The organism is Ancylobacter sp. TW_SC_1 (assembly GCF_056836805.1).
Genome location: NZ_CM166365.1, coordinates 2,820,829 through 2,877,934 on the forward strand (window position 1 = coordinate 2,820,829; position 57,106 = coordinate 2,877,934).

49 protein-coding genes (2 of these 49 running past the window's edge) are annotated in these 57,106 nt (G+C 68.6%); 30 read left to right on the forward strand and 19 right to left on the reverse strand.

Annotation, left to right across the window (positions count from 1 at the left end; all coding sequences use genetic code 11):
- The 6 genes from bamA to lpxB all read left to right on the forward strand — a co-directional run.
- On the forward strand, positions 1-1,857 hold the 3' portion of the coding sequence (gene bamA, locus AC1PZ7_RS13030) for an outer membrane protein assembly factor BamA (protein ID WP_482355645.1). It extends 573 nt beyond the left edge of the window; the window shows 1,857 of its 2,430 coding nt (coding positions 574-2,430); its start codon lies beyond the left edge, outside the window; the stop codon is at positions 1,855-1,857.
- An 88-nt stretch (positions 1,858-1,945) separates the two neighbouring features.
- Positions 1,946-3,013 carry a UDP-3-O-(3-hydroxymyristoyl)glucosamine N-acyltransferase gene (lpxD, locus tag AC1PZ7_RS13035; protein WP_482355646.1) on the forward strand — a complete coding sequence of 356 codons (1,068 nt, stop codon included), beginning with the start codon at positions 1,946-1,948 and terminating at the stop codon, positions 3,011-3,013.
- Between the two features lie 3 nt (positions 3,014-3,016).
- Positions 3,017-3,499 carry a 3-hydroxyacyl-ACP dehydratase FabZ gene (fabZ, locus tag AC1PZ7_RS13040; RefSeq protein ID WP_482355647.1) on the forward strand — a complete coding sequence of 161 codons (483 nt, stop codon included), beginning with the start codon at positions 3,017-3,019 and terminating at the stop codon, positions 3,497-3,499.
- A complete protein-coding gene (lpxA, locus tag AC1PZ7_RS13045; protein ID WP_482355648.1) occupies positions 3,496-4,329 on the forward strand; it encodes an acyl-ACP--UDP-N-acetylglucosamine O-acyltransferase in 834 nt (277 codons plus the stop codon). The genes fabZ and lpxA overlap by 4 nt, the downstream gene beginning before the upstream one ends.
- Before the next feature lie 10 nt (positions 4,330-4,339).
- A complete protein-coding gene (locus tag AC1PZ7_RS13050; RefSeq protein ID WP_482355649.1) occupies positions 4,340-5,197 on the forward strand; it encodes an LpxI family protein in 858 nt (285 codons plus the stop codon).
- Positions 5,194-6,378, forward strand: coding sequence for a lipid-A-disaccharide synthase (gene lpxB / locus AC1PZ7_RS13055; protein WP_482355650.1), 1,185 nt, complete (start codon positions 5,194-5,196; stop codon positions 6,376-6,378). Before AC1PZ7_RS13050 ends, lpxB begins: the two co-directional genes overlap by 4 nt.
- A gap of 154 nt (positions 6,379-6,532) precedes the next feature.
- Here the strand turns inward: lpxB and gltA are convergent, their stop codons facing one another.
- Together gltA and gltX are read right to left on the reverse strand one after the other, a co-directional pair.
- On the reverse strand, positions 6,533-7,843 hold the full coding sequence (gltA, locus tag AC1PZ7_RS13060) for a citrate synthase (RefSeq protein ID WP_482355651.1): 1,311 nt from the start codon (positions 7,841-7,843) through the stop codon (positions 6,533-6,535).
- A 237-nt stretch (positions 7,844-8,080) separates the two neighbouring features.
- Entirely contained in the window at positions 8,081-9,517 is a 1,437-nt protein-coding gene (gene gltX / locus AC1PZ7_RS13065; protein WP_482355652.1) for a glutamate--tRNA ligase, read from the reverse strand.
- Between the two features lie 247 nt (positions 9,518-9,764).
- Here gltX and AC1PZ7_RS13070 point away from each other — a divergent pair, with 247 nt between their 5' ends.
- Positions 9,765-12,167: a ComEC/Rec2 family competence protein gene (locus tag AC1PZ7_RS13070; RefSeq protein WP_482355653.1), complete on the forward strand. Its 2,403-nt coding sequence runs from the start codon at positions 9,765-9,767 to the stop codon at positions 12,165-12,167.
- Here the strand turns inward: AC1PZ7_RS13070 and lexA are convergent.
- The 10 genes from lexA to AC1PZ7_RS13120 form a co-directional block, all read right to left on the reverse strand.
- Entirely contained in the window at positions 12,161-12,856 is a 696-nt protein-coding gene (gene lexA / locus AC1PZ7_RS13075) for a transcriptional repressor LexA (RefSeq protein ID WP_482355654.1), read from the reverse strand. The genes AC1PZ7_RS13070 and lexA overlap by 7 nt on opposite strands.
- Before the next feature lie 194 nt (positions 12,857-13,050).
- Positions 13,051-13,749, reverse strand: a complete 699-nt coding sequence (locus AC1PZ7_RS13080; RefSeq protein ID WP_482355655.1) for a GntR family transcriptional regulator — start codon at positions 13,747-13,749, stop codon at positions 13,051-13,053.
- 124 nt (positions 13,750-13,873) lie between these two features.
- Entirely contained in the window at positions 13,874-14,266 is a 393-nt protein-coding gene (gene hpxZ / locus AC1PZ7_RS13085; RefSeq protein WP_482355656.1) for an oxalurate catabolism protein HpxZ, read from the reverse strand.
- A 59-nt stretch (positions 14,267-14,325) separates the two neighbouring features.
- Entirely contained in the window at positions 14,326-15,546 is a 1,221-nt protein-coding gene (locus AC1PZ7_RS13090) for a molybdopterin molybdotransferase MoeA (protein ID WP_482355657.1), read from the reverse strand.
- Positions 15,547-15,557: 11 nt separating this feature from the next.
- The gene (gene moaC, locus AC1PZ7_RS13095) at positions 15,558-16,043 is read right to left on the reverse strand and encodes a cyclic pyranopterin monophosphate synthase MoaC (protein WP_482355658.1); all 486 of its coding nucleotides are present in this window, start codon (positions 16,041-16,043) and stop codon (positions 15,558-15,560) included.
- Positions 16,044-16,046: 3 nt separating this feature from the next.
- Positions 16,047-16,862, reverse strand: coding sequence for an indole-3-glycerol phosphate synthase TrpC (trpC, locus tag AC1PZ7_RS13100; protein ID WP_482355659.1), 816 nt, complete (start codon positions 16,860-16,862; stop codon positions 16,047-16,049).
- A gap of 9 nt (positions 16,863-16,871) precedes the next feature.
- Positions 16,872-17,897, reverse strand: coding sequence for an anthranilate phosphoribosyltransferase (gene trpD / locus AC1PZ7_RS13105; RefSeq protein WP_482355660.1), 1,026 nt, complete (start codon positions 17,895-17,897; stop codon positions 16,872-16,874).
- A 35-nt stretch (positions 17,898-17,932) separates the two neighbouring features.
- Entirely contained in the window at positions 17,933-18,541 is a 609-nt protein-coding gene (locus tag AC1PZ7_RS13110; protein ID WP_482355661.1) for an anthranilate synthase component II, read from the reverse strand.
- Between the two features lie 142 nt (positions 18,542-18,683).
- Positions 18,684-20,198: an anthranilate synthase component I gene (trpE, locus tag AC1PZ7_RS13115; RefSeq protein ID WP_482355662.1), complete on the reverse strand. Its 1,515-nt coding sequence runs from the start codon at positions 20,196-20,198 to the stop codon at positions 18,684-18,686.
- A gap of 15 nt (positions 20,199-20,213) precedes the next feature.
- The gene (locus AC1PZ7_RS13120; protein ID WP_482355663.1) at positions 20,214-22,103 is read right to left on the reverse strand and encodes a peptidylprolyl isomerase; all 1,890 of its coding nucleotides are present in this window, start codon (positions 22,101-22,103) and stop codon (positions 20,214-20,216) included.
- 190 nt (positions 22,104-22,293) lie between these two features.
- Here AC1PZ7_RS13120 and tpiA point away from each other — a divergent pair, with 190 nt between their 5' ends.
- From tpiA to AC1PZ7_RS13140, 4 genes are all read left to right on the forward strand, one after another.
- Positions 22,294-23,049, forward strand: a complete 756-nt coding sequence (tpiA, locus tag AC1PZ7_RS13125; RefSeq protein ID WP_482355664.1) for a triose-phosphate isomerase — start codon at positions 22,294-22,296, stop codon at positions 23,047-23,049.
- A gap of 130 nt (positions 23,050-23,179) precedes the next feature.
- The gene (gene secG / locus AC1PZ7_RS13130) at positions 23,180-23,563 is read left to right on the forward strand and encodes a preprotein translocase subunit SecG (RefSeq protein WP_482355665.1); all 384 of its coding nucleotides are present in this window, start codon (positions 23,180-23,182) and stop codon (positions 23,561-23,563) included.
- A 111-nt stretch (positions 23,564-23,674) separates the two neighbouring features.
- Positions 23,675-25,303 (forward strand): CTP synthase, encoded by a 1,629-nt coding sequence (locus AC1PZ7_RS13135; RefSeq protein ID WP_482355666.1) that lies wholly within the window; start codon positions 23,675-23,677, stop codon positions 25,301-25,303.
- 193 nt (positions 25,304-25,496) lie between these two features.
- Entirely contained in the window at positions 25,497-26,366 is an 870-nt protein-coding gene (locus AC1PZ7_RS13140; RefSeq protein WP_482355667.1) for a VOC family protein, read from the forward strand.
- 81 nt (positions 26,367-26,447) lie between these two features.
- Here AC1PZ7_RS13140 and AC1PZ7_RS13145 read toward each other — a convergent pair whose 3' ends face one another.
- Together AC1PZ7_RS13145 and AC1PZ7_RS13150 are read right to left on the reverse strand one after the other, a co-directional pair.
- Positions 26,448-29,093 carry a glycosyltransferase gene (locus AC1PZ7_RS13145; RefSeq protein ID WP_482355668.1) on the reverse strand — a complete coding sequence of 882 codons (2,646 nt, stop codon included), beginning with the start codon at positions 29,091-29,093 and terminating at the stop codon, positions 26,448-26,450.
- A 211-nt stretch (positions 29,094-29,304) separates the two neighbouring features.
- Positions 29,305-29,784, reverse strand: coding sequence for a hypothetical protein (locus AC1PZ7_RS13150; protein WP_482355669.1), 480 nt, complete (start codon positions 29,782-29,784; stop codon positions 29,305-29,307).
- 210 nt (positions 29,785-29,994) lie between these two features.
- Here AC1PZ7_RS13150 and AC1PZ7_RS13155 point away from each other — a divergent pair, with 210 nt between their 5' ends.
- Positions 29,995-31,620, forward strand: coding sequence for a glycoside hydrolase family 17 protein (locus AC1PZ7_RS13155; RefSeq protein ID WP_482355670.1), 1,626 nt, complete (start codon positions 29,995-29,997; stop codon positions 31,618-31,620).
- Here AC1PZ7_RS13155 and AC1PZ7_RS13160 read toward each other — a convergent pair.
- The gene (locus AC1PZ7_RS13160) at positions 31,580-31,960 is read right to left on the reverse strand and encodes a hypothetical protein (protein WP_482355671.1); all 381 of its coding nucleotides are present in this window, start codon (positions 31,958-31,960) and stop codon (positions 31,580-31,582) included. The genes AC1PZ7_RS13155 and AC1PZ7_RS13160 overlap by 41 nt on opposite strands.
- 52 nt (positions 31,961-32,012) lie before the next feature.
- Entirely contained in the window at positions 32,013-32,954 is a 942-nt protein-coding gene (locus AC1PZ7_RS13165; protein ID WP_482355672.1) for a DMT family transporter, read from the reverse strand.
- Positions 32,955-33,099: 145 nt separating this feature from the next.
- On the opposite strand from AC1PZ7_RS13165, the gene glmU reads away from it, so the two are divergent.
- A complete protein-coding gene (glmU, locus tag AC1PZ7_RS13170; RefSeq protein WP_482355673.1) occupies positions 33,100-34,449 on the forward strand; it encodes a bifunctional UDP-N-acetylglucosamine diphosphorylase/glucosamine-1-phosphate N-acetyltransferase GlmU in 1,350 nt (449 codons plus the stop codon).
- 114 nt (positions 34,450-34,563) lie between these two features.
- The gene (glmS, locus tag AC1PZ7_RS13175) at positions 34,564-36,387 is read left to right on the forward strand and encodes a glutamine--fructose-6-phosphate transaminase (isomerizing) (RefSeq protein WP_482355674.1); all 1,824 of its coding nucleotides are present in this window, start codon (positions 34,564-34,566) and stop codon (positions 36,385-36,387) included.
- A 286-nt stretch (positions 36,388-36,673) separates the two neighbouring features.
- Here glmS and queF read toward each other — a convergent pair whose 3' ends face one another.
- Positions 36,674-37,135 carry a preQ(1) synthase gene (gene queF / locus AC1PZ7_RS13180; RefSeq protein ID WP_482355675.1) on the reverse strand — a complete coding sequence of 154 codons (462 nt, stop codon included), beginning with the start codon at positions 37,133-37,135 and terminating at the stop codon, positions 36,674-36,676.
- A gap of 120 nt (positions 37,136-37,255) precedes the next feature.
- Here queF and eno point away from each other — a divergent pair, with 120 nt between their 5' ends.
- From eno to AC1PZ7_RS13230, 10 genes are all read left to right on the forward strand, one after another.
- On the forward strand, positions 37,256-38,539 hold the full coding sequence (gene eno / locus AC1PZ7_RS13185; protein WP_482355676.1) for a phosphopyruvate hydratase: 1,284 nt from the start codon (positions 37,256-37,258) through the stop codon (positions 38,537-38,539).
- 81 nt (positions 38,540-38,620) lie between these two features.
- Positions 38,621-38,953 carry an FtsB family cell division protein gene (locus AC1PZ7_RS13190; RefSeq protein ID WP_482355677.1) on the forward strand — a complete coding sequence of 111 codons (333 nt, stop codon included), beginning with the start codon at positions 38,621-38,623 and terminating at the stop codon, positions 38,951-38,953.
- A gap of 243 nt (positions 38,954-39,196) precedes the next feature.
- Positions 39,197-40,270: a pyruvate dehydrogenase (acetyl-transferring) E1 component subunit alpha gene (gene pdhA, locus AC1PZ7_RS13195; protein WP_482355678.1), complete on the forward strand. Its 1,074-nt coding sequence runs from the start codon at positions 39,197-39,199 to the stop codon at positions 40,268-40,270.
- Positions 40,271-40,280: 10 nt separating this feature from the next.
- The gene (locus AC1PZ7_RS13200; protein WP_482355679.1) at positions 40,281-40,580 is read left to right on the forward strand and encodes a hypothetical protein; all 300 of its coding nucleotides are present in this window, start codon (positions 40,281-40,283) and stop codon (positions 40,578-40,580) included.
- 40 nt (positions 40,581-40,620) lie between these two features.
- Positions 40,621-42,036 carry a pyruvate dehydrogenase complex E1 component subunit beta gene (locus tag AC1PZ7_RS13205; protein WP_482355680.1) on the forward strand — a complete coding sequence of 472 codons (1,416 nt, stop codon included), beginning with the start codon at positions 40,621-40,623 and terminating at the stop codon, positions 42,034-42,036.
- 14 nt (positions 42,037-42,050) lie between these two features.
- On the forward strand, positions 42,051-43,415 hold the full coding sequence (locus AC1PZ7_RS13210; protein ID WP_482355681.1) for a pyruvate dehydrogenase complex dihydrolipoamide acetyltransferase: 1,365 nt from the start codon (positions 42,051-42,053) through the stop codon (positions 43,413-43,415).
- 9 nt (positions 43,416-43,424) lie between these two features.
- Positions 43,425-44,840, forward strand: a complete 1,416-nt coding sequence (lpdA, locus tag AC1PZ7_RS13215; RefSeq protein ID WP_482355682.1) for a dihydrolipoyl dehydrogenase — start codon at positions 43,425-43,427, stop codon at positions 44,838-44,840.
- A gap of 35 nt (positions 44,841-44,875) precedes the next feature.
- Entirely contained in the window at positions 44,876-45,154 is a 279-nt protein-coding gene (locus AC1PZ7_RS13220) for a GlsB/YeaQ/YmgE family stress response membrane protein (RefSeq protein WP_482355683.1), read from the forward strand.
- 154 nt (positions 45,155-45,308) lie between these two features.
- On the forward strand, positions 45,309-46,289 hold the full coding sequence (lipA, locus tag AC1PZ7_RS13225) for a lipoyl synthase (protein WP_482355684.1): 981 nt from the start codon (positions 45,309-45,311) through the stop codon (positions 46,287-46,289).
- Between the two features lie 3 nt (positions 46,290-46,292).
- Positions 46,293-46,772 carry a type II toxin-antitoxin system RatA family toxin gene (locus tag AC1PZ7_RS13230; protein WP_482355685.1) on the forward strand — a complete coding sequence of 160 codons (480 nt, stop codon included), beginning with the start codon at positions 46,293-46,295 and terminating at the stop codon, positions 46,770-46,772.
- Positions 46,773-46,841: 69 nt separating this feature from the next.
- Here the strand turns inward: AC1PZ7_RS13230 and AC1PZ7_RS13235 are convergent, their stop codons facing one another.
- Together AC1PZ7_RS13235 and AC1PZ7_RS13240 are read right to left on the reverse strand one after the other, a co-directional pair.
- Positions 46,842-47,342 (reverse strand): CinA family protein, encoded by a 501-nt coding sequence (locus AC1PZ7_RS13235; RefSeq protein WP_482355686.1) that lies wholly within the window; start codon positions 47,340-47,342, stop codon positions 46,842-46,844.
- Between the two features lie 16 nt (positions 47,343-47,358).
- On the reverse strand, positions 47,359-48,537 hold the full coding sequence (locus AC1PZ7_RS13240; RefSeq protein ID WP_482355687.1) for a bifunctional 2-C-methyl-D-erythritol 4-phosphate cytidylyltransferase/2-C-methyl-D-erythritol 2,4-cyclodiphosphate synthase: 1,179 nt from the start codon (positions 48,535-48,537) through the stop codon (positions 47,359-47,361).
- Positions 48,538-48,760: 223 nt separating this feature from the next.
- Between AC1PZ7_RS13240 and dusB the strand changes: the two genes are divergently transcribed.
- From dusB to trkA, 6 genes are all read left to right on the forward strand, one after another.
- Positions 48,761-49,756 carry a tRNA dihydrouridine synthase DusB gene (dusB, locus tag AC1PZ7_RS13245; protein WP_482359642.1) on the forward strand — a complete coding sequence of 332 codons (996 nt, stop codon included), beginning with the start codon at positions 48,761-48,763 and terminating at the stop codon, positions 49,754-49,756.
- Positions 49,753-50,883, forward strand: a complete 1,131-nt coding sequence (locus AC1PZ7_RS13250; RefSeq protein ID WP_482355688.1) for a two-component system sensor histidine kinase NtrB — start codon at positions 49,753-49,755, stop codon at positions 50,881-50,883. The genes dusB and AC1PZ7_RS13250 overlap by 4 nt, the downstream gene beginning before the upstream one ends.
- A gap of 8 nt (positions 50,884-50,891) precedes the next feature.
- Positions 50,892-52,337 carry a nitrogen regulation protein NR(I) gene (gene ntrC, locus AC1PZ7_RS13255; protein WP_482355689.1) on the forward strand — a complete coding sequence of 482 codons (1,446 nt, stop codon included), beginning with the start codon at positions 50,892-50,894 and terminating at the stop codon, positions 52,335-52,337.
- 120 nt (positions 52,338-52,457) lie between these two features.
- Positions 52,458-54,731, forward strand: coding sequence for a sensor histidine kinase NtrY-like (locus AC1PZ7_RS13260; RefSeq protein ID WP_482355690.1), 2,274 nt, complete (start codon positions 52,458-52,460; stop codon positions 54,729-54,731).
- Positions 54,732-54,745: 14 nt separating this feature from the next.
- Complete coding sequence (gene ntrX, locus AC1PZ7_RS13265; protein ID WP_482355691.1) at positions 54,746-56,113, forward strand: nitrogen assimilation response regulator NtrX; 1,368 nt, start codon at positions 54,746-54,748, stop codon at positions 56,111-56,113.
- A gap of 147 nt (positions 56,114-56,260) precedes the next feature.
- Positions 56,261-57,106, forward strand: partial view of a Trk system potassium transporter TrkA gene (gene trkA, locus AC1PZ7_RS13270; protein ID WP_482355692.1) — the 5' portion only. 531 nt of this gene lie beyond the right edge of the window; 846 of the gene's 1,377 nt are visible here — the first part of the coding sequence; the start codon lies at positions 56,261-56,263; its stop codon lies off the right edge, out of view.

Consider the following 57,106-nt stretch of genomic DNA (forward strand, 5'->3'; position numbering starts at 1 on the left):
CGTTTCGTCGGCAACAAGGCGTTTTCGGCCTACAAGCTGAAGGACGAGGTGACGACCACGGAGACCAACTGGCTCTCCTGGCTCAAGAGCACCGACATTTACGACGTCGACCGGATCAACACCGATCAGGAGCTGCTGCGCCGCTTCTATCTCAAGAACGGCTATGCCGACTTCCGGATCGTTTCCGTGACGGCCGACCTCGACCGTGAGCGCGACGGCTTCATCCTCACCTTCGTCGTCGACGAGGGTCCGCAGTACCGCATCGGCACGGTGGACGTCGTCTCGGGCATCAAGGATGTGGATATCGCCGACATCCGCTCCGCGCTCCGCGTCGCTCCCGGCCAGGTCTACAATGCCGAGCTGGTCGAGAAATCGGTCGAGAACGCGACCATCGAAGTCTCCAAGGCGGGCTATGCCTTCGCGCAGGTTCGTCCGCGCGGCGACCGCAATGTCGAGAGCCGCACCATCTCGCTGGTCTTCGCCGTCGAGGAAGGTCCGCGCGTCTATGTCGAGCGCATCGAGATCCGCGGCAACACCCGTACGCGCGATTGGGTCGTCCGCCGTGAGTTCGATTTCGCGGAAGGTGACGCCTATAACCGCGTGCTGGTGGATCGCGCCGAGCGGCGGCTGCGCAACCTCGGCTACTTCAAGGACGTGAAGATCAGCAACGAGCCGGGTACCGCGCCCGATCGCATCATTCTGGTCGTCACCGTCGAGGATCAGCCGACCGGCGAGTTCTCGGTGTCGGGTGGCTACTCGACGACGGACGGCTTCATCGGTGAAGTGGCGATTTCCGAGAAGAACTTCCTCGGGCGCGGCCAGTATGTGCGCCTTGCCGGCCAGCTCGGCGAGAGCGTCCAGGGCGTGGACTTCAACTTCACCGAGCCGTATTTCCTCGATTATCGCGTCGCTGCCGGCTTCGACCTGTTCTGGAAGGAAACGAGCGCGACCAGCTACAGCCAGTACGACACGTCGACGGCCGGCGGTACGCTGCGCGTCGCCCTGCCGCTGACGGACGAGCTGACTCTCGGGCTGCGCTACACGCTGTCGCAGAAGGAAATCACCGTCACGGTGGAGGACGAGCTCTACAACGACGTTTCCTGGGCGATTCTCGAGATCAACGGCGAGTCGATCATCACCTCGGCTGTCGGCTACACGCTGTCCTACAACATGCTCGACAATAACCGTGACCCGTCAAACGGTTACCTCATCGAGTTGAAGCAGGACTTCGCCGGCCTGGGCGGCGACGTGAACTTCGTCCGCTCGACCTTCGATGCGCGCTGGTACATGCCGATCGCCGGCGACTTCGTGATGCTGCTGCGCGGTCAGGCGGGCAACGTGGCGTCGTGGGGTGGCGGTGAGGACCTGCGCATCACCGACAACTTCTTCAAGGGTCCCGACCTCGTTCGCGGCTTCGCCCCGAACGGCATCGGCCCGCGCGATCTGGCGTCCGGCTATCTCGGCGAGGACATGGATGCGCTCGGCGGCACGCTCTACTGGGGCACGACGGCGGAAATCCAGTTCCCGCTCTCCTTCCTGCCGAAGGATATCGGCCTGAAGGCCGCGGTCTTCGCGGATGCCGGCTCGCTGTGGGATTATCAGGGCGACACGATCTTCCCGAACATTCCGGGTTGGGAGAATAACCTCGTGAACTGCAGCGCGCTGCAGGGTTCCTCGACCAAGGGCATGAACAATGTCTGCGTGGCCGACAGCGATCTGGTCCGCTCCTCGGTCGGCGTGAGCCTGATCTGGCAGTCGCCCTTCGGTCCGCTGCGCTTCGATTACGCCTGGGCGCTGACCAAGGAATGGTACGACGAGGTGCAGGAGTTCCGCTTCAGCGGCGGCACGCGCTTCTGATAAGCTGCATCGCATCAGCCTGCACGGCGGTCCGGTCACCCGGACCGCTTGTGCGTTTGGGAAACAGGTCGGCGGTCGATACGCGGCTATGAACGATCCCTTCTTCCATCCGGCGCCGACGCCGCTCACCATCGGCGAGATCTGCACCCTTGCCGGTGCGGTGCTCGTCGGCGGAGGTGATGCGAAACGCGCGATCGCCAACATCGCATCGCTGGAAGAAGCCGGGCCGGCCGATCTCGCCTTCATGGACGGCGCGCGGCATGTTCCCGAGCTGCGAGGCACCCGCGCCGGCGCCTGCTTTGTCACCGAACGTTATGCGACGCACGTGCCGGACGGCACGGCGGCGCTGTGCGTCGCCAAGCCTCATGCCGCCTTCGTCGCGATTGCCCGGCGGTTCCATGAGGCAAGCCTGCGTCCCGGCTCGGTGTTCGGCCAGGCAGGCGTGGCCGCCGGCGCCATGGTGCATCCGCAGGCGCGGCTCGAGACGGAGGTGACGGTCGATCCGGGCGCGGTCGTCGGCCCGGGTGCCGAGATCGGTTCGGGCACGGTCATCGGGGCGGGAGCCGTGGTCGGCCCCGGCGTGCGCATCGGGCGGAACTGCTCCATCGGCGCCGGAGCGACGCTGCAGCATGTGCTGGTGGGGGATCGGGTGATCGTCCATCCCGGCGCGCGCATCGGGCAGGACGGTTTCGGCTATCTCGGCGGCGCGAAGGGCCATGCCAAGGTTCCGCAGATCGCGCGCGTCGTCCTGCAGGACGATGTCGAGATCGGCGCCGGCACCGCCATCGACCGCGGCGGGCTGCGCGACACGGTGATCGGCGAGGGGACCAAGATCGACAATCTGGTGCAGATCGCCCACAACGTCGTGGTGGGACGCCACTGCATCATCGTTTCGCAGACCGGCATTGCCGGCAGCGCCACGCTGGGCGATTTCGTGATGCTGGGCGGGCAGGTCGGGGTGATCGGTCATGTCCGCATCGGCGATGGCGCGCGCATCGCCGCGACGAGCAATGTGAAGGACGACGTTCCGCCGGGCGTGGAATGGGGCGGTTCGCCGGCCAAGCCCATGCGCGAGTGGTTCCGCGAGGTGATGGCCGTCCAGCGCCTGGCGCGCGGAGAGCGCGCGGCGGCGGGCGGCGGGCAGGAGAGGCAATAGCGAATGGACGTGCAGGCCAAAGTCGAGGCCGCGGCGCTCGGGGCCGCCGATATCAAGCGCATTCTGGCGACGCTGCCGCACCGCTTCCCCTTCCTCATGGTCGACAAGATCATCGGCATCGAGGGAGACAGGAAGGCGATCGGCATCAAGAACGTGTCGGCCAACGAGCCGCATTTCCAGGGGCACTTCCCGGACAATCCGGTGATGCCCGGCGTTCTCATCCTCGAGGGCATGGCGCAGACCGCTGGCACGATCTGCTTGCTGGGACGTCCGGAGGAGGGCGCGCCTTCGCTCGTTTACTTCATGACCATCGACAAGGCGAAGTTCCGCAAGCCGGTGCTTCCGGGCGACGTGCTGGAATATCACATGACGCAGATGAAGAAGCGCCGGAACATGTGGTGGTTCCGCGGCGAGGCCAAGGTGGACGGACAGATCGTGGCCGAGGCGGAAGTCGGCGCGATGATCGCCCGCGAGGGCGCGAAATGAGCGACGCTTCCGTACGGATCGACCCGCTGTCGCGCGTCGAGGACGGCGCAACGCTGGGCGCGGGCGTCGAGATCGGGCCGTTCTGCACGGTCGGGGCGGATGTGGTGCTCGGCGCCGGCGTGAAGCTTGTCTCGCACGTTTCGATCGCCGGCCGCACGACGATCGGCGAGGGCTCAACCGTCTATCCCTTCGCCTCGCTCGGCTTCGCGCCGCAGTCGCTCGGCTACAAGGGCGAGCCCGCGCGCCTGGTGATCGGGCGCAACTGCACGATCCGCGAACATGTGACGATGAATGTCGGCACCGCCGGCGGCCACATGGAGACGGTGGTTGGAGACAACGGCTTCTTCATGGTGAACAGCCACGTCGCGCATGATTGCATCGTCGGCGACAACGCGATCTTCGCCAACAATGCGACGTTGGCCGGCCATGTGACGGTGGGAAACAACGTGTTCCTTGGCGGCATGGCGGCGATCCACCAATTCGTGCGCATCGGCGACAATGCCATCGTCGGTGGCCTGTGCGGGCTGCAGCATGACCTCATCCCCTTCGGCGCCATGATCTATGGCCGGAGCGGGCTCGGCGGGCTGAACATCATCGGCATGAAGCGGCGCGGCTTCAGCCGGCCGCAGATTCATGCGTTGCGTGCCGCCTATCGCGAGCTGTTCTATTCGGGCGGGGCGCTGAGCGAGCGGGCCGATCGGGTGGCGGAGCGCTTCGCCGACGATGCCAATGTCCTGCACATCGTCGGCTTCGTGCGCTCCTGCGGCAAGCGTCGCCTGACGGTGCCCGACGACGCGGCCGACCATGTCGCCGAACCAGAAGCCGCCTGAGCGGAAGGTGGTGGAAAAGGATGAAACGCTCGCCATCATCTGCGGCGGCGGCGCGTTTCCCCTGGCGGTTGCGGATGCGGCGCGCCGGGCCGGTCGGTCGGTCGTGCTCTTCCCGGTGCGCGGCTTCGCCGATCCGGCCGTCGAGGCGTGGCCGCATGTATGGATCCACATCGGCCGCTTCGGCCAGCTGAAGCGTGAGTTGCGTCGCCATGGCTGCCGCGATGTGGTGTTCATCGGCAATGTGTTGCGCCCCCGCATCCGCGACATCCGCTTCGACTGGACGACGCTGACCTTCCTGCCGCGCGTGTTCGCCATGCTTCGTGGCGGTGACGATCATCTGTTGAGCAGCATCGGACAGATCTTCGAGGAGTCCGGCTTCCGCCTCGTCGGCGCGCACGAGATCGCGCCGGAGATACTCATCCCCGCCGGACAGCTGGGCTCGCTGGCAACGAGCGCCGAGCAGATGGACGACATCGCCCTCGGCCGCCAGGCGCTCGCCGTCATCGGGCCGCTGGACATCGGGCAGGGGCTGGTGGTGATGAACCGCCATGTCGTCGCTATGGAGGCGGCGGAGGGCACGGACCTCATGCTCGCCCGCGTGGCCGAACTGCGGGCCAATGGCCGCATCAAGGCCCCGACGCCGTGCGGCGTGCTGGTGAAGCGGCCGAAGGCCGGGCAGGATCGCCGTCTCGACATGCCCTCGCTCGGTGCACGCACGGTGGAGGGCGCCGCCAGGGCCGGGCTTGCCGGCATCGCTGTCGAGGCCGGCGGGGTCATCGTCGCCGACGTCGAGGCGCTGGTGCGGGCGGCCGATCGGGCAGGCCTGTTCATCCATGCGTTCGAACGCGACGGGGGTGAGCCGTCGTGACCGAGGCCGGAGCGCTCGACGTGTTCATCATCGCCGGCGAGGAATCCGGCGATGCGCTCGGTGCGGGCCTCATGGCCGAGCTGAAGGCGCTTCATCCAGGAGCGATTCTCTTTCGGGGCGTCGGCGGGGCGCGCATGCAGGCTCAGGGGCTCGCTGCACTGTTCCCGATGGAAGACATCACCGCCATGGGCTTCGCGCAGGTGATCGGCGGCCTGCCGCGCATCCTGCGGCGCATGCGCGAGGCGGCCGACGCGATCGTCGCGACACCGCCGGACATACTGGTGATGGTGGACGCGCCGGACTTCACCCACCGCGTCGCGCACAAGGTGCGGGCGCGGCTGCCCCAGCTTCCGATCGTGAAATATGTCGCGCCGACGGTCTGGGTCTGGCGGCCCGGCCGGGCGCGGGCAATGGCGCCGGACTTCGATCGGGTGCTGGCGCTGCTTCCCTTCGAGCCGGAGGCGATGCACGAACTCGGCGGTCCGCCGACAACCTATGTCGGCCATCCGCTGCTGGGCGAACTGGACCGGCTGCGGCCGAACGCCGAGGAAACGAGGCGGCGCGAGGCTAGGCCGCCGGTGCTGCTGGTGCTGCCGGGAAGCCGGAGCGCCGAGCTCGCCCGGCTGGGAGGCGCCTTTGGCGCGGTGCTGGGGCTGCTGCAACATCAAGCTGCAGAAATCGACATCGTGCTGCCGACCCTGCCGCGCCGGCTCGCGCAGATCGAGCAGATCGTAGCGCAATGGCCGGTGAAACCGCGCATCATCGTCGACGAGGCGGAGAAGCGGGCGGCGTTCCGCGTCGCGAGGGCGGCGCTCGCGGCCTCCGGCACGGTGACGCTGGAACTGGCGCTCGCCGGCATCCCGACGGTGGCTGCCTATCGCGTGCCGTGGCTGGAGGGGCGCATCGCCCCCTTCTTCCTGCGGGTGAAGACGGCGATCCTGCCCAACCTGATCCTGGGCGAGCCGGCGATGCCGGAATATCTGCAATGGCATATCGACCCGCCCGCCATGGCGGCGCAGCTCGCCCGGCTGATCGAGGGCGGCGCGGAGCGCGAGGCGCAGCTTGCCGCCTTCGCGCGGCTCGATGCGATCATGGGCGAGGAAGGTGATCCGCCGAGCCGGCGTGCGGCGGCGGCCGTGCTGGAGACGTTCAGGGCGTCGCGCGGCACCCCGCAGGGCTGAGGCCCCCCGCACCTTCCCGACCGCGTCGCAAATGAAAATCCCCGCCCTCCGGACCGGAGAGCGGGGATTTGATGGCGAGATCGACGACCTGAGCCGGGGCGACCTGAACCGGGGCGTGCGCCCCGGCCATGCGCTGGATCGTTCCGCGGGCCGTCTACTTGCGGCGGGCGATCGGGGTGTAGTCGCGCTGCTCGGCGCCGGTGTAGAGCTGGCGCGGACGGCCGATGCGCTGGCCCGGATCCTCGATCATCTCCTTCCACTGGCCGATCCAGCCCACGGTGCGGGCGACGGCGAAGAGGACGGTGAACATGGAGGTCGGGAAGCCGAGGGCGCGCAGCGTGATGCCCGAATAGAAGTCGATGTTCGGGTAGAGCTTGCGTTCGACGAAATACTCATCCTGCAGCGCGATGCGCTCCAGCTCGACCGCGATGTCGAGCAGCGGATCGTCCTTGATGCCGAGCTCGCCGAGCACCTCATGGCAGGTCTTCTGCATGATCTTGGCGCGCGGATCGTAGTTCTTGTAGACGCGATGGCCGAAGCCCATCAGGCGGAACGGATCGTTCTTGTCCTTGGCGCGGGCGATGAATTCGGGAATGCGGTCCACCGAGCCGATTTCGCCGAGCATCTTGAGCGCCGCCTCGTTGGCGCCGCCATGAGCGGGGCCCCACAGGCAGGCGATGCCGGCGGCGATACAGGCGAAGGGACTGGCGCCGGAGGAACCGGCGAGGCGCACCGTCGAGGTCGAGGCGTTCTGCTCGTGATCCGCGTGCAGGACGAAGATCCGGTCGATGGCGCGGGAAAGGACGGGATTGGCCTTGTATTCCTCGCACGGCACCGAGAAGCACATGCGCAGGAAATTCGAGGCGTAGTCGAGGTCGTTCTTCGGATAAACGAAGGGCTGGCCGATCGAATATTTGTAGGCCATGGCCGCCAGCGTCGGGATCTTCGCGATCATGCGGATCGAGGCGATCATCCGCTGCTGCGGGTCCGAGATGTCGGTCGAGTCGTGATAGAAGGCCGAGAGCGCGCCGACCGAGGCGACCATCACCGACATGGGGTGCGCGTCGCGACGGAAGCCGTGGAAGAAGCGGCTCATCTGCTCGTGCACCATGGTGTGGCGCGTGACGCGATAATCGAAATCCGCCTTCTGGGCGGCGGTCGGAAGCTCCCCGTAGAGAAGCAGGTAGCAGGTTTCCAGGAAGTCGCCGTTCTCGGCCAGCTGCTCGATGGGATAGCCGCGATAGAGCAGGACGCCTTCGTCGCCGTCGATATAGGTGATCTGGCTTTCGCAGGAGGCGGTGGAGGTGAAGCCCGGATCGTAGGTGAACTTGCCGGTCTGGGCGTAGAGCTTGGCGATGTCGATGACGTCTGGCCCGATGGTGCCGTTCAGTATCGGAAGCTCCCAGCTCTCATCGCCGATCGTAAGAGTGGCGGATTTTGGCGAGTTGCTTTGGATGGCGTCCATGCGGGGTCTCCCTGAACCTATGGAACCGGATGAAACGGATCGCGTCTTGCGGGTGCCGCGCCTGCCTTGCGGCAAAATGCGCCGGAGACGGGGGCTTGTCTCGCTGCGGCCCGATGGGGAAGTCGTAGCGGTTTCGATCCGCCCTCGCAAGCGCAGCGAAATAGGTACCGCAATGCGGTCGGCGGCGATCGATGAAAGCGTTTCATCTTCGCAGCCGCATCATGCTACATCGGCCCTTCACGCCTGCGTGGCGGGGCCCGTCTGATCGGCGATCCGGGCCAGCGACTCGTCCCGGCCCAGCACTTCCAACACATCGAAAATGCCGGGCGAGGTGGTTTTGCCGGTCATGGCGGCGCGCAGCGGCTGGGCGATCGCGCCGAGCTTCACGCCCCGATCCTCGGCGACGGACCGCACCGCGGCTTCCGTCTCCGCCGCATTCCAGTTCGCTACTGCAGCAAGATTCGCCGCCGCCGCCGCCAGCAGGGCGCGGGCGTCAACGGTCAGCAGGGCCTGGGCCTTCTCCTCGATCGGGAGCGGGCGCGCCTTCCAGATATAGGCTGAACTATCAATGAGTTCGAGCAGGGTCTTGGCACGCTCCTTCAGCCCCGGCATGGCCGCCAGCAACTGCGCGCGCCGCGCGGGCGTGAGGGCCGCGGCGACGTCCGCGCCATTGGGAATATGCGGCAGCAGCGCGTCGATGGCGTCCATCAGCTCGGCATCGGGGGTCGAGCGGATATAGACGCCGTTGATGCTCTCGAGCTTGGCGAAATCGAACCGTGCCGCCGAGCGGCCGACGCGGTCGAGGTCGAACAGCTGGCTCATCTCCTCGGTCGAGAAGATCTCCTGGTCGCCATGGCTCCAGCCGAGGCGCACGAGGTAGTTGCGCAGCGCCGCCGGCAGGTAGCCCATGGCGCGGTAGGCATCGACGCCGAGGGCGCCGTGCCGCTTGGACAATTTGGCGCCGTCCGGCCCGTGGATGAGCGGGATGTGGGCCATCTTCGGCACCCCCCATCCCAGCGCATGGTAGATCTGCGTCTGGCGCGCGGCATTGGTGAGGTGGTCGTCGCCGCGGATGATGTGGGTGACGTTCATGTCGTGGTCGTCCACCACCACGGACAGCATGTAGGTCGGCGTTCCGTCCGAGCGCAGCAGCACGAGATCGTCGAGATCCTTGTTGGGGATGACGACGCGGCCCTGCACGAGGTCGTCGATGACGGTCTCGCCTTCGGTCGGCGCACGCAGGCGGATGGCGGGCTTGCGGTCGGCCGGCGCCTCCGAGGGGTCGCGGTCGCGCCAGCGCCCGTCATAGCGCGGCGGGCGGCCCTCCCTGCGGGCGGTCTCGCGCATCTCCTCCAGCTCGGCGGGCGAGGCATAGCAGCGATAGGCGCGGCCCTCGGCGAGCATCTGCTCGACCGCCTCGCGGTGCCGCTCGGCGCGGGCGAACTGGTAGACGACGTCGCCCGACCAGTCGATGCCGAGCCATGTCAGCCCGTCGATGATGGCGTCGATGGCTTCCGGCGTGGAGCGCTGGCGGTCGGTGTCCTCGATGCGCAGCAGCATCGTGCCGCCCTTGGCGCGGGCGTAGAGCCAGTTGAACAGCGCGGTGCGCGCCCCGCCGATGTGCAGGAAGCCGGTGGGCGAGGGGGCGAAGCGGGTAATGACGGTCTCGGACATGTCTCTTCCGTCTTGCGCCGCATGAGGGGCGGCGTCGAAGCATGGCGGGCGCGGACGGTGCGTGTACCATAGCTGTACGACGCGGGAAATGTGCGGCTTGGCCCGCCGCCCGTGCGACACGCGCCGCGCGGGCGGCGGGGGCAGGGGCGTTGACGGCATGCAGACGCCGCAGCAGCACCGACCGGGCGAAGGCGCGTCCGCGCGAGGGCGGACGCGTGCGACGTCGCGCGCGGCGGCGCGTGCGGCCGTGCTCGCGGCCGGAGGGCCGGCGCTGCGCGCCGCCTCCCATGGCTGGCCGCGCGTGCCGGCCGCCGCGCTGGGCGGGTGGCTGGCCGGTGCCCTGACGCGGGAGCTCGACGACCGGCGCGGATTTCTCTTCCTGCCCATCGGCTTCGCCGCCGGGGCGGCGCTGTATTTCGGCGCGCCGCACGAACCCCTGCTCTATGCCGGGCTCGTGCCGGCGGCAGCCTTCGCCGGGCTCGCCGTGCTGGCGCGTGAAAAGCCTTTCGGCTTCCATCTTTTCGCGCTGCTGGCGGTGATGGCCGCCGGCTTCGCAATAGCCGGCCTGCAGGTGCAGCGCATGGCGCACCCGCTGCTCGGCGAGGCGGTCAACGCGGTCGAGGTGAGCGGCTTCGTCGAGGCGGCCGAGCAGCGCCCGCGCGGCAGCCGCATCACCCTCGCCGTGACCGGTTTCGGGCGTCCGCTCACCGAGCCGCCGACCCGCGTGCGGGTGACGCTGCCCGGGCGCGATCCCCCCGCCGTCGGCGCCCATGTGCGCGTGCGTGCGACGCTCGGGCCGCCGCCCGGCCCGGCCTATCCCGGCGGCTATGATTTCGGCCGGGCGATCTGGCTGGAGGGCATCGGCGCGACCGGCTACGCGCTCGGCAAGGCGCAAGCCAGCCCGCCGCCCTATCCGCCGTCCTGGGGGCTGGCGATCGCCACCTGGCTCGACGGGACGCGCCGGGCGATCGCGACGCGGATCCGCGCGGCCTTGCCGGGCGAGAATGGCGGCGTGGCCGTGGCGCTCGTCACCGGGCTGCGCGACACGGTGGCGGAGCCGATCGAGGAGAGTATGCGCATCTCCGGGCTCTCGCACGTCCTGTCCATCTCCGGCCTGCACATGGCGCTGGTGGCGAGCACGGTCTTCTTCCTGGCGCGGGCGCTGCTCGCGCTGGTGCCGGAGCTGGCGCTGCGCCATCCGATCAAGGCTTGGGCGGCGCTGCCCGCCCTGCTGTCGGCGACCTTCTACCTCATGCTGTCCGGCGCGGCGGTGCCGACCCAGCGCGCCTATGTGATGACGCTGCTGGTGCTGGCGGGTGTGGTGATGGGGCGGCCGGCGCTCACCCTGCGGACGCTGGCGGTCGCGGGCCTCGTCCTGATGATCCTGGCGCCGTGGGCGGTGCTCGATCCCGGCGCGCAGATGTCCTTCGCCGCGACGCTCGGCCTGGTGGCGGCCTATGAGCGCTTCGGCCATCTCATCGGCGCGCCGCCGGGCGGCGGGAGCCTCGCGCGCTGGCTCGGCGTCCCGGCGCGCTACCTCGCGGCGCTCGTTCTCGCCTCGCTCGCGGCGGGACTGGCGACCGCGCCCTTCGCGGCGTTCCATTTCCAGCGGCTGGCACCGTTGAGCCTCGTCGCCAATCTCGCCGCGATGCCGGCGGTGTCCTTCGTCGTGATGCCGGCCGGACTGGCCGGCGCGATCCTGATGCCGTTCGGCTGGGATGACGTCGCCTGGCGGGGCATGGGCTGGGGGCTCGACGTGATGGTGCGCGTCTCCGACGTCGTCGCGGGCCTGCCCGGCGCCGATCGCGGCCTGCCGGCGATGCCGATGGCGAGCCTCGTCCTGTTCAGCCTCGCGCTTGTGGTGCTCTGCCTCGCCCGCACCCGGCTGGTCCTGCTGGCGCCGGCTTGCGCGGCCGCGGGCATCTGGGCGGCGGCGACCGAGCCGCGGCCCGATCTGCTGGTGGATACGCAGGCCCGGACGGTGGCGGTGCGCGGGCGGGACGGGCGCCTGATGGTGATGGGCGACGGCGACAAAGGTGTCGCCAGCCGCTTCGCCGTGGAGCAATGGCTGAACGCCGATGGCGACCGCGCCCGCGTCGGCAGCGCCGATCTCACGCGGGGGGGCGCCTGCGATCCGCTCGGCTGCACCCTGCCGCTGCCGGGCGGCGGGCTCGTGGCGCTGTCGCGCCAGCGCGATTCACTGGAGGATGATTGCCGCCTCGCGGCCGTGCTGGTGACGCCCTTCGCCCCGCCCGACGCCTGCGCCGCCACGGTGATCCATCGCGACGACCGCCGCGCGATCGGCGGACTGGCCGGCTATCTCACCGCGGAGGGCGAATGGCGCATCGTGCCGGCGCGACCGCCCGCGGGCACACGACCCTGGGAGCCGAAACCGCCGGAACCTCGCATCCCTGTCCATGCACGGGAGGTCATGCCGCGAGCCGGAGCGGCTTCCAGCGCCGGGCCGGACGCCGACCGTGTTCGAAAAGAATCCGCGCACCGGCGCGATGCGGAAGATGCGGATGCCGGCGTGAGCGCAGCGGATGCGGAAGGCGATGAAACACCGCCCCGCGCGGATGTCGGTATATCCGGCGCCGCTGCCACCGGGCCCGCCGAGCGCTCACCGGCCGCCGAAGAGCAGGCTCAGTAGCGGCGGAACAGCCCGACCAGCCGGCCCTGGATGCGCACGCGGTCCGGGCCGAAGATGCGCGTTTCATAGGCCGGGTTGGCGGCTTCGAGCGCCACCGAGGCGCCCTTGCGGCGCAGGCGCTTCAGCGTCGCTTCCTCGTCGTCGATCAGCGCCACGACGATCTCGCCGGTATTGGCCGAATCGCATTTGCGGATCAGCGCCAGATCGCCGTCCAGAATACCGGCCTCGACCATCGAATCGCCGCGCACCTCTAGTGCGAAGTGCTCCCCGCCCGACAGCATCTCCGGCGGCATGCTGATCGTGTGGTCGCGCGACTGGATGGCCGAGATGGGGGTGCCGGCGGCGATGCGGCCCATGACCGGGACCGACACGACGCGCCGGTCGTCCTCGTCCTCGACCGGCGGGCGTCCCCGGCCGAGATTGCCCTCGATGACGTTCGGCGCGAAGGGGCGGGCGGGCCTGGGCGGCTGCGCGTCCTCCGGCAGGCGGACGACTTCGAGCGCCCGCGCCCGGTTGGGCAGGCGGCGAATGAAGCCGCGCTCCTCCAGCGCCGTGATCAGCCGGTGGATGCCGGACTTCGACCGCAGGTCGAGCGCTTCCTTCATTTCCTCGAAGGAAGGCGGCACGCCGTCCTGCTGGAGGCGTCCATTGATGAACAGGAGCAGCTCATGCTGTTTGCGGGTGAGCATACGGAGAACCCCGTCTGCCGGCCGTTGCCGGAATGAAACAAATCACGAACAAAAGACTATCCGTTCTTATTGTGTTCCACAATGGGTAAAGGGATCGCTAAATGTCCGGCGCGACGTGAAAAGCCGGCGGCGCGCGGCCGGATTTCGCCGGCCGGGCGGCACCAGAGGCGCCAATGGCGGGTCGCGCGGGCGAATCAGACGGTCTGGGCGTACTGCTCGTAGGCGTCGTGGACGATGGCGATGTGGCTGCGCATGGCGCTCGCCGCGCCGTCGCGGTCGCCGCGCAGAATCGCGGTCGTCACCCGGTCATGCTCGATATGCGACAGGGCGAGGCGCCCGAGCGCGCGGAACTGCGCGCGGCGGAAGGGCGAGAGGCGCCGGCGCGTGCCGACGGTGATCTCGATCAGATAGTCGTTGTGGCTGCCGGCATAGATCGAGGTGTGGAACTGCTCGTTCGCCTCGCGATAGGTGGTGAAGTCGCCCTGCCGCATCAGCTCGCCCATGTCGGCATGCAACTGCTCAAGCTGCCGGCGCTCCTGCGGCGTCATGTTGAGCGCGCTGAGGCCGGCGCACAGCGCCTCCAGCTCGGCCATCACCTCGAACATGTTCTGCAGCCGCTCGACGCTCGGGCGCGCCACGACGGCGCCGCGATGCGGGCGGGCGTCGACGAGGCCGGAGGCGGTCAGCTCGCGCAGCGCCTCGCGCACCGGCGTGCGCGACACGCCGAAGCGTCCGGCGAGCGCGGTCTCGTCGAGCGCCGTTCCGGGGGGAAGCAGGCCGCGCGTGATCTCGTCGGCGAGCTGCATGCGCAGCTCCTCGGCGCGCGTCACGCGCCCGCGCCGTCCGACTGCGGCGGGCGGTTCGAGCGGGAAACGGATGGGCAGCACCGACATGAGCGACACGAAACCAGAACGAACAGAGCCAGGACCATCTCCGCCTCATGCATCATTAGCGGCCCCGCCGGGCTTCACCAAGCCCCGCCCTTCACGGTCCGTCGCAGGTAGGCGCGGGGATGGGTCACGGGGCGGCCGGATCGTCGATGATGCTGACATGGGCGGCGACGACCTTCCAGCCTTCCGGCGTACGCATCCAGGTCTGCATCTGGCGGCCGAGCCGGCCGGGCGCGCTCGCACGGCGGAACAGGGTGGAGGCGACGGCCATGTCGCGTCCATAGGTGGTGATCACGGTTCCCTCGAGCGTGCGCTCCAGCCCGACCGGGGAGCGCGCGGCGCGGAAGGCGCGTATCGCCTCGATGCCGTAGAGAATCTCGCCCCCGCCATAGCGGATGGTGCTGGGATGATCCCAGAACAGATCATCCAGCCCGGCCACGTCGTTGCCGACCAGCGCCCGCTCGTAGCGGTCGAACACGGCGCGGACCTCGTCCAGCACCTCGGGATCGTTGATGTCCATCCGCCGCCCTTTGCCCCTGCCGGTCATTGCATTGAGCACACAGGCAGGCGCGGCCGCGGTCAATCCTCGAACGGCAGAATTTCGCAGGGGTCGCCGGCGCGCCCGGCCGGCGCGTGCGGGCGGCGCACCAGCAGCACGTCGGCGCGGGCGAGGTTGCGCAGCATGGAGCTGTCCTGCACGGGGAGCGGGCGCACCACCGGCAGCCCGTCCTCGTGACCCACGATCTCGGCGCGCTGGAAGTCCATGCGCTGCTCGTTGGCCCTCACCTCGGCGCCGAGCCGGGCCGGCTTCAGCTGCGGCCGCGCGGGCACCGTCAGGCCCTGCAACGTCTTGATCAGCGGCGCGAGGAACAGCAGCGCGCAGACATGGGCGGAGACCGGATTGCCCGGCAGGCCGAGCACCAGCGTGCGCGGGCCGGCGGCGCGTCCGAACATCAGCGGCTTGCCGGGGCGCAGCGCGATCTTGTGGACCGCCAGCGCGACGCCCTGCGCGGTGAGGGCGGGGGCGATGAGGTCGTGGTCGCCGACCGAGGCGCCGCCGGTCGTCACCAGCACGTCGAAACCGCCGTCGAGCGCCGCGCGCACGCCCTGCTGCGTCGCCGCCATGTCGTCCGGCAAGATGCCGAGATCGGTCACCTCGGCGCCGGCGGAACGCGCCAGCGCGGCGACCGAATAGATGTTGGAGACGATGACCTGATGCGCCTCGGCGCCGGTGCCCGGCCGCACCAGCTCGTCGCCGGTGGAGAGCAGGCCGACGCGCGGGCGGCGGGCGACGTCCACCATCGCGACGTCGGCGGCGGCGATGAGCGCGAGATCGCGCGCGTGCAGGCGGTGGCCGGCTTCCAGCAGCGTCTCGCCGCTCGCGAAATCGCCGCCGGCGCGGCGGATGTGGCGGCCCGGCGCTGTCACCTCGGTCATGGTGACGACAGCGCCGTTCCGGGCGGTGTCTTCCTGGATGACGACGGCGTCGGCGCCTTCGGGAACGACGGCGCCGGTGAAGATGCGCACCGTGGTGCCCGGCGCGACATGGCCGCGAAAGGGGCGGCCGGCGGCGGATTCGCCGATCAGGGTGAGGTCGGCGGGCACGCGCGCGGCATCCTCGGCGCGCACCGCGTAGCCGTCCATGGCGGAGACGTCGGCGCCCGGCGTGGTGCGGCGGGCGATGACGGGGGCGGCGAGCACGCGGCCCGCGGCCTGTTCCAGCGGCACCGGCTCGCCGTCGAGCGGGCGGGCGGCGGAGAGAAGGAGCGCCAGCGCCTCCTCGACCGGCATCAGGGCCATGTGCGCCTCCGCTATTCGCCCTGCCAGTGGCCCGAGCGGCCGCCGGACTTTTCAAGCAGCCGCACCGCCTCGATGCGCATGCCGCGATCCACCGCCTTGGCCATGTCGTAGACGGTGAGGCAGGCGACGGAGACGGCGGTCAGGGCTTCCATCTCCACCCCGGTCCGGCCGGTGGTGCGGACGGTGGCGCGCACGGTCAGGCCGGGCAGGGCGGTGTCGGGCTCGATCTCGACCGCCACCTTGGACAGCAGCAGCGCGTGGCAGAGCGGGATCAGCTCATGCGTGCGCTTGGCCGCCATGATGCCGGCGAGCCGCGCCGTGCCGATCACGTCGCCCTTCTTGGCGTTGCCGGAGAGGATCAGGTCGAGCGTGGCCGCTTCCATCCGCACCTGGCCCTCGGCGATCGCGACGCGGTCGGTCGCGGCCTTGTCGGCGACATCGACCATGTTGGCGGCGCCGGTGGCGTCGAGATGGGTGAGGCGGGGCTCGTCGGTCATCGCTCAGCCGGCCGCGCGGGCGAGGGCGGAGGGCGCCAGCAGCGCGCTTGTCGCCGCCGCCACGTCGGGCTGCCGCATCAGGCTCTCGCCGACGAGGATGCTGTTGATGTTCACCCGGGCGAGGCGGGCGATGTCGTCGGGGGTGAAGATGCCGCTTTCGCCGACGATGACGCGGTCCGCCGGGATGCGCGGGGCGAGGCGCTCGGAGGTTTCCAGCGTCACCTCGAAATTGCGCAGATTGCGGTTGTTGATGCCCACCAGCCGGGCCGGGAGCTTCAGCGCGCGGTCGAGTTCGGCGTCGTCATGCACTTCCACCAGCGCGTCCATGCCGAGCCCGTGCGCGGTCTCGACGAGGTCGAGCGCCAGCGCGTCGTCGGCCGAGGCCATGATGACGAGGATGCAGTCCGCGCCCCAGGCCCGCGCCTCGAACACCTGATAGGTGTCGTAGAGGAAATCCTTGCGCAGGGCGGGCAGGGCGCAGGCGGCGCGCGCGGCGACGAGAAATTCCGGCGCGCCCTGGAAAGACGGCTTGTCGGTCAGCACCGACAGGCACGCCGCGCCGCCGGCCTCATAGGCCCGGGCCAGCGCCGGCGGGTCGAAATCGGCACGGATCAGTCCCCTGGACGGGCTCGCCTTCTTGATCTCGGCGATGAGCGCGGTCCGGTGATCCGCGATCTTCGCCTCGATGGCGCGGAGAAAGCCGCGCGTGGCGGGCTGGGCCTCGGCGCTCGCGCGCACCTCGGCGAGCGGACGCTCGCGCTTGGCGACCGCGATCTCCTCGCGCTTGTAGGCGCCGATCCGTTCGAGAATGTCGGCCATGGCGCGCTCCTACTCCGCCGCCGCGAGGGCGGAGACCGCGATCAGGCGGTCGAGGGCAGCTTCCGCATGGCCGCCCGACAGGCTGGCGCGGGCGATGTCGAGGCCTGCGCCGAGCTCGTCCACCTTGCCGGCGACGACCAGCGCCGCCGCCGCGTTGAGCAGGGCGACATCGGCATAGGCGCTCGGCTCACCGGCGAGAACCGAACGCAGCGCCAGGGCGTTGGCCGTGCCGTCGCCGCCCTTCAGCGCCTCGGGCACCGCGCGGGTGATGCCGAAGGCTTCCGGCGTGATCTCGAACGACCGGATGGCGCCGTCCTTCAGTTCCGCGACATAGGTCGCGCCGGTGGTCGTGATCTCGTCGAGCCCGTCGGAGCCGTGCACGACCCAGGCCCGTGTCGAGCCGAGCGTGCGCAGCACCTCGGCGATCGGTTCCACCCAGGCGCGGGCGAACACGCCGACCATCTGCCGGGTCACGCCGGCCGGGTTCGACAGCGGGCCGATCAGGTTGAAGATGGTGCGCGTGCCCATCTCCACGCGGGTCGGCCCGACATGCTTCATCGCCGGATGATGCGACGGCGCGAACATGAAGCCGATCCCCGCCTCGCGGATGCAGCGGGCGATCTGCTCCGGCGACAGGTCGATCTTGACGCCCAGCGCCATCAGCACGTCGGCCGCGCCGGACTTCGAGGACAGCGCGCGGTTGCCGTGCTTGGCGACCGGCACGCCGGCGCCGGCGACGATGAAGGAGGCGCAGGTGGAGATGTTGTAGGAGCCGGAGGCGTCGCCGCCGGTGCCGACCACGTCGACCGACTCGGCGGGCGCCTCGACCCGCAGCATCTTGGCGCGCATCGTGCTCACCGCGCCGGCGATCTCCTCGATCTCCTCGCCGCGCACGCGCAGCGCCATCAGGATGGCGCCGATCTGCGAGGGCGTCGCTTCGCCCGACATCATCACGTCGAAGGCCGCCGCCGCCTCGGCGCGCGTGAGCGTGGTGCCGGTGGCCAGCTTGCCGATGATGGGCTTGAGGTTGTCCATGTCGCCGCGCGTCCCCGCCTGTTGTTATCTCGTCCTCACGCCGCCCGCTTCCGGCCGGGGCCGGCGTTCCAGGCGCGTGCCAGATCGAGGAAGTTCTTGAGGATGGTCTGGCCGTGCTCGGAGGCGATGCTCTCGGGGTGGAACTGCACCCCGTGAACCGGCAGTTCCTTGTGCGACAGGCCCATGATCAGCCCGTCATCCGTCTCGGCGGTGATGGCCAGCGTCTCCGGCAAGGTCTCGCGCTTCACCACCAGCGAGTGGTAGCGCGTCGCCTTGAGCGGGCCGTTGATGCCGCGGAAGACGCCGTCGTTCCGATGGCTGATGGCCGACAGCTTGCCGTGGATCGGCTGCGGCGCGCGGATGACGTCGCCGCCGAACACCTGGCCGATCGCCTGATGGCCGAGGCAGACGCCGAACACCGGCACGCCGTCGCGCGCCGCGCGGGCGATGAGGTCGCAGCTGATGCCGGCCTCGTTCGGGGTCGCCGGGCCCGGCGAGATGACGATGGCCTCGGGCTTGAGCGCCATGGCCTCGTCGACGGTGAGCGTGTCGTTGCGGCGCACCTCGACCTCGGCACCCAGTCCGCCGATGTAGTGGACGAGGTTCCAGGTGAAGCTGTCGTAATTGTCGATGAGCAGGATCATCGTGCGTCCATCCGCCGGCCGCATGCCGGCTGTTGAAAAGCTCTAGGGGGTGTTCCGGCGCGGGGTCAAGCCGCGCCGGCCGGCGACGTCTTCCGTCACCAGCCCCGCCATCGCTCGTGTCGCCCCGGCCTGCCCATCGCGCTCACTGCCCCCTGACCGACCGGGCGGCGAAGCGCACGGCTTCCTCGCCGGCGCGAAACAGCGCCTTGGCCTTGTTGACGCATTCCTGCAGCTCGCTCTCCGGCACCGAGTCGTAGACGATGCCGGCGCCGGCCTGGACATACATGCGCCCGTCCTTGACCACGGCGGTGCGCAGCACGATGCAGGTGTCCATCTCGCCGTCGGCGCCGAAATAGCCGATGGCGCCGGCATAGATGCCGCGCTTGTCGCGCTCCAGCTCGTCGATGATCTCCATCGCCCGCACCTTCGGCGCGCCCGAGACCGTGCCGGCCGGGAAGCCGGCGGTCAGCGCGTCGAGCGCGTCGCGGCGCGGATCGAGCTCGCCCTCGACATTCGAGACGATGTGCATCACCTGACTATAGCGCTCGACGAAGAAGCTGTCGGTGACGTGCACCGACCCGATCTTCGCGACGCGGCCGACATCGTTGCGGCCGAGGTCGAGCAGCATCAGGTGCTCGGCGCGCTCCTTCGGGTCGGCCAGCAGTTCGTCTTCCAGCGCCTTGTCCTCGTGCGGCGTGGCGCCGCGACGGCGGGTGCCGGCGATGGGGCGGATGGTGACGGTGTCGTCGCGCAGCCGGACGAGGATTTCCGGGCTGGAGCAGACCAGCGAGAAGCCGCCGAAATTGAAGTAGACGAGGAACGGCGCCGGATTGATCCGCCGCAGCGCCCGGTAGAGCGAGAAGGGCGGCAGGGCGAAGGGCGCCTCGAAACGCTGCGACAGCACCACCTGGAAGATGTCGCCGGCGCGGATGTATTCCTTGGCCCGGTCCACCATGTCGCGATAGACCGCCGGATCGGTGTTGGACTGCGGCTCCACGGCCTCGTGGAAGGCGTCTTCCGAGGGCAGGTTGGGCAGCGCGCTGTCGAGCGCGGCGATGATGCGCTCCAGCCTTTCGCGCGCCTTCTCATAGGCGACGGCGGCCGTCACACCGGCCTGCGGGCGCACCGGCGTGACGACGGTGATCTCGTCGCGCACCGCGTCGAACACCACCATCACGGTCGGACGGATGAAGATCGAATCCGGCACGTCGATGATGTCGGGCTTGACCTCCGGCAGGCGCTCCATCTGGCGCACCATGTCGTAGCCGAGATAGCCGAACACGCCCGCCGCCATGGGCGGGGCGCCCTCCGGCAGGTGGATGCGCGACTCCTCGACCAGCTTGCGCAGCGAGACGAGCGGCTTGTCCGGGCAGGGCTCGAAGGCGTCGGCATCGGTCGCCGCGCGGCGGTTGATCGCGGCGCTGTCGCCGTGGCAGCGCCAGATCACGTCCGGCTCGATGCCGATCATCGAGTAGCGGCCGCGCGTGGCGCCGCCCTCGACGGATTCGAGCAGGAAGCTGTTCGGCCGCTCGCCGGCGATCTTGAGGAAGGCCGAGACCGGCGTTTCGAGATCGGCGATCAGCGTGGTCGTGACGACCTGTGCCTCGCCGCGCGCATAGACCGCGGCAAAGGCCTCGGCATCGGGTATCAGGCTCATGACGCGGTTCCCGGATCAGTTGACCGCGTCGGTGCCGACGATCTGCTCGAGCGCGGCGCGATTGATGCGGGCGCCGAGGCGGCTCTGCAGCTCGACGAGATATTCCGTCATCAGATCGTTCTCCATGCTCTGGCGCACGTCGGCGATGACCTTGTCGTTCTGCGTGCCGGCATCGGGCACGCTCACCCGCAGCACCTGGAACAGCAGGCGGCTGTCGCCACCCTCGGCGAGCGAGCTGCCGACGCTGCCTTCCGGCGTCTCGAACACGGCGTTGAGAATGTCCTCCGGCACGCCGTCGGCGGCGCGCCCGCGGCGCAGGCCGTTGGCGGCGCGCAGCTCGAGGCCGGCATCGGTGATCGCCTTGTCGAAGGCTTCGCCACCGGCGACCTTGGCCTTGATCTCCTCGACGCGCTTGTCGAGCGCCGCGGCCGCCTGGTCCTGCTTCCAGCGGTCGAGCACCTGCGCACGGGCTTCCTCGAAGGTGCGGTCGCGCGGCGCGGTGACCGCCTCCACCTCGTACCAGACATAGCCGCCGTTCTGCGGCAGGGCGACGGGGTCGTTCTCGGCGTCGACCTCGGTCGCGAAGGCACCGCGCAGCACGTCCGCGCGTCCGGGAATGTCGGGGATCGAGGCGCCGTCGGGGGTCCGGCCCTGGATGTCGGTGTCGAAGCTCTGGAGCTGGAGGCCGGCCTTGCCGGCGATCTCGCCGAGCTGGGCGCCGCTGGCGCGGTCATCCTCGACCTGGTCGTATTTCGTCAGCATGGCCCGGCGGGCGGCGTTGACCTGCAGCGCGGCGCGGATGGCGGGGGCGACCTCGGCGAGCGGCTGGGTGGTGCCGGGGGTGATGGCGCCGACATGCACGATGACCGGCCCGAAGCGGCCGGCGATCATGCCGCTGGTGCCGTCGGCCGGCAGCGCGAAGGCGGCGTCCGCCACGGTCTTGTCGATGATGTCGGCGCGGGAGACGTCGCCGAGATCGACATCGCCGGGGGTCAGCTTGCGCTCGGTGACGATGTCGGCGAAGGGCGTGCCGGCCTTGATGCGCTCGGCGGCTGCGTTGGCCTCCTCCTCGGAGGGGAAGACGATCTGCTGGACGACGCGCTTCTCCGGCGTGCCATAGGTCGCGAGATTGGCGTTGTAGGCCGCCTCCACCTCGGCGTCGGTCACGCTCTCGCTCGACGCCAGCACTTCGGGCGTCAGCACCACCACGCCGATCTTGCGGAATTCCGGCGCGCGGAACGCCACCTTGCGCGCGTCGAAGAACGTGCGCAGCTCGTCATCCGACGGATCCGCCGCGGCGGGAATGGAAGCCGCCGTGAGCATCGCGTAGTTGACCGAGCGTTCCTCGTTCTCGAAGCGGGCGACGGCGCCCTTCAGCACCTGCGGCACCTCGATGCCACCGCCGAGCGACTGGATGAGCTGCTGGCGCAGCGCCAGCCCGCGCTCGGCCTCGACGAAGCGCGCCTCGGTGAAGCCGTTCGAGCGCAGGAGCTGGTTGAAATAGGCCGGGTCGAAGCTGCCGCCGGGGCCGAAGAAGGCCGGGTTGCTCTGCACCCGCCGGGCGATCTCGGCGTCGGAGAGCGCGAGGCCGAACGACTTCGCCTGATCGTTGAGCGCGGCCTCCGCGAGCTGCTCGTTGAGCAGCTGGTCGGGGATGCCGAAGGCGCGGGCCTGATCGGGCGTGATGCCGCGCTTGAGCTGCTGGCTGATCTGCTGCAGCCGCTCCTGATAGATCTGGCGGAACTCCGGAACGGTGATCTCGGTGTCGCCGATGGTCGCCAGCGTCTGGCTGCCGAAGCCGCGGAACACGTCCGCGATGCCCCACACGGCGAAGCTGAGGATGAGCAGGCCCATCAGGATCTTGGCGACAATTCCGGAAGCGCTCTTGCGCAGCGTCTCAAGCATTTATGTTCTCGTCTGGCGTCGTGCGGACAAAAGGCCCGGGTGCGCGAAAGGCGCGCATAATAGGGAGCCGACCCGCCCGCCGCAACGGCACTCATGCGCCATTTACCCACGGCAAAAGCCGCTGCTAACGCCGCGTCAGTCTGTTAAGAGGGGATTTCGCGGCGTTTGAGGTGCAGGAGTTGAGAACGGTATGACGGTGCGTCGCCCCCTGGTTGCCGGCAATTGGAAGATGAATGGACTCACGGCGTCGATCGCCGAGTTCGGCCGTATCGTCGAGGGCTATGATGACGGGTTGAGGTCGAGGTCCGATCTCCTCGTCTGCCCGCCGACGACGCTGCTGGCGGGCTTCGCGGCGAGTGCGACGGGCACCGGCGTCGGCCTTGGCGGACAGGATTGCCATGCGGACGCCTGCGGCGCCCATACCGGCGACATTTCCGCCGAGATGCTGGCCGATGCGGGCGCGAGCGCGGTCATCGTCGGCCATTCCGAGCGCCGGCAGGATCACAAGGAGACGGACGCGCAGGTCCGCGCCAAGGCCGAGGCGGCGCGGCGCGCCGGCATCCTGGCGATCGTCTGCGTCGGCGAGACGCGGGCCGAGCGCGAGGCGGGCAAGGCTCTCGCCATCGTGCGCGGCCAGCTCGAAGGCTCGATCCCCGAGGGCGCGACCGGCGCCGACCTCGTCGTGGCGTATGAGCCGGTCTGGGCCATCGGCACCGGGCTGACGCCGACGCTCGCGGACATCGCCGAGATGCACGGCGCCATGCGCGAGGCGCTCACGGCGCGCTTCGGCGGGGAGGGCGAGTCGATCCGCCTGCTCTATGGCGGTTCGGTGAAACCGGACAACGCCACCGAAATCCTCGCCGTCGCCGATGTGGACGGCGCGCTGGTCGGGGGAGCGAGTTTGAAGGCCGAGTCTTTTCTCGCCATCGCCCGCGCCTATCTATAGGCGGTCATTACGGCGCGCGGCCGGCTGGAAACGCCGGACGCAATCGTGTAGGAACGCGCCCAAAGAGTGCGGCGGGCCGGGTTCGGCATAGGACTCGCCTGCCGCTGCACGAGCATTTTGAAGGCATCAGATGCAAACCGTTATCATCGTCATCCATCTCATGGTCGTGCTGGCCCTGATCGGCGTCGTGCTGATCCAGCGTTCGGAAGGGGGCGGTCTGGGCATCGGTGGTGGTGGCGGTGGCGGCGGTGGCTTCTTCAGCGCGCGCGGTACGGCCAATGTGCTGACCCGCGCGACGGCCATCCTGGCGGGCCTGTTCTTCGTCACCAGCCTGTCGCTGACCATCCTCGCCGGCTGGGGCCGTGGCCCCACCACGATCTTCACCCCCGCGAGCACCGTTCCCGGCGCGCCCGCCGCGCCTGGTCCTGGCGGCTCCGTGCTGGATCAGCTCAAGGGCGCCCAGCCCGCGCCGCCCGCCGCTCCCGCGGTACCGCAGGCTCCGCAGTCGCAGTGATCCCGGCGCGGCGCTGAATCGGCGCCGCGTTTCGTTTACCCACAGGCGAGTGCCCGTTCGGCAAAACGGGCACTCGTCGAATCGCGTTTTTGCCGGTAGAAACCGAATTCCATGGCGCGCTACATTTTCATCACCGGCGGCGTCGTGTCCTCGCTTGGCAAGGGCCTCGCCTCCGCCGCACTCGGTGCATTGCTGCAGGCCCGTGGTTACAAGACACGGCTGCGCAAGCTCGACCCCTACCTCAACGTCGATCCGGGCACGATGAGCCCGTATCAGCACGGCGAAGTCTTCGTCACCGACGACGGCGCCGAGACCGACCTCGACCTCGGTCACTACGAGCGATTCACCGGCCGTCCGGCGACCAAGCAGGACAACATCACGACCGGGCGGATCTATCAGGACATCCTCGCCAAGGAGCGGCGCGGCGACTATCTCGGCGCCACCATCCAGGTGATTCCGCACGTCACCAACGCGATCAAGGAATTCATCCTTACCGGCAACGAAGGCTATGACTTCGTGCTGGTGGAGATTGGCGGCACGGTCGGCGACATCGAGGCGATGCCGTTCCTGGAGGCGATCCGCCAGGTCGGCAACGAGCTGCCGCGCAAGCACTGCATCTACATCCACCTCACGCTGCTGCCCTTCATCCCCTCGGCCGGCGAGCTGAAGACCAAGCCGACCCAGCACTCGGTGAAGGAGCTGCGCTCCATCGGCATCGCGCCGGACATCCTGCTCTGCCGCACCGACCGCGAAATTCCGCGCGAGGAGCGCCGCAAGCTCGGCCTGTTCTGCAATGTCCGCGAGAGCGCGGTGATCGAGGCGCGCGACGCCGACAGCATCTATGCCGTGCCGTCCGCCTATCACGAGGCGGGGCTCGACACGGAAGTGCTCGCCGCCTTCGGCATCGAGCCGGTACCCGAGCCGGATCTCACGCGCTGGAAGAAGGTCGAGGCCGGCATCCGCAACCCGGAAGGCTCGGTGACCATCGCCATCGTCGGCAAGTACACCGGCATGAAGGACGCCTATAAGTCGCTCATCGAGGCGCTGACCCATGGCGGCCTCGCCAACAATGTCCGCGTCAATCTCGACTGGATCGAGAGCGAGATCTTCGAGCGCGAGGACCCCGCGCCGTTCCTCGAGCACGTGCACGGCATCCTCGTGCCCGGCGGCTTCGGCCAGCGCGGCGCCGAGGGCAAGATCCGCGCGGCGCAGTTCGCCCGCGAGCGGCGCGTGCCCTATCTCGGCATCTGCTTCGGCATGCAGATGGCGGTGATCGAGGCCACCCGGAACCTGGCCGGGGTCGACAAGGCCAATTCGACCGAGTTCGGCCCCACCGACGAGCCGGTGGTCGGCCTGCTCACCGAATGGCTGCGCGGCAACGAGCTGGAGCGGCGCGGCATCAGCAGCGATCTCGGCGGCACCATGCGGCTCGGCGCCTATCCGGCCGCGCTGGCCGAGGGCAGCCGGGTGGCGGACATCTATGCGAGCACGACGATCTCGGAACGCCACCGCCACCGCTACGAGGTCAACATGGCCTATCGCGACCGGCTGGAGGCCTGCGGCATGCGCTTCTCCGGCCTGTCGCCGGACGGGCTGCTGCCGGAGATCATCGAATATCCCGACCATCCCTGGTTCGTCGGCGTGCAGTTCCACCCCGAGCTGAAGTCACGCCCCTTCGAGCCGCACCCGCTCTTCGCGTCCTTCGTCGGCGCGGCGGCGGTGCAGAGCCGGCTGTTCTAGCCGGCTCGAACGGGCCACGCCGGCGTGGCCCGCCTGCCGCTCCGATGACCGCGGGGCACATACCGACGTCAATCGCCCCATGCTGGCAATCGAGGCTGGATTCACCCATCCGGCCCGTGCTCTGATTGCCACCTGTTCAATCCAGGCCGGACGCGCGACGCGCGCCGCCGGCCGAATGGAAAGGTAGGCGCCGTTGTCTCGCGGTCTTGATCACGTCGTCCATGTCGTCCGCGATCTCGAAGCTGCGGGAGAGCTCTACGACATGCTCGGCTTCACCGTCGGCACCCGCAATCGCCACCCCTGGGGCACGGACAACCGGCTCATCCAGACGCCGGGTTTCTTCGTCGAACTGCTCGAGATCGCCGAGCCGGACAATATCCGGCCTCCTGGCGAGACAACCTTCTCCTTCGGCGCCTTCAACCGCGACTTCCTCGCCGAGCACGGCTCCGGCCTGTCCATGCTGGTGCTGGAGGGCCGCGATCCGGCCGCCGACAAGCTGGAGTTCGACGCGGCCGGCTTTGGCGGCCTCGACGTGTTCGACTTCGCACGCGAGGGCAAGCGGCTGGACGGGTCGGCCGTCGAGGTGTCGTTCTCGCTCGCCTTCGCGCGCGAGGCCGCCTCGCCGCATGCCGGCTTCTTCACTTGCCTGCAGCATCACCCGGAGAATTTCTGGTCGCCGGATCTCCAGCGGCACATGAACGGAACGGAAGGCGTCGCCGGCGTGGTGCTGACGGCGCCGGACCCGGCCGAGCATCTGGCGTTTCTGGGCGTCTTCGCCGGCACGGAACTGCGCCGCGCGGTGGAGGGCTGGTACATCGCCAGGACGCCGCGGGGCGACATCGACCTGATGAGCGAGGCGCTGTTTACCGAACGATTCGGGGTCGCCGCGCCGGGAGGGCCGGGCCTGCGCCTCGCCGCGATCCGCTTCAAGGTGGCCGATTTCGACCGGCTGCGGAAGCGCGTCTCGTCTTCGCGCATGGCGGCCGAGGAGATCGAGGGGCTGATGGTCATCGGGCCGAAGGCCGCGCTCGGCGCGACGCTGACATTCGAGCCGGCCGCCTGATCGCGAAATCCCCGACTTCGGAAAACGAAAGGCCCGGAATCGCTTCCGGGCCTTTTTTCATGTGCGTCGCGAACCGCGCGCTCAGCTGCTGATCTTCTCAGGCATCGCTTCCGGCTGTGCGGTGCGGCCGGGCAGCAGCGCCAGGGCGCGGGCGCGCAGCGCGCTCCAGGTGACGAAGGAGTTCAGCGTCGAGCCCTCCAGCCAGCCAATGCCGGCGGCGGCCAGGAAAGGCAGGCTCTGGATGGCGAGGGCCAGGGCGAACAGGTCGACCTCCACCACCGCGTGCCAGTTCGTCATGCGCAGGGCGATCGCCGAGAGCATCAGGCCCGATCCGATCACCGCCTCCGGCAGGGCCGGGAAGGCGCGGGCGGCGTCCGCCAGCCAGCTTCCCTTGGCGGTGCGGGCAAAGGCGAGGTCCTTGTAGCGGAAGCTGTCATAGACCGCCTTCGCCACCGTGAACTGCACCGCCATCGCCGCGAAGGACGCGCCGATCATGCGCACCGGCGTCGTCGCCACGCGCAGCCGGTAGAGCGCGATGAAGTGCAGCACATAGATGCCGAAGCAGAACAGGATCGGGATGGTGAGGATGCGCTGCGGCACGGCGATGCCGATGCCGAGCACGAAGGGCACCCACAGCAGCGACAGGATCGCCACCGCGGCGCCGACGCTCTCCGAGCCGAGCCAGCTCACCCAGCCGATGGTGAACTCGCGGCGCTGGGCCGGGGTGAGGCGCGTGCCGGCATTCGGCAGCATGCGGTGCCAGTGCTTGCGGATGATCTGCATGCCGCCATAGGCCCAGCGGTGGCGCTGCTTCTTGAACGAGGCGAAGTCGTCCGGCAGCAGGCCCCAGCCATAGCGGGTGTTGGTGTAGTGGCTCTTCCAGCCGCGCTCGACGATGGCGAGCCCGAGATCGGTGTCCTCGCAGATCGTGTCGCTCGACCAGTCGCCGGCCTCGACCATGGCGGCGCGGCGCATCAGGCACATGGTGCCGTGCACGACGATGGCGTCATGCTCGTTGCGCTGGACCATGCCGATGTCGAAGAAGCCGGCATATTCGGTGTTCATCGCCTCGTGCAGCAGGCTGCGGTCGGCGTCGCGGTGGTCCTGCGGCGCCTGCACGATGCCGACGGTGGGATCCTCGAAGGTGGGGACGAGGTCCATGAGCCAGTTCGGCGCGACGGTGTAGTCGGCGTCGATGATGCCGATGATCTCGGCGTCCGGCGCGGTCTCCAGCATGGCGGCGCGCAGCGCGCCGGCCTTGAAGCCCGCGACCTTCGGCAGGTTGATGAACTTGAAGCGGTCACCCAGCTCGCGGCAATAGGCCTCGATCGGCTCCCAGAAGGCCGGGTCCGGCGTGTTGTTGATGATGACCAGGCACTCGAAGTTCGGCCAGTTGAGCCGCGCGACGCTGTCCAGCGTCTGCTTCAGCATCTCCGGCGGTTCCTTGTAGGCCGGGATGTGGATCGAGACCTTGGGCGTGCGCGACGGAGGAGTCCCGGTCGCGGCGCGCAGCAGGCGCCGCGGCGTGCGGCCGAAAGCGATCGTGGCGAGTTCCTCGACCCGATAGAGCATGACGACGACCAGCGGCACGAGCAGGACCAGGCTGACGACGAACGTCACCTTGTTGCCGCCCACCACATAATGCGTGAGCCAGTGGTCGGTCACCGTGGCGATCCAGGCGCCGACGAGGTTCGCCGCGCCGACCATCACCAGCGCCTGCGTCAATGTCAGCTGGGCGAAGCGGAAGACCGGGATCGAGAAGGCGATGCCGAGCAGCAGCGCGATGGCGGCGGTCGCCGTATAGGTCGACGGGGTGATCGGGCCGGAGAGCGGGAATTTGAGCTCGCGGTCGGCGTCGAGAAGGCCCCAGTACTGGCCGACGCTGCCCTCGAAGCTCTTCCACGGCGCGTCGAACGCCTCGATGAGGTTGTATTCGATGCCGAGCGCGTCGGCGCGTGCGGCGAAGGTGCGGATGATCTGCGCCTGCTCGATCTCGCCGGGGACCGCGCTGTCGCGGTTATAGCCCTGGCTCGGCCAACCGAACTCGGCGATGACGATGCGCTTGCCGGGATAGGTGGCGCGCAGCCGGTCATAGATGGCGATCGTGTGGTCGACCACCTGCTCGGGCGTCACGCCTTCCCAGTAGGGCAGCATGTGGGCGGCGATGTAGTCGACCGCGGAGACCAGCTCGGGATGATCGAGCCAGACGTCCCACGTCTCGCCCGTCGTCACCGGCACGCTGGTCTCGCGCTTCACGCGGCGAATGGTCTCGATGAGCTGCTCGGGCGTGCGCTCGGCGCGCAGGATCGACTCGTTGCCGACCACGATGCCGACGACGTTGGAGTTCTTCTTCGCGGCGTCGATCGCGTTGGCGATCTCGCGCTCGTTGCGGTCCTCGTCCTCGTCCAGCCAGGCGCCGACCGTGGTCTTCAGCCCCTTCTCGCCGGCGATCTTCGCGACGAGATCGAGATTGCCGGTCGAGGCATAGGTGCGCACCGCGCGGGTATAGGGAGCGACCGCGGCGACGTCCGCGCGGATCTGCGCCTCATTGGTCGGCTGCCCCTTGTCGGGGTTCGCGTCACGCCCATAGGGCGCGAAGGACATGCTCTGGAAGCGGTCGGTGACGGCGGGTGCCGTTACCTCCTCGCGCAGGGCGAACCAGACAAGAGCATTTACGCACGTGGCGACCGCAACCGCAGCGGCAGCGACACGAACAGCGGGGCGCATGAGACAAACCCACGAAGGAGGTAAGGGTGACGGGCGGAATATAGTACAGTTTTAACGCAGTTGCAGCACGATCTTCGCCGCATCGCGTCACACGCGATGCGTCTTTCGAAAATGCCGTTTCGCTTCTGCAAACGCGGCGAAATGGATATTGGTTCCGCACTGTGGCAAGCCCATGTCACGCGGGTGTCGTGGCATGGGCCGCGTAGCGGAATTATTGCGCAGGCGGCGTGGGTTGCGCGGGCGCCGAGGCCGGCGGAGGGGCGTCGGGATTGACCCAGCAGGCGTGCACCCGCTCGGACAGGCGCTCCTGAGCCTTGCTGTCGATGTTGCCCTGACGGACGAGGCAGCGGAACGCGATCTTCAGGTGTTCGGTCGGGCAGCCGAAGCGCTCGTAGAGTTCGAGGTGGCGGCGGGCGGTGTCGATGTCGTCGCGCCACAGCAGCATGGCGATGCGCCGGCCGCTCCACACGCATTCCGGCAGGCCGGCATTGCCCGGCAGCTTCGCCGCCTCGGCGTATTCCTCCACGGAGCGGCGCAGCGCCTCCTCCTTCGCCTGCTCCTCCGGCGACTTCTGCTCGGCAGGCTTTTGCTCCTGCGAGGTGCTCTGGGCGAACGCGCCGCCGGGAATGGCGGCTGTCAGGATGAAGCCGCCGAGCAGCGCAGCGGCGAGGGGACGTACGGAGCACAACATGGGGGAAACGTCACACGCAAAAGAGGAAACACCGGTCCGGCGAAGACAGTAGGAGAACCTACCGAATTTGTCAGCATGACGGCACATGTCCACGGTGTGTGGGCAGCGCAAAATTCCGCCGCTTTGCATGCGCCTCTTGCCGCAGCGCCAAAGCACCTTTACCCGGCAGGGTGAACGCGCCGAACGAGCTCAATCGCGGAGACCCCTCGCATGCGACTGCCCCTCGCCCTTGCCGTCATTGTCGGCATGGCCATCGTCGCCGTCTGGGCGTGGCTCGGGCAGCCTGTGCCGGCGCCTGTCTCGCCGCTGATAGCGGGCGAGAAGCTGCCCTGCGTCTCCTATGCGCCATTTCGTCCCGGTCAGACCCCGTTCAGCGAAGATGTCGCCTTTTCTCCGGCGCAGATCGACGACGACCTCGCCCGGCTCTCGAAGATCACCCAGTGCGTGCGCACCTATTCCTCGATCCAGGCCGGCCTCTCGGCCGTACCGGAACTGGCGCGCAAGCACGGCCTGACCGTGCTGCAGGGCATCTGGATCGCGGCCGATCCGCTGCGCAACCGGGCGGAGATTGACGGGGGGATCAAGCTGGCGCGGGAGAACCCCGATGTCGTCAAGGCCGTCATCGTCGGCAATGAGGTGCTGCTGCGCGGCGAGCAGTCCGCCAACGACATCGCCGGCTTCCTCAAGGAGGTGAAGGCGAAGGTCCCGCCCGGCGTCGACGTCACCTATGCCGATGTCTGGGAATTCTGGGAGCGCAACCGCGCGCTGGCCGACTCGGTCGATTTCGTCACCGTCCACATCCTGCCCTTCTGGGAGGACATGCCGGTTCCCGCCGAGGATTCGGTCGCCCATCTCGGCGAGATCCGCGAGCATGTGGGCGAGGTCTTCGCCGGCAAGGACATCCTCATCGGCGAGACCGGCTGGCCCAGCGAGGGGCGCATGCGCGAGGGCGCGCTGCCGTCGCCCTCGAACCAGGCGAACGTGATCCAGGAGCTGCTCGCGCTGGCCAAGGCCAAGCATTACCGCCTCAACGTCATCGAGGCGTTCGACCAGCCGTGGAAGCGGGTGCTGGAAGGCACGGTCGGCGGGCACTGGGGCTTCCTCGACGCCTATACGCGCGAGTTCAAGTTCACCTGGGGCGAGCCGGTGTCGGACCACCCGGCCTGGCCGCTCCAGGCGCTGGTCGGCGTGCTGTTCGCCGCCGCCGTGTTCGCTGTGGCGGGACATGCCGGCCGGCGCGCCGGCGGCCGGCCGCTCGGCATGCGCGAATGGTCGGCGGTGACGGGTGTCGCCTTCTTCGCCGGGCTGATGATCGGCCGGTTGCTCGCCTCAGTGCCGGCGGAGAGCCTCGGCGTCGGCGGCTGGATACGCGGTGGGGCGCTGGTCGTACTGGCGGTGACGGTGCCGCTGGCCTGCGCGGCGGCGATCGGCCGGCGCGCGCGCCGCGTGACCCTGACGCTGGCGCTCAACACCGAAGCGACACCGGACGCGCCCTTCGTCGACCGTGTTCTCGCGCTTCTTCTGGCCGCCTCCATCGTGCTGGCGGCGCAGATCGCCTTCGGTCTGGTGTTCGACCCGCGCTACAAGGATTTCCAGTTCGCCGGGCTGACCCCGATCATCACCGCCTTCGCCTTCTACGCGCTCGTGGCCGGTGCGCGGCGCGGCGGGGAGGGGCGGCAGGCGGAAACCATCGCCGCCGCCATTTTCCTCTTCAGCGGGCTCTATGTCGCGCTGAACGAAACGCTGGCGAACTGGCAGGCGCTGTGGACCGGCAGCCTGCTCGTGGTGCTGGCCTTCACCCTCTGGCGCCTCGCCACGGCCGGGCGAAGGATATGAGCAGCAGCCCGCCGGCGAGCCCGGCGAGGCCGTTATTGTAGATCACCAGTCCGACGCAGCTGGCCATCAGCGCGATGGTGAACATCACCAGCGAGGGGCGGATGAGCTGGATCGTCGCGGCGACCAGGGCGGTGATGCCGAAGACCGAATGGCTGAACGCGGCGATCACCAGCGCGCGCGTCTCGCAGGTCATGGTCTCCGCGCCGCGGCAGGCGAGGCCGACGGCCGACTGCTCGACCAGCGCGTAGCGCATGTAGATCGCCCAGCCGAGCGCGAAGGCGCCGAGGGCGATGATGACATTACTGGCGCGGGCGCCGGGCAGGAAGCTGCGATGAGCCACGGTCAGGGTCCTTCTCCGATGCTCTGCTGCATCGCACACGCCGACGTCCCGATCAATGTGCCGGCGGGCGCCGCCGGGTCGCCAGGATCACCCCGCCGAGGATCAGCACGAAGCCGACGGCGTGGTAGAGATGCAGTTCCTCGCCGAGCAGCAGGACGGCCAGCAGCACGCCATAGACCGGCATGAGGTAGAGGAATGTCGCGGTCATCGGCGCGCCGGCCGTGCGCACGCAGAACAGGAACAGGGTGAAGGCGAGCACCGAGGGGAAGATCGCCAGGAACACGATGGCGCCCCACGCTTCCAGACTGTCCGGCTGCGGCGCGCCGCTCAACGCTTCCCACAGCGCGAACGGCGCCAGCAGCACGGCGCCGGCGATGGCATTGGCGGTGAAGGTCGTCAGCCCGCCCAGCCGCGTCAGCGGGCTGTCGCGCAGCATCAGCGAATAGATCGCCCAGGCGATCGAGGCGACCAGGATGCCGAAATCGCCCATGTTGAAATGCAGGCCGAGCAGCCGGCCCGGTTCGCCGTGCACGGTGATCAGCGCGATGCCGGCGAAGCCCGCCAGCGTTCCGGCGAGCTGAACCGCCGGCAGCGCCTGGCGCCGCAGCGCCGAGTCGAGCACCACGATCATGAGGGTGGAGGTGGTGTAGATCAGCGTCGCGTTGGTCGCCGTGGTGTGCTCCAGCGCGACATAGACGTTGCCGCCGCACAGCACCATGCCGAGCAGGCCGAGCACGAGCAGGCGCCGCCACTGCGCGCGCAGCACATGGCGATGGCGGATCAGGGCGCCGCCGGCGATCGGCAGGAGGATCGCCGCCGCGATGGACCAGCGCCAGAAGGCGAGCGACCAGGGCGGCACCACACCGACCACCGCCCGGCCGACGATCAGGTTGGTCGAGAAGAAGAGCGGCATCGCCAGCAATGCGAACAGCGCCCGGGGATCGTGGGACACGCTGTGCGGGGCATCGAGGGTGGCCTGGGGAGGATGATCCATGATGCGTCCTGATACACGCTTCGCCCCCTGTCGTCGCCGGGCCTTTCGGGGCTCCCTTTCGCCGATGCGCGAGGCAGGCTAGATACCGCGCACACGTCAGGGCGGGTCCGCCGCCTTCGCCTTCCGCCGATCTCCGGAGTTCGCGATGCGCCAGCTTCTCGTCATTGTTCTCGCAGCCGGGGAGGGCACCCGCATGCTGTCCTCCCTGCCGAAGGTGCTGCACGCGGTGGCGGGCCGGCCGATGGTCTCGCATGTGCTGGATGCCGCGCTCGCCGCCGGCGCCGCGCAGCTCGCCGTCGTGATCGGCCCCGACCACGACCGGGTCGCCGCCGAGGTGCGCCGCATGGCGCCCGAGGCGGAGGTTTTCGTGCAGGCCGAACGGCGCGGTACCGCGCATGCGGTGCTGGCCGCGCGGGCGGCGCTGGAGCGCGGCTATGACGACGTCGTGGTCATGTATGGCGATACCCCGCTGGTCCGGCCCGAGACCATCGGCGCGCTGCGCGGCCCGCTCGCCGATGGTGCGGCGGTGTCCGTGCTGGGGTTCCGCCCGGAAGATCCGTTCGGCTATGGCCGGCTGGTGACCGAGGACGGCGCGCTCGTTGCCATCCGCGAGGAGAAGGACGCCAGCGCGGCCGAGCGGGCCATCGGCCTGTGCAATGCCGGCCTGATGGCGCTGGACGGCCGCGCCGCGCTCGCCATTCTCGACAGCATCGGCGATGCCAACGCCAAGCGCGAATTCTATCTGCCGGACGCGGTCGAGGCCGCCCGCGCGCTGGGCCGCGCGGCGGCGGTCTGCGAGGCGGCGGCGGACGAGGTGGTCGGCGTCAACAGCCGCGCCCAGCTCGCCGAGGCCGAGGCGATCCTGCAGCAGCGCCTGCGCCGGCGGGCGCTGGAGGGCGGCGCGACGCTGGTCGCGCCGGACACCGTGTTCTTCTCCGCCGATACGCGCCTGGGCCGCGACGTGGTCATCGAGCCGAACGTCTTCTTCGGTCCGGGCGTTCATGTCGAGGACGGCGCCACCATCCGCGCCTTCAGTCATGTCGAGGGCGCGCATGTCGGCCCCGGCGCCATCGTCGGGCCGTTTGCCCGCCTGCGCCCCGGCGCGGAGCTGGGGCAGGGGGTGCATATCGGCAATTTCGTGGAGATCAAGGCGTCCGACCTCGCGCCGGGCGTCAAGGTCAACCACCTTTCCTATGTCGGCGATACCAGCGTCGGGGCGAACACCAACATCGGCGCCGGCACCATTACCTGCAATTATGACGGCTTCCGCAAGCACCGCACCACCATCGGCGCCAACGCCTTCGTCGGCACCAACAGCCTGCTGGTGGCGCCGGTGAGCGTGGGCGATGGCGCCTATCTCGGTACCGGCTCGGTGATCACCGAGGACGTGCCGGCGGACGCGCTGGCGATCGGTCGCGCCCGGCAGGTCAACAAGCCGGGCCTGGCGGCGCGGCTGCGCGCCCGTCTCTCGGCCGGCCTCGCGCCGAAGAAATGACACGATGCGGGCGATACGAAGGGACATTCGAATTGATTTCTGCACTGCGGTGACGGGCGGTTAAACCCTGCGTCCTAGCCTCGCGGATCGTCGCTTCAGGGAAGGGCCCGGATCATGTGTGGAATCATCGGCATCGTCGGCACCGCGCCGGTCGCCGACCGGCTGGTCGAATCGCTGAAGCGGCTGGAGTATCGCGGCTACGATTCCGCCGGCATCGCCACGCTGGACAAGGGGCACATCGCCCGCCGCCGCGCCGAGGGCAAGCTGCGCAATCTGGAGGCCGTTCTGCGCGAGGCGCCGCTCGAAGGGCGCATCGGCATCGGCCACACGCGCTGGGCGACGCATGGCCGGCCGAGCGTCGCCAATGCCCATCCGCACGCCACCACCGAGGTTGCGGTGGTCCATAACGGCATCATCGAGAATTTCCGCGAGCTGCGGGACGAACTGCTCGGGTCGGGCGCGAATTTCGAGAGCGAGACCGACACCGAGGTGGTCGCCCATCTGGTGACGCGCGAAATGCGCGGCGGGCTGGGTCCGGTCGACGCGGTGGCGGCGGCCCTGCCGCGCCTGCAGGGCGCTTTCGCGCTCGCCTTCCTCTTCGATGGCGAGGACGGCCTGATGATCGGCGCCCGCAGGGGCAGCCCGCTCGCCATCGGCTATGGCAATGGCGAAATGTATCTCGGCTCGGACGCCATCGCGCTGGCGCCCTTCACCGACACCATCTCCTATCTCGACGATGGCGACTGGGCGGTGCTGCGCCGGCAGGGCATCGAGATCCGCGATTCCTCCAACCGGCGCGTCGAGCGCGCGGTGCAGAAGACCACCGCCACCGCCTTCCTGGTCGAGAAGGGCAATTTCCGCCACTTCATGGCGAAGGAAATGCACGAGCAGCCCGAGGTGGTGGCGCACACGCTGGCGCACTATCTCGACATGGCCAACGAGACCGTGCAACTGCCGGACCTGCCGTTCGACTTCACGACGCTCGAACGGGTCTCCATCGCCGCCTGCGGCACGGCCTATTATGCGGGGCTCATCGCCAAATACTGGTTCGAGCGCTACGCCCGCCTGCCGGTCGAGATCGACGTCGCTTCCGAGTTCCGCTACCGCGAGGCGCCGCTGCCGGCGAACGGCCTGTCCATCGTCATCTCGCAGTCGGGCGAGACCGCCGACACGCTGGCCTCGCTGCGCTATGCCCGGCAGGAGAAGCAGCACCTGCTCGCCGTGGTGAACGTGCCGACCTCGACGATCGCCCGCGAGGCGGACGCCGTGCTTCCCACGCTCGCCGGGCCGGAGATCGGCGTCGCCTCCACCAAGGCCTTCACCTGCCAGCTCGCCACGCTGGCCGCCCTCGCGGTGGCGGCCGGCCGCGCACGCGGCGTCCTCTCGCTGGAGGAGGAGCGCGGTCTGGTCCATGCGCTGGTCGAGGTGCCGCGCCTGATGAACCGGGCGCTCGATCTGGGTCCCGACATCGAGCATCTCGCCCGCACCTTCGCCAAGACCAAGGACGTGCTCTATCTCGGCCGCGGCACCTCCTATCCGCTGGCGATGGAGGGCGCGCTGAAGCTGAAGGAAATCTCCTACATCCACGCCGAGGGCTACGCCGCCGGCGAGCTCAAGCACGGGCCGATTGCGCTGATCGACGAAAACATGCCGGTGGTGGTGATCGCCCCGCACGACGCGGTGTTCGAGAAGACCATGTCGAACATGCAGGAAGTGGCGGCGCGCGGCGGGCGCATCATCCTCATCACCGACGAGACCGGCGCGAAGCACGCGTCGCTGGAGACCGAGGCGACGCTGGTGCTGCCGGACATGAATCCGCTGGTGACGCCGCTGGTCTATGCCATCCCGATCCAGCTTCTCGCCTATCATACGGCGGTGGTGATGGGCACGGATGTCGACCAGCCGCGCAACCTCGCCAAGTCGGTGACGGTGGAGTAGCGGCGCGTCCTGTTACGCCGTCATCCCGGCCGCAGCGAAGCGGAGAGCCGGGATCGCAGGCCGCTTTCCCCTCCAGCGATCCCGGATCGGCCTGCGGCCGTCCGGGATGACGAGGGTAATGACACACGGGCCCCGCCCCTTTCTCCCCCCTCGCGCCGTCATCCTGATGAGCGAGCGCAGCGAGCCTCGAAGGCTGCCCGCCCTCGGCGCACCAGGATGAGCGTCCTTCGAAGCCCGGCCGCTGGCCGGGCACCTCAGGATGACGTTCATCAGGGGGCGGCGCTTCCTAGCCCCGTCCGCGATAGGGCGGAACGCCCTGGTCCGGCAGCCATACGCCCTCGGGCGGGGTGCCGCTCTGCCAGAACACATCGATCGGAATGCCGCCGCGCGGGTACCAGTAGCCGCCGATGCGCAGCCAGTGCGGCGCGAGGAGATCGCGCAGGCGCAGGCCGATGGCGACCGTGCAGTCCTCGTGGAAGGCGCCATGGTTGCGGAAGCTGGCGAGATAGAGCTTCAGCGATTTCGATTCGACCAGCCAGCCTTGCGGCACGTAGTCGATCACCAGCTGCGCGAAGTCGGGCTGTCCGGTGACGGGGCAGAGCGAGGTGAATTCCGGGGCGGTGAAGCGCGCCACGTATCGCGTGTCCGGGTGCGGATTGGGGACGCGGTCGAGCACGGCCTCCTCGGGCGAGGCGGGCAGGGCGCTGGCGCGGCCAAGCTGCATCGGGCCGTCGGTGGTGTCGTTCATGGGTGGCTCCTGCGGGTCGGGGAGTCGGGGCTATATGTCGCTGGCACCTCTTTCGCATGTCACATCGCCGGAGTAGAAGCGCGTCGACCATCCTGGCCGAGTTGAGAAGTGGGGAAACGCATGACCGCCATCGTCGATATCGTTGGGCGTGAAATTCTGGACAGCCGCGGCAATCCGACCGTCGAGGTGGATGTGGTGCTGGAAGACGGCTCCACGGGCCGCGCCGCCGTTCCCTCCGGCGCCTCGACCGGCGCGCATGAGGCCGTCGAGCTGCGCGACGGCGACAAGGGGCGCTATCTCGGCAAGGGCGTGACCAAGGCGGTCGACGCGGTGAACGGCGAGATCTTCGACGCCATCGGCGGCATGGACGCCGAAGACCAGCCGGCCATCGACCAGATCCTGATCGAGCTCGACGGCACGCCGAACAAGGCGCGCCTGGGCGCCAATGCCATCCTCGGCGTGTCGCTGGCGCTGGCCAAGGCGGCCGCCGCTGCCCGCGACCTGCCGCTCTACCGCTATGTCGGCGGCGTCAATGCCCGCGTGCTGCCGGTGCCGATGATGAACATCGTCAATGGCGGCGCCCATGCCGACAACCCGATCGACTTCCAGGAATTCATGATCCTGCCGGTCGGCGCGCCGACCTTCGCGGAAGGCCTGCGCACCGGCGCGGAGATCTTCCACACGCTGAAGAAGGCCCTCAAGGACGCCGGCCACAACACCAATGTCGGCGACGAGGGCGGCTTCGCGCCGAACTTGCCTTCCGCCGACGCGGCCCTTGCCTTCGTGATGAAGGCGATCGAGACCGCCGGCTACAAGCCGGGCGAGGACGTGTTCATCGGCCTCGACTGCGCCTCGACCGAGTTCTTCAAGAACGGCAAGTACGACTATGAGGGCGAGGGCGTCGTTCGCGATATCGAGACGCAGGTGAAGTACCTCGCCGATCTCGTCGCCCGCTACCCGATCTGCACCGTCGAGGACGGCATGGCCGAGGATGACTGGGAGGGCTGGAAGCTCCTCACCGACACCATCGGCTCGAAGTGCCAGCTGGTCGGCGACGACCTGTTCGTCACCAACGTCACGCGGCTCGAAGCCGGCATCAAGCAGGGTGTCGCCAATTCGATCCTGGTGAAGGTCAACCAGATTGGCTCGCTGACCGAGACGCTCAACGCCGTCGAGATGGCGCACAAGGCCGGCTACACGGCGGTGATGTCGCATCGTTCGGGCGAGACCGAGGATTCGACCATCGCCGACCTCGCGGTGGCCACCAATTGCGGGCAGATCAAGACCGGCTCGCTGGCGCGCTCCGACCGTACCGCCAAGTACAACCAGCTGCTGCGCATCGAGCAGGAGCTCGGCCCGCAGGCGATCTATGCCGGCCGCGCCGCGCTGAAGGCGCTCGCCTGATCGGCTGATTTATCCCGGAAGCGCGCTTCCGGCCGACACGGTTAACGGAGCCTCAACCGACGCCGGTTAGGCTCCGTTTCCATGATCATACGTACCCGCTGGCGCTCCATTTTCCAGACCGTCACCCTGCATCTCGGGGCCGCGGCTCTGGTCGGCTATTTCGCCTTCCAGGGCTATAACGGCCAATACGGCCTGCTGGCCCGCCGCTCCTTCGAAAAGCAGCACGCCGACCTCACCGAGGAGCGCGACCGGCTGCATGCCCAGCGCGTGGCGCTCGAGGCGAAGGTGCGGCTGCTCTCTCCCGATCTGGTCGATGCCGACATGCTGGACGAGCAGGCGCGCGCGCTGCTCAACCTCATCAACCCCAGGGATCTGGTGCTGTTGCGCGCCCCTGCGGCGCCGCAAGCGCGATAAACCAAATATTCGTCGGACAGGGCATGCACTGGCATGCCAGGAACATCTTCATGGGAAACGTCGGAATTCCAGAAGCTTAACTTGAATTGAGTTAAACAGGTATTTTAACTTAAATTCGGTTCAGAGACGGAAACCATTGCGCTGACAACATGTTGTGCGCCGCAGCATTGCGTTGTGCGCGTAGCGCGGGCGGTAAAGGTGCGTTATGAAGCTCGTCGACCAATCCCGAGCTGAGGATGCGCCATGGTAGTCGCCGCCAAGAAATCGGCCGTCGGAAAAACCGCCAGCCCGAAAGCCCCTGCCAAGGCCGCCGCGAAAAGCCCGGCCCGCCGGTCGGAGAAGACGGCGTCGGTTCCCGAGTTCACGAAGGCCGAGGAACTCGAAGCCTATCGCCGGATGCTTGAGATCCGCCGTTTCGAGGAGAAGGCGGGCCAGCTCTACGGCATGGGCCTCATCGGCGGCTTCTGCCATCTCTATATCGGCCAGGAGGCCGTCGTCGTCGGCATGCAGTCGGCCCTCAGGGAGGGCGACCAGGTCATCACCGGCTATCGCGACCACGGCCACATGCTCGCCTGCGGCATGGATCCGAAGGGCGTCATGGCCGAGCTGACCGGCCGGCGCGGCGGCTATTCCAAGGGCAAGGGCGGCTCGATGCACATGTTCAGCACCGAGAAGGGCTTCTTCGGCGGCCACGGCATCGTCGGCGCGCAGGTGTCCCTCGGCACCGGCCTCGCCTTCGCCAACCACTACCGCGACAACGGCAATGTCACCCTGGCCTATTTCGGCGACGGCGCCGCCAATCAGGGCCAGGTCTATGAGAGCTTCAACATGGCGGAGCTCTGGAAGCTGCCGGTCGTCTACATCATCGAGAACAACCACTACGCCATGGGCACCGCGGTGAACCGCGCTTCCGCCCAGACCGATTTCTCCAGGCGCGGCACCTCCTTCAACATTCCCGGCGAGCAGGTCGACGGCATGGATGTGCGCGCGGTGAAGGCCGCCGGCGAGCGCGCGGTCGAGTTCGCCCGCTCCGGCAAGGGGCCCTACATCCTCGAAATGCTGACCTACCGCTATCGCGGCCACTCCATGTCCGATCCGGCCAAGTATCGGTCGAAGGAGGAGGTGCAGAAGATGCGCACCGAGCACGATCCGATCGAGCAGGTGCGCAACCGCCTTCTGGAAAAGAAGTGGGCCACCGAGGAGGAGCTCAAGGCGATCGACGCCGAGCTGCGCGACCAGATGAACGCGGCGGCGGATTTCGCCAGCGCCGACCCGGAGCCGGACCCGTCCGAGCTCTACACCGATATCCTGCGCTGAGCGCGGGCCGATGCTGGTCGAGTTCTTCTGGGTCTGCGTCGTCGCCGGCGTCTCGGCGGCCGCGGTGCTCTGGGTCCTGGCGGCCCGGCTCGCCTTCGGCGTGCTCCGGGCGAACCGCGCCGGCGTGGTCGGTTTCGCGCAGGCTGCGCTGTGGCCCTTCGGGGCGCGGCAGGCAGCCGGCACCTCGACCGCGACGGCGACCACGCTCAACAAGATGATGGTCGCCTTCTTCATTGCCATTCTCATCGCCATCGCCTCGATGGCCGTCTACAGCAACCTGACGTTCGTGCTTCCGGCACCGACGCAGTGACGCGCGATTTCTGACGCACGTTTCTTTGGGGAACGCCGCCATGCCGACCGAAGTTCTCATGCCTGCCCTGTCTCCCACCATGGAGAAGGGCAATCTCGCCAAGTGGCTCAAGAAAGAGGGCGACACGGTCAAGTCCGGCGACGTGATCGCCGAGATCGAGACCGACAAGGCGACCATGGAAGTCGAGGCCATCGACGAGGGCACGCTCGGCAAGATCCTGGTGCCGGAAGGCACGCAGGATGTCGCCGTGAACACGCCCATCGCGGTGATCCTCGCTGATGGCGAAGATGCAGGCGCGATGAGCGCGCCGAGCCCGAAGGCCGCCGAATCGGCGCCGCCGGTCGCAGCCGCCCCGCTCGAGCCCTCGCCCGTCGCCAGCTCGGCGCCCGCCGCCCCGGCGGTCGTCACCTCGGCGGTGGCCGCTCCGCCGCAGCCGGAAGCGCTGCCGGAGCCGGACGTTCCCGAAGGCACCGAATTCGTCAACCAGACCATGCGCGAGGCGCTGCGCGACGCCATGGCCGAGGAGATGCGCCGCGACGGCGACGTCTTCGTCATGGGCGAGGAGGTCGCCGAGTATCAGGGCGCCTACAAGATCACCCAGGGGCTGCTGCAGGAATTCGGCGCAAGGCGCGTCATCGACACGCCGATCACCGAGCATGGCTTTGCCGGCGTGGGCGTCGGCGCGGCGATGGCGGGGCTCAAGCCCATCGTCGAGTTCATGACCTTCAACTTCGCCATGCAGGCGATCGACCAGATCATCAATTCGGCCGCCAAGACGCTCTACATGTCGGGCGGGCAGGTGCACTGCTCCATCGTGTTCCGCGGCCCGAACGGCGCCGCCGCGCGCGTCGCCGCCCAGCACAGCCAGGACTACACCTCCTGGTACAGCCACATTCCCGGCCTGCGGGTCATCGCGCCCTATACGGCGGCCGACGCCAAGGGCCTGCTCAAGGCGGCGATCCGCGATCCGAACCCGGTGATCTTCCTCGAGAACGAGATTCTCTACGGTCACTCCTCGCTGGTGCCCAAGCTCGACGACTATGTCGTCCCGATCGGCAAGGCGAAGATCGCCCGCCCCGGCAAGGACGTGACGCTGGTGGCCTGGTCCATCGGCATGAACTATGCCCTGAAGGCGGCCGAGGAACTGTCCAAGCTCGGCATCGAGGCCGAGGTGATCGACCTGCGCACCATCCGTCCGATGGACGTCGAGACCATCATCGCCTCCGTGCAGAAGACCGGGCGCTGCGTCACCGTCGAGGAGGGCTGGAGCCAGTCCGGCGTCGGCGCGGAGATCGTCGCCCAGCTCATGGCCAAGGCGTTCGACTATCTCGACGCCCCCGTGCTGCGCGTCACCGGCAAGGACGTGCCGATGCCCTACGCCGCCAATCTCGAAAAGCTCGCTTTGCCGTCGGTGCAGGATGTCGTCGACGCCGCCCGGGCCGTGACCTATCGCTGAGGCCGGAGATCGCCATGTCCATCGAGATCCTGATGCCGGCCCTGTCTCCCACCATGGAGAAGGGCAATCTGGCCAAATGGCTGAAGAAGGAGGGCGACAAGGTCGCCCCCGGCGATGTCATCGCCGAGATCGAGACCGACAAGGCCACGATGGAAGTCGAGGCCATTGACGAGGGCACGCTGGCCAGGATCGTCGTGCCGGAAGGCACCGCCGACGTGCCGGTGAACCAGCTCATCGCGGTGCTCGCCACCGACGGCGAGGATGTGAAGGCGGTTGCCGCCGGCGCCGGCGCGGCGCCGGCGAAGGCCGAACCGCCGAAGGCCGAGCCCGCGAAGGTTGAAGCGCCCAAGGTCGAAGCGCCCAAGGCGCCCGAGCCCGCTCCGACCCCGGTTGTCGCGGCGGCTCCGGCCGCGGCGGCACACGCCTCGGGCGAGCGGGTCTTTTCCTCGCCGCTGGCACGCCGTCTCGCCAAGGAGAAGGGCGTCGACCTTGCCGGGGTGAAGGGGTCCGGCCCGCATGGCCGCATCGTCGCCGCCGATGTCGAGGCCGCGCCGGTCGGCGGTGCCGCCAAGGCGGCTCCGGTCGCCGCTGCGCCGGCCTCCGTACCGGCCGCCGCCGCGCCGGTGTCGAACAGTGCGCTGCTGGAGCAGGTGAAGGCGTTCTACGAGCCCGGCACCTACGAGGAAGTGCCGCTCGACGCCATGCGCCGCGTCATCGCCCAGCGCATGGCCGAGGCCCGGCAGACGGTGCCGACCTTCTACCTCACCGTCGACTGCGATATGGACGCGCTGCTGAAGCTGCGCGAGGAGCTGAACAAGGCGGCTCCCGAGAAGGACGGCAAGCCGGCCTACAAGCTCTCGGTCAACGACTTCGTCATCAAGGCCTATGCGCTCGCCTTCCAGCAGGTGCCGGATGCCAACCAGGTGTGGGGCGGCGACCGCTACCTCAAGCTGAAGCACTCCGACATCGGCGTCGCGGTGGCGATCGACGGCGGCAAGGGCCTGCTGACCCCGATCATCCGCAAGGCCGAGACCAAGACGCTCTCGACCATCTCGAACGAGACCCGCGACTTCGCGGCGCGCGCCCGCAACAAGAAGCTGATGCCGCACGAATATCAGGGCGGCTCGTCGGCGATTTCGAACCTCGGCATGTTTGGAATCAAGGACTTCACGGCAATCATTAATCCGCCGCATGCGACGATCCTCGCGGTCGGCGCCAGCGAGCAGCGCGCCGTTGTGAAAAAGGGCGAGCTTGCCGTGGCGACGGTGATGACCGTCACCATATCCTGCGACCACCGCGTGATGGACGGCGCCATGGGCGCGCAGCTCATCGGCGCGTTCAAGCAGATCATCGAAAAGCCGATGTCGATGCTGGTCTGAGGAACGATCATGGCGAACAATTACGACGTCCTCTTCATCGGCTCCGGCCCCGGCGGCTATGTCGGGGCCATCCGCGCCGCCCAGCTCGGCCTCAAGGTCGGCGTGGTGGAGCGCTCCTATGTCGGCGGCATCTGCCCGAACTGGGGCTGCATCCCGGCCAAGGCGCTGCTGCGCTCGGCCGAGATCTTCCACTACATCGAGCACGCCAAGGACTACGGCCTCATCGCCGAGAAGGCGGGCGTCGACATCGCCGGCGTGGTGAAGCGCTCGCGCGGCATCGCGGCGCAGATGAGCAATGGCGTCGGCTTCCTGTTGAAGAAGAACAAGGTCGACGTGATCTGGGGGCAGGCGACCATCACCGCCCCCGGCAAGGTCTCCGTCGCCGCCGGCGAGGGGGCTCCCAAGGGGGCGCTGCCGGCCGGCGAGTACACCGCCAAGAACATCGTCATCGCCACCGGCGCCCGCCCGCGCGCATTGCCCGGCATCGAGCCGGACAAGAAGCTGGTCTGGACCTATTTCGAGGCGCTGGCGCCGGCCAGCGTGCCGAAGTCGCTGCTGATCATGGGCTCGGGCGCCATCGGCGTCGAGTTCGCGTCGTTCTACCACGCGATGGGTTCGCAGGTGACGATCGTCGAGCTGCTGCCGCAGATCCTTCCCGTCGAGGACGAGGAGATCGCCGAGCACGCCCGCAAGCGCTTCGAGAAGCAGGGCATCAAGATCCTCTCCGGCGCCAAGGTCTCCAAGGTGGTGAAGGGAGCCGACAGCGTCACCGCCACGGTCGAGACGGCGGACGGCAAGAGCCAGTCCATCACCGCCGACCGGCTGATCTCCGCCGTCGGCGTGGTCGGCAACATCGAGAATCTCGGCCTCGAGAAGCTCGGCGTGAAGACCGATCGCGGCTGCGTGGTGATCGACGGGCTGTGCCGCACCAACGTGCCCGGCATCTGGGCGATCGGCGACGTCGCCGGCCCGCCCATGCTGGCCCACAAGGCCGAGCATGAGGGCGTGATCGCCGCCGAGGCCATCGCCGGCAAGCACGCTCACCCGATGGACAAGCTGATGATTCCCGGCTGCACCTACTGCATGCCGCAGGTCGCCTCCGTCGGCCTGACGGAAAAGAAGGCGAAGGAAGCCGGTTTCGAGATCAAGGTCGGCCGCTTCCCGTTCATCGGCAACGGCAAGGCGGTGGCGCTCGGCGAGCCGGAGGGGCTGGTGAAGACCATCTTCGACGCCAAGACCGGCCGGCTGCTCGGCGCGCATCTCGTCGGCGCGGAAGTCACCGAACTCATCCAGGGCTTCGTGCTGGCGATGAATCTGGAGACCACCGAGGAAGAGCTGATCAACGCGGTCTTCCCGCACCCGACGGTTTCTGAGACGATGCATGAGAGCGTGCTCAACGCGTATGGGCGCGCCATCCATATCTAGTGCGGACCGCATGGTCCGTGGGGCGGGAGCCAGCGATGGAAATTGAGACCTATTCGGCCCTGAACGAGCCGGGCGTCGGCTGGTTCACCATGATCGTCATCGGCCTGCTGGCGGGCTGGATCGCCGAGCGGGTGACGGAGAGCGATCACGGCCTTTTCGCCAACCTCATCTTCGGTCTGGTCGGCGCCTTCCTCGGCAAGTACCTCGCCGAGATGGCGGCGATTCCGGTCTTCGGTTTCTTCCGCACCCTGATCGCCGCCACGGTGGGCGCCATCATCGTGCTGTTCCTGTGGCGCAAGGTCCGCGGCCGGTGATTTCCGGCGGGCGGGGCCTCGGCTAGGTCCCGCCGTCATGCGTCCCGCAGGGGGCGGATGCGTCGGCGGCGCTCTTTCGCCGGGGCCGGGCAAGGCTTAACTGTGGGGCACCCGGCCAGCCTGCCGGGCGTCGCGTGCAGCGAGCGGAAAACGAATGGTCGTCGTTCTCAACACCCTCAATCGCGCTCTCGAAAAGCCCCGTCACCCGGAAAAGGTGAAGCGGGCCGAGACGCCGGTGCTCAAGAAGCCGGACTGGATTCGTGTGCGCGCGCCCGGCACGCCGGGCTGGCAGGAGACGGCGGACATCGTCCGCGCCAACGGCCTCGTCACCGTGTGCGAGGAGGCGAGCTGCCCGAATATCGGCGAGTGCTGGCAGAAGAAGCACGCCACCTTCATGATCATGGGCGACACCTGCACGCGCGCCTGTGCCTTCTGCAATGTGCGCACCGGCATGCCCGGCCCGCTGGACCGGGACGAGCCGCAGAAGGTGGCCGACGCCGTCGCCCGTCTCGGGCTCGAGCACGTCGTCGTCACCTCGGTCGACCGCGACGATCTCGCCGATGGCGGCGCCGAACACTTCGCCCGCACCATCCGCGCCATCCGCGCCACCAGCCCGAAAACCACGATCGAGATCCTGACGCCGGACTTCCTGCGCAAGGACGGCGCGCTCGAAGTGGTGGTCGAGGCGCGGCCGGACGTGTTCAACCACAATCTCGAATGCGTGCCCTCGCTGTATCTCAAGGTGCGGCCCGGCGCGCGCTACTTCCATTCGCTGCGCCTGCTGCAGCGGGTGAAGGAGCTGGACCCGTCCATCTTCACCAAGTCCGGTATCATGGTCGGCCTCGGCGAGGTGCGCAACGAGGTGCTGCAGCTCATGGACGACCTGCGTTCGGCGGATATCGACTTCATGACCATCGGCCAGTACCTGCAGCCGACCCGCAAGCACCATCCGGTGATGGCCTTCGTAACGCCGGAGGAGTTCAAGTCCTACGAGACCGTCGCTTACGCCAAGGGCTTCCTGATGGTGTCGTCGAGCCCGCTGACGCGCTCGTCGCACCATGCCGGCGAGGATTTCGCCCGGCTGCGCGCGGCGCGCGCGGGCAAGCTGGGCGCGGCGGCTTTCGCCAACGCCTGAGCCATGCCGTCCTTCCGCAGCAGGCGGCACGTCCGCCACTCCGCCGCCGAGATGTTCGCATTGGTGGCGGACGTCGAGCGCTATCCCGAATTCGTGCCGCTGTGCGAGAGCCTCCATGTGCGCCGGCGCGTGGCCAGCGGGGAGGGCGTCGACATCCTCGTCGCCGACATGAGCGTAGCCTACAAGATGTTCCGCGAGAGCTTCACCAGCCGCGTCACGCTCGACCGGCCACGGCTGTCCATCGTGGTGGAATATCTCGACGGCCCGTTCAGCCGGCTGGAGAATCGCTGGACCTTCAGGCCGCAGGACGAGCGGAGCTGCGACGTCGAGTTCTTCATCTCCTACGAGTTCCGCTCGCGCACGCTCGGCCTGCTCATGGGCGCGATGTTCGACGCCGCCTTCCGGCGTTTCGCGGAGGCTTTCGAGGCCCGGGCCGACGAGGTGTATGGGCGCGGCGAGCGCCCGCTCGCGCCGGCGGGGTAGGGCAGGCCGCCTACGCCGTCATCCTGCACGGACGCAGGCCGATCCGGGATCGTCGTCGGAATGGAAAGGCTACCGCGCCGCGAGTTCCGCCAGCATGGCGAGCGCGGTGAGAACGGAGAGCCGGCGCACGCCGGCGCGGTCCTGCCCGGCGAAAATTTCGCGACGGACGATGACATCGCCCTGGCGGTTACCGGCGGCGAAATGGACGAGGCCGACCGGCTTGTCCGCCGAGCCGCCGCCGGGGCCGGCAATGCCGGTGATGGAAACGCCGAGCGAGGTCTTGGCGACGCGCAGCAGCCCGGCGACCATCTCGCGGGCGGTTTCCTCGCTCACCGCGCCATGCGCTTCGAGGGTCGCGGGAGACACGCCGAGCATCTCCTGCTTGGCGGCGTTGGAATAGGTGACGAAGCCCCGGTCGACGACATCGGACGAACCGGCAATGTCGGTGAGAGCGCCGGCGACGAGCCCGCCGGTGCAGGATTCGGCGGTCGCGACGGTGAGGCCGCGGGCGCGGCACAGATCCAGCACCCGGATGGCCTCCAGGTCTATGGCGTCACGGGTCTCGTCCATGGCCGGCTCCTCTTGCTCAGTCCACCCAGGGCAGGCGGACGGTGGCCGCCGCCAGTGCGGCGATGCCTTCGCGCCGGCCGGTGAAGCCAAGCTGCTCGCTGGTAGTGGCCTTCACGCTGACCCGCGCGACGGCGATGTCGGCGATGGCGGCGATCCGCTCGCGCATCGCCTCGCGATGCGGGCCGATCTTCGGCGCCTCGCAGATCACCGTCGCATCGAGATGGGCGATGCGCCCGCCGGCGGCGCGCACGAGGCCGGCGGCGTGGGCGAGGAACTGGTCGGAGGCGGCCCCTTTCCACTGCGGATCGGAGGGCGGGAAGTGGTGGCCGATATCGCCGTGGCCGATGGTGCCGAGCAGGGCGTCGGTCAATGCGTGCAGCACGACATCCGCATCGGAATGGCCGGCGAGCCCCATCGTGTGCGGAATGCGCAGGCCGCCGAGCACGACATGGTCGCCCGGACCGAAGGCGTGGACGTCGAAGCCGGTGGCGGTGCGCACATCGGCGAGTTCGGCGAGGGCGTTGCGTTCGGCGGTCACGAAATCCTCGGGCGTGGTGAGCTTGATGTTGGCGGGATCGCCGGGGAAGGTCGCGACCCGGTGTCCGGCGGCCTCCGCCACCGCGGCGTCGTCGGTCAGGTCGTCCTGGCCGGCCTGGGCACGGTGCGCGGCGAGGATGAGATCGTAGCGGAAGGATTGCGGGGTCTGCACGCCGCGGATGAGGTTGCGGTCCGGCCCGGTGGCGACGAAGCCGGCTCCCGCGACGGCCTTGAGCGTGTCGACCACCGCCAGCACCGGCACCGCCGCGCCATGGATGGCCGCCGTCGCGATCGCATCGGTGACGAGGCGGGCGGAGACGAAAGGACGCGCCGCATCATGGATCAGCACGACATCGGGTGGATCGTGCGCCAGGGCCTCCAGTCCCGCGCGGACCGAGGCCTGCCGCGTGGCGCCGCCGGGCACCGGCGGCAGCACGCCATCGAGGCCGGCGATGACGCCGGCGCAACGCGCGGCATGATCGGTGGAGATCACCGGCTGCACGAAGCGTATGCCGGGCTGGTCGGCAAAACGGGCAAGGGTGCGGCGCAGGACCGGCTGGCCGGCCAGGATGCGGTATTGCTTGGGCAGACCCTCGCCCGCTCTTTGGCCGCTTCCTGCTGCCACCACGATCACGTCCGTGCGCATCTCAGTATGCATCCACCCTTCCGCTGGCTGCCGCTTCATCAGCGCAGGCTTGCCCTGCGGCCTCGTTTAGCGCAAAAGCGGCCCTCAATTGCAAAAGATTTGGCATAAGGCATTTGCAAGGGTTGATGACACGCGCGGCGTGGCTATTATATAGGCACCGCTGGTCGGGCTTATTAAATGTGCATCGAGTGATCGCCGCTTGCCCCCTTCTTCTGCTGCAGCCACCCCTCTCCAAATCGGCCCGGTGACGGTGCCGACGGCGGTCGTGCTCGCACCCATGGCCGGGATCACCGACGCCCCGATGCGGCGCATGGCGTTGCGCTACGGCGCCGGTCTCGCCGTTTCCGAAATGGTCGCGTCCGGTGCTCTCGAATCGGGCCATGAAGAGACCATGCTGCGGGCGGAAGGCGCCGGCGTGGCGCTGCACGCGGTGCAGCTTGCCGGCAACGAGCCGGAATCGATGGCCCGCGCGGCCCGTATGGCGGAAGCGGCGGGGGCGGCGATCATCGACATCAACATGGGGTGCCCGGCCAAGCGGGTGACCACCGGGCTGGCCGGCTCGGCGCTGCTGCGCGACCTCGACCTCGCCACGCGCATCATCGAGCAGGTCGTCGGCGCGGTGGGCGTGCCGGTGACGCTGAAGACCCGCCTCGGCTGGGACGACAGCGCGCTGGTGGCGCCCGAACTCGCCCGCCGCGCCGAGGCGATCGGCGTGCGCCTGATCACCATTCACGGCCGCACGCGCTGCCAGTTCTACACCGGCCGCGCCGACTGGGCGGCGATCCGGCGGATCAAGGAGGCGGTCAACATCCCCGTCCTCGCCAATGGCGACCTCGTCGATGCGTCGGACGCACCGGCCATGCTGGCCGCCTCGGGCGCCGACGGGCTGATGATCGGACGCGGCGCGCAGGGCCGGCCCTGGTTCCCCGGGCAGGTCGCCGAGCGCCTGCGCACCGGCCGCACGCCGGCCGATCCGGCGCCTGACGAGCAGCGCGACGTGCTGCTGGAACTCTATGAGGGCTGGCTGTCGCATTACGGCCGCGAGCTCGGCATGCGCTGCGCCCGCAAGCATATCGGCTGGTCGCTGGCCGCCGTGGCGGCAACGGCCGGTCGGGAGCCGGACGCCGCCAAGGGCTGGCGCCAGCGACTTCTCACCCTTGAGGACCCCGGACGCGTCGTTGCCGGGATCCGCGACGCTTATGACGACATTGGATGGAGAGTCGCGGCATGAACTCGGGTTCCCCGCAAACGACCGGCCTGCGCGCCAGCAGCGCGACCGCGGAAGCTGTGGTGAATGCCCTGCCGCATCCGGTCATCACGGTCGCGGAAGACAATCGCATGGTCGACGCCAATGTCGCCGCCGAGGCCTTTTTCGAGGCCTCGCTGGCGGTGCTGACGCGGCATCGACTGCAGGAGTTCGTGCCCTTCGGCAGCCCGATCCTGTCGCTGGTCGATCAGGTGCGGACACGCGGCGCGGCGGTGAACGAGTATCGCGTCGATCTCGGCACGCCGCGCAATGGCGGCGAGCGCATCGTCGACATCCATGTCGCGCCGTTGGCGGAAGTGCCCGGCTATGTGGTGATCATGCTCCAGGAACGCACCATCGCCGACAAGATGGACCGCCAGCTGACCCATCGCGGCGCCGCCCGTTCGGTGACGGCGCTGGCCTCCATGCTCGCCCATGAGATCAAGAACCCGCTCTCCGGCATTCGCGGCGCGGCGCAGCTGCTCGAACTGTCCGCCAGTGACGACGACCGTTCGCTGACGCGGCTGATCACCGACGAGGCCGACCGGATCGTGAAGCTGGTCGACCGCATGGAGGTGTTTTCCGACGAGCGGCCGATCGAGCGCGAGCCGGTGAACATCCACGCCGTGCTGGAGCATGTGCGTGCACTGGCGAGTAGCGGATTCGCCCGCAACATCCGCTTCGTCGAGGAGTACGACCCCTCGCTGCCGCCGGTGCTGGCCAACCGCGATCAGCTCGTCCAGGTGTTCCTCAATCTGGTGAAGAATGCCGCCGAGGCGATCGGCGACTCGTCGGACGGCGAGATCCAGCTCACCACCGCCTTCCGCCCCGGCGTGCGCCTCATGGTGCCCGGCGCGCCGGCGCGGGTGAGCCTGCCGCTCGAATTCTGCGTGAAGGACAACGGCCCGGGCGTGCCCGAGGACCTCATGCCTCACCTGTTCGATCCTTTCGTCACCACAAAGCCGACCGGCACCGGGCTTGGCCTCGCGCTGGTCGCCAAGATCGTGGGTGACCACGGCGGCATCATCGAATGCGACAGCCAGCCGCGCCGCACCACGTTCCGTGTCCTCATGCCCATGTATCGCGGTACCCGCGGTAGCGAGAAGAGTTGAGATTCGCCATGCCGACGGGAAGTATCCTGGTTGCCGATGACGACGCCGCCATCCGCACCGTGCTCAATCAGGCGCTGTCGCGAGCGGGCTATGAGGTGCGCTCCTGCGGCAATGCCGCGACGCTGTGGCGCTGGGTCAGCCAGGGCGACGGCGACCTCGTGATCACCGACGTGGTGATGCCGGACGAGAACGCCTTCGACCTGCTGCCGCGCATCAAGAAGGTGCGGCCGGACCTGCCGGTCATCGTCATGAGCGCGCAGAACACCTTCATGACCGCGATCCGCGCCTCGGAAAAGGGCGCCTACGAATATCTGCCCAAGCCCTTCGACCTGAAGGAGCTGATCTCCATCGTCGGCCGTGCGCTGTCGGAGCCGAAGAAGCCGGAGAACGCGCTCAAGAGCCTGGGCGAGGACGCTGACAACATCCCGCTCGTCGGCCGCTCGCCGGCGATGCAGGACATCTATCGCGTGCTGGCGCGGCTGATGCAGACCGACCTCACCGTGATGATCGCCGGCGAGAGCGGCACCGGCAAGGAACTGGTGGCGCGCGCGCTGCACGACTATGGCAAGCGCCGCAACGGACCCTTCGTCGCCATCAACATGGCGGCGATCCCGCGCGACCTCATCGAATCCGAGCTGTTCGGCCACGAGAAGGGCGCCTTCACCGGCGCCAATGCGCGCTCGGCCGGCCGCTTCGAACAGGCCGAGAGCGGCACGCTGTTCCTCGACGAGATCGGCGACATGCCGATGGAGGCGCAGACGCGGCTGCTGCGCGTGCTGCAGCAGGGCGAGTACACGACGGTGGGCGGACGCACGCCGATCAAGACCGACGTCCGCATCGTCGCGGCGACCAACAAGGATCTGCGCATCCTCATCCAGCAGGGCCTGTTCCGCGAGGACCTGTTCTTCCGCCTCAATGTGGTGCCCTTGCGGCTGCCGCCGCTGCGCGAGCGTGCCGAGGACGTGCCGGATCTCGCCCGCCACTTCTTCCTGCAGGCGGAGCGCGAGGGACTGCCGCGCAAGCAGATCGACGCCGCCGCGCTCGACCGGCTGAAGCGCTATCGCTGGCCGGGCAATGTGCGCGAGCTGGAGAACCTGATCCGCCGCCTCGCCGCGCTCTATCCGCAGGAAGTGATCACCGCCTCGATCATCGAGGCCGAGCTGTCGACGCCGATCTCGATGCCGACTCCGGAGGAGAACGGGCAGGACGAGACGCTGTCCTCCTCGGTCGAGCGACACCTCAATACCTACTTTGGTGGCTTCGGCGAGAACCTGCCGCCACCCGGCCTCTATCACCGCATTCTGAAGGATGTGGAGTATCCGCTGCTCTCCGCCGCGCTGGCGGCGACCCGCGGCAACCAGATCAAGGCGGCCGAGCTGCTCGGGCTCAACCGCAACACGCTGCGCAAGAAGATCCGCGATCTCGACATCCAGATAATCCGCACGAGTCGGTGATCGGCGGGCGGCCCCTGCGAATAAAGGCGGGGGCTGCTCGCCAATGTCACATTTTTGCACCAGTGTCATATCACTGCATCACTGAGGCATGCTGATTCCCGGCAGCCGGCATGGTGACGGATGACTGACGCTTCGACACGCGGAACGGACAGGGACGACGCGCTGGATCTCGGCGCGATGGGATTCCGTTTCTCGCTCTGGGGGCTGGCGCCGCTGGCGGTGCTGCTGGCGCTCCTCATGGCGCTGGCGAGCTTCATCATCCTGATCGGCATCACCCCGCTGGTGCCCTCGCAGGAAGTCGTCATCGTCGTCCTGTGCCTCAACGGCCTGATGTCGCTGGTGCTGATCAGCATCATCGGTCGCGAGGTGTGGCGCATCGTCAAGGCGCGCAAGCGGGGCAGGGCGGCGGCGCGGCTGCATGTGCGCATCGTCGGCCTGTTCGGCGTCGTCGCGGTGGTGCCGGCGCTCCTTGTGGCGGTGCTGGCCAGCATCACGCTCGACAAGGGCCTGGACCGCTGGTTCTCGGTGCGCACGCGCTCGATCGTCGACAATGCCGTCTCGGTCGCCCAGACCTATGTCCGCGAGCACGCCTATTCGATCCGCGGCGACATTCTCGGCATGGCGCGCGACCTCCAGCGCATCCGGCCGCTGTGGGACCAGGACCGCAGCCGCTTCCGGCAGGCGCTGACGGCGCAATCGGTGGTGCGTGGCCTGCCCGCGGCGATGATCATCGACAAGGATCTGCAGATCGTCGACCGCGCCACCATCCGCGTCGGGCGCGAATTCGTCGTGCCGGCCAACCTCGCGCTGAAGGACGCGACCGAGGAGCAGCCGCTGATCTACCTGCCCAACGACGCCGATTATGTCGGCGCGGTCATCCCGCTCAAGGATTTCGGCGACCTGTATCTTTACGTCGCCCGCTCGGTCGACCCGCGGGTCATCGAGTATCTCAAGGAGACGCAGGCGGCGGTCGTCGACTACCGCAATCTGGAGCAGCAGCGGGTCGGCGTGCAGGTGGCCTTCGCGGTGCTCTACGCCGTGATCTCGCTGACCGTGCTGCTCTGCGCCGTGTGGCTCGGCATCCATTTCGCCAACCGGCTGGTCGCGCCGATCCGCCGCCTCATCGGCGCCGCCGATCTGGTCGCCGCCGGCAATCTCTATGTCGAGGTGCCGGTGCGCCGGGCCGAGGGCGATCTGTCGAGCCTGGCCGAGACGTTCAACAAGATGACGCAAGAGCTGCGCACGCAGCGCGACGACCTAGTGCAGGCGCGCGACCAGATAGATACCCGCCGCCGCTTCACCGAGGCGGTTCTGTCGGGCGTCGGCGCCGGCGTCATAGGCCTCGATTCGCTGGGTCGCATCTCCATCATCAACCGGCCGGCCGAGAGGCTGCTCGGCGTCGCCGAGGCCGAAGTGCTGGGCAGCGAGCTCGGCGCCATCATCCCGGAAGTCTCCTCGCTGCTGGCGCAGGCGATGGAGGCCGGCGAGCGCAGCGTGCAGGGCAACACCACGCTGACCCGCAACGGTCGCGACCGGGTGATCGCGGTGCGCGTCACCACGGAGCAGTCGCGCGAGGCCGAGCATGGCTGGGTGGTGACGCTCGACGACATCACCGAGCTGGTGGTCGCCCAGCGCACCTCCGCCTGGGCCGACGTCGCCCGGCGCATCGCGCATGAGATCAAGAATCCGCTGACCCCGATCCAGCTCTCGGCGGAGAGGCTGCGACGGCGCTACGGCAAGGTGATCGAGGCGGATCGCGAGGTCTTCGACCAGTGCACCGAGACGATCATCCGCCAGGTCGGCGACATCGGCCGCATGGTGGACGAGTTCTCCTCCTTCGCGCGCATGCCGAAACCTGTCGCCGAGGCGCAGGATGTCGGCGAGACGGCCCGGCAGGTGGTGTTCCTGATGCGCGTCGGCAATCCCGACGTCGCCATCGATTTCGACGTGCCCGAGCGCCCCGTGATCGCGCGCTTCGACCGCCGCCTCATCTCGCAGGCGCTGACCAACATCATCAAGAACGCCACCGAGGCGCTCGCGGCGGTTCCACCCGAGGAACGTACCGAGCCGCCGCGCATCCAGGTCGCACTGCACGCCGACGAGCGGATGGTGACGATCGACGTTATCGACAATGGCAAGGGCCTGCCGACCGAGAACCGGGCGCGGCTGCTGGAGCCCTATGTGACAACGCGCGAGAAGGGCACGGGTCTCGGTCTCGCGATCGTGGGGAAGATCATGGAAGAGCATGGCGGCGGCATCGAACTGGACGACGCGCCCGGTGGACGTGGTGCGTGGATCCGCATGCGTTTCGCACGGGACGGCGGACCCACCGCCCACAATGACGGTAACGGCAATGGCAATGGCGTCGACGCCTCTGCCCGGCTGGTCGGCTGAAGGAGGACGGACCCATGGCGACTGACATTCTGATCGTCGACGACGAGGCCGACATCCGCGGGCTGGTGGCGGGCATATTGGAAGACGAGGGCTATGGCGCCCGCACCGCCAAGGACAGCGACGAGGCCCTTGCGGCGGTCGAGGCGCGCCGCCCGCATCTCGTGTTCCTCGACATCTGGCTGGAGCGCTCCAAGCTCGACGGGCTGCAACTGCTGGAGCTCATCAAGAAGAACCACCCGGAAGTGCCGGTGGTGATGATCTCGGGCCATGGCACCATCGAGACGGCGGTCGCCGCCATCAAGCAGGGCGCCTATGACTTCATCGAGAAGCCGTTCAACTCCGACCGGCTGATCCTCGTCGCCGAGCGCGCGCTGGAGACGCTGCGGCTCAAGCGCGAGGTGCGCGACCTCAAGCAGCGTACCGCGGGGGCGCAGCTGCTTGTCGGCCATTCCTCGGTGATGAACCAGCTCCGGCAGGGCATCGAACGCGTCGCGCCGACCAACAGCCGGATCATGATCGTCGGCCCCTCAGGCTCCGGCAAGGAATTGACGGCGCGCATGATCCATGCGGCCTCGGGACGGGCCAACGGCCCCTTCGTCGTAATCAACGCCGCCGCCATCACGCCGGAGCGGATGGAGGTCGAGCTGTTCGGCGTCGAGGCCAGCGAAGGGCAGGGGCGCCAGGTCGGCGCTCTTGAGGAGGCGCATGGCGGCACGCTGTTCATCGACGAGATCGCCGATATGCCGCGCGAGACGCAGAACCGCATTCTGCGCGTGCTGGTCGATCAGAACTTCCTGCGGGTCGGCGGCGCGACGCGGGTGTCGGTGGACGTGCGCATCATCTCCTCCACCGCGCGCAATCTCGAAAAGGAGATCGCGGAAGGCCGTTTTCGCGAGGACCTCTATCACCGGCTCGGCGTGGTGCCGATCCGCGTGCCGCCGCTCGCCGAGCGGCGCGACGACGTGCCGGAGCTTGTCGAGTTCTTCCTCGACCAGATCTCGCAGGCAACCGGACTGCCGCGCCGGCGCGTCGCCGATGACGCCCTCGCGGTGCTGCAGTCGCATGACTGGCCGGGCAATGTCCGCCAGCTGCGCAACAACATCGAGCGGCTGCTGATCCTCGCCACCGGCGACACGGAGGTGCCGGTGACAGCCGACATGCTGCCGCCCGATGTCGGCTCGCTGGTGCCGAGCCTGCCGAGCGGCAGTGGCGGAGAGCATCTCATGGGCCTGCCGCTGCGCGACGCGCGCGAGGTGTTCGAGCGCGAATATCTCGTCGCCCAGATCAGCCGTTTCGGCGGCAACATCTCGCGCACCGCCGAGTTCGTCGGCATGGAGCGCTCGGCGCTGCACCGCAAGCTCAAGGCGCTCGGCATCGGCTGAGCGCCGGAAGCCTCATGAAGATGTGCGGACCCGGCCCGGCCAGTCTCCGGAGAGCCGCGAACCTGCTATAGAGTGACTCGGTCAGAGGTAAGCCGGGGGTGTCGCTAGCGAAGCGCCCGGCGCCGGTCGGGTTCGAACGGGGTCTTCATGAAGGTCGTCATTTGCGGCGCGGGGCAGGTGGGGTTCGGCATCGCCGAGCGGCTCGCCGCCGAGCAGAACGACGTCTCCATCATCGACACGTCGCCGCGTCTTATCCAGGCCGTGACGGACACGCTCGACGTCCGCGGCTTCGTCGGCCACGGCTCGCATCCCGACGTGCTGGCCCGCGCGGGGCTGGAGGCGGCGGACATGCTGATCGCCGTCACGCTGCACGACGAAGTCAACATGATCGCCTGCCAGGTCGGCCACGCGCTGTTCGACGTGCCGACGAAGATCGCCCGCGTGCGCGCGCAGAGCTACCTGCAGGGGCATTGGCGCGACCTGTTCTCACGCGACCACCTGCCGATCGACGTGGTCATCTCGCCGGAGCTCGAAGTCGGCGAGATGGTGCTGCGGCGCCTCTCCCTGCCGGGCGCGGTCGACACGGTCAGCTTCAACGACAGCAATGTCGTGGTGGTCGGCGTGCGCTGCCAGGAGGACTGCCCGGTCCTCGACACGCCGCTGCGCCAGCTCACCGACCTGTTTCCCGATCTGCGCGCCGTCGTCGTCGCGGTGAACCGCAACGGCAAGACCTTCGTGCCGCGCTCGACGGATTCGCTGCTCGCCGGCGACCTCGTCTATTTCGTCGCCCAGAGCGACCAGGTGAGCCGCACGCTTTCCATCTTCGGCCATGACGAGCCGCCGGCGCAGCGCATCGTCATTGGCGGTGGCGGCAATATCGGGCTCTACGTCGCGCGCGAGCTGGAGCAGCGCAATCCGAAGGCGCGGGTCAAGATCATAGAGGAGAACCTCCAGCGGGCGGAAGCCATCGCGCAGGAATTGTCGCGCACCGTG

Excerpts from the sequence above, each read along its gene's own strand:
- lpxD (WP_482355646.1), top strand. The coding sequence starts at position 1,946 with ATGAACGATCCCTTCTTCCATCCGGCGCCGACGCCGCTCACCATCGGC.
- fabZ (WP_482355647.1), top strand. The coding sequence starts at position 3,017 with ATGGACGTGCAGGCCAAAGTCGAGGCCGCGGCGCTCGGGGCCGCCGAT.
- lpxA (WP_482355648.1), top strand. The coding sequence starts at position 3,496 with ATGAGCGACGCTTCCGTACGGATCGACCCGCTGTCGCGCGTCGAGGAC.
- gltA (WP_482355651.1), bottom strand. The coding sequence starts at position 7,843 with ATGGACGCCATCCAAAGCAACTCGCCAAAATCCGCCACTCTTACGATC.
- gltX (WP_482355652.1), bottom strand. The coding sequence starts at position 9,517 with ATGTCCGAGACCGTCATTACCCGCTTCGCCCCCTCGCCCACCGGCTTC.
- lexA (WP_482355654.1), bottom strand. The coding sequence starts at position 12,856 with ATGCTCACCCGCAAACAGCATGAGCTGCTCCTGTTCATCAATGGACGC.
- AC1PZ7_RS13080 (WP_482355655.1), bottom strand. The coding sequence starts at position 13,749 with ATGTCGGTGCTGCCCATCCGTTTCCCGCTCGAACCGCCCGCCGCAGTC.
- hpxZ (WP_482355656.1), bottom strand. The coding sequence starts at position 14,266 with ATGGACATCAACGATCCCGAGGTGCTGGACGAGGTCCGCGCCGTGTTC.
- AC1PZ7_RS13090 (WP_482355657.1), bottom strand. The coding sequence starts at position 15,546 with ATGGCCCTGATGCCGGTCGAGGAGGCGCTGGCGCTCCTTCTCTCCGCC.
- moaC (WP_482355658.1), bottom strand. The coding sequence starts at position 16,043 with ATGACCGACGAGCCCCGCCTCACCCATCTCGACGCCACCGGCGCCGCC.
- trpC (WP_482355659.1), bottom strand. The coding sequence starts at position 16,862 with ATGGCCGACATTCTCGAACGGATCGGCGCCTACAAGCGCGAGGAGATC.
- trpD (WP_482355660.1), bottom strand. The coding sequence starts at position 17,897 with ATGGACAACCTCAAGCCCATCATCGGCAAGCTGGCCACCGGCACCACG.
- AC1PZ7_RS13110 (WP_482355661.1), bottom strand. The coding sequence starts at position 18,541 with ATGATCCTGCTCATCGACAATTACGACAGCTTCACCTGGAACCTCGTC.
- trpE (WP_482355662.1), bottom strand. The coding sequence starts at position 20,198 with ATGAGCCTGATACCCGATGCCGAGGCCTTTGCCGCGGTCTATGCGCGC.
- AC1PZ7_RS13120 (WP_482355663.1), bottom strand. The coding sequence starts at position 22,103 with ATGCTTGAGACGCTGCGCAAGAGCGCTTCCGGAATTGTCGCCAAGATC.
- tpiA (WP_482355664.1), top strand. The coding sequence starts at position 22,294 with ATGACGGTGCGTCGCCCCCTGGTTGCCGGCAATTGGAAGATGAATGGA.
- secG (WP_482355665.1), top strand. The coding sequence starts at position 23,180 with ATGCAAACCGTTATCATCGTCATCCATCTCATGGTCGTGCTGGCCCTG.
- AC1PZ7_RS13135 (WP_482355666.1), top strand. The coding sequence starts at position 23,675 with ATGGCGCGCTACATTTTCATCACCGGCGGCGTCGTGTCCTCGCTTGGC.
- AC1PZ7_RS13145 (WP_482355668.1), bottom strand. The coding sequence starts at position 29,093 with ATGCGCCCCGCTGTTCGTGTCGCTGCCGCTGCGGTTGCGGTCGCCACG.
- AC1PZ7_RS13150 (WP_482355669.1), bottom strand. The coding sequence starts at position 29,784 with ATGTTGTGCTCCGTACGTCCCCTCGCCGCTGCGCTGCTCGGCGGCTTC.
- AC1PZ7_RS13155 (WP_482355670.1), top strand. The coding sequence starts at position 29,995 with ATGCGACTGCCCCTCGCCCTTGCCGTCATTGTCGGCATGGCCATCGTC.
- AC1PZ7_RS13165 (WP_482355672.1), bottom strand. The coding sequence starts at position 32,954 with ATGGATCATCCTCCCCAGGCCACCCTCGATGCCCCGCACAGCGTGTCC.
- glmU (WP_482355673.1), top strand. The coding sequence starts at position 33,100 with ATGCGCCAGCTTCTCGTCATTGTTCTCGCAGCCGGGGAGGGCACCCGC.
- glmS (WP_482355674.1), top strand. The coding sequence starts at position 34,564 with ATGTGTGGAATCATCGGCATCGTCGGCACCGCGCCGGTCGCCGACCGG.
- queF (WP_482355675.1), bottom strand. The coding sequence starts at position 37,135 with ATGAACGACACCACCGACGGCCCGATGCAGCTTGGCCGCGCCAGCGCC.
- eno (WP_482355676.1), top strand. The coding sequence starts at position 37,256 with ATGACCGCCATCGTCGATATCGTTGGGCGTGAAATTCTGGACAGCCGC.
- AC1PZ7_RS13190 (WP_482355677.1), top strand. The coding sequence starts at position 38,621 with ATGATCATACGTACCCGCTGGCGCTCCATTTTCCAGACCGTCACCCTG.
- pdhA (WP_482355678.1), top strand. The coding sequence starts at position 39,197 with ATGGTAGTCGCCGCCAAGAAATCGGCCGTCGGAAAAACCGCCAGCCCG.
- AC1PZ7_RS13200 (WP_482355679.1), top strand. The coding sequence starts at position 40,281 with ATGCTGGTCGAGTTCTTCTGGGTCTGCGTCGTCGCCGGCGTCTCGGCG.
- AC1PZ7_RS13205 (WP_482355680.1), top strand. The coding sequence starts at position 40,621 with ATGCCGACCGAAGTTCTCATGCCTGCCCTGTCTCCCACCATGGAGAAG.
- AC1PZ7_RS13210 (WP_482355681.1), top strand. The coding sequence starts at position 42,051 with ATGTCCATCGAGATCCTGATGCCGGCCCTGTCTCCCACCATGGAGAAG.
- lpdA (WP_482355682.1), top strand. The coding sequence starts at position 43,425 with ATGGCGAACAATTACGACGTCCTCTTCATCGGCTCCGGCCCCGGCGGC.
- AC1PZ7_RS13220 (WP_482355683.1), top strand. The coding sequence starts at position 44,876 with ATGGAAATTGAGACCTATTCGGCCCTGAACGAGCCGGGCGTCGGCTGG.
- lipA (WP_482355684.1), top strand. The coding sequence starts at position 45,309 with ATGGTCGTCGTTCTCAACACCCTCAATCGCGCTCTCGAAAAGCCCCGT.
- AC1PZ7_RS13230 (WP_482355685.1), top strand. The coding sequence starts at position 46,293 with ATGCCGTCCTTCCGCAGCAGGCGGCACGTCCGCCACTCCGCCGCCGAG.
- AC1PZ7_RS13235 (WP_482355686.1), bottom strand. The coding sequence starts at position 47,342 with ATGGACGAGACCCGTGACGCCATAGACCTGGAGGCCATCCGGGTGCTG.
- AC1PZ7_RS13240 (WP_482355687.1), bottom strand. The coding sequence starts at position 48,537 with ATGCATACTGAGATGCGCACGGACGTGATCGTGGTGGCAGCAGGAAGC.
- AC1PZ7_RS13250 (WP_482355688.1), top strand. The coding sequence starts at position 49,753 with ATGAACTCGGGTTCCCCGCAAACGACCGGCCTGCGCGCCAGCAGCGCG.
- ntrC (WP_482355689.1), top strand. The coding sequence starts at position 50,892 with ATGCCGACGGGAAGTATCCTGGTTGCCGATGACGACGCCGCCATCCGC.
- AC1PZ7_RS13260 (WP_482355690.1), top strand. The coding sequence starts at position 52,458 with ATGACTGACGCTTCGACACGCGGAACGGACAGGGACGACGCGCTGGAT.
- ntrX (WP_482355691.1), top strand. The coding sequence starts at position 54,746 with ATGGCGACTGACATTCTGATCGTCGACGACGAGGCCGACATCCGCGGG.